This is a genomic window from Rothia sp. HMSC068E02 (genome assembly GCF_001813565.1).
GTDB lineage: Bacteria > Actinomycetota > Actinomycetes > Actinomycetales > Micrococcaceae > Rothia.
In genome coordinates, this window is the sequence record NZ_KV812895.1 from 57,672 (window position 1) to 104,036 (window position 46,365).

34 protein-coding genes and 3 tRNA genes (1 of these 37 cut by a window edge) are annotated in these 46,365 nt (G+C 61.1%); 31 read left to right on the forward strand and 6 right to left on the reverse strand.

What is annotated here, in order from left to right; translation table 11 throughout:
* Window positions 1–27: the beginning of a serine/threonine protein kinase gene (locus tag HMPREF2919_RS08630; RefSeq protein ID WP_246824078.1), read on the reverse strand. The gene continues 1,662 nt to the left of window position 1, outside the view; only the first 27 of its 1,689 coding nucleotides appear in the window; its start codon is at window positions 25–27; its stop codon lies beyond the left edge, outside the window.
* 248 nt (window positions 28–275) lie between these two features.
* Here HMPREF2919_RS08630 and HMPREF2919_RS08635 point away from each other — a divergent pair, with 248 nt between their 5' ends.
* Window positions 276–644 (forward strand): Rv2175c family DNA-binding protein, encoded by a 369-nt coding sequence (locus HMPREF2919_RS08635; RefSeq protein WP_005506572.1) that lies wholly within the window; start codon window positions 276–278, stop codon window positions 642–644.
* A 102-nt stretch (window positions 645–746) separates the two neighbouring features.
* On the opposite strand, the gene HMPREF2919_RS08640 is transcribed toward HMPREF2919_RS08635, so the two are convergent.
* On the reverse strand, window positions 747–1,979 hold the full coding sequence (locus tag HMPREF2919_RS08640) for a polyprenyl synthetase family protein (RefSeq protein ID WP_049359876.1): 1,233 nt from the start codon (window positions 1,977–1,979) through the stop codon (window positions 747–749).
* Window positions 1,980–2,164: 185 nt separating this feature from the next.
* Here HMPREF2919_RS08640 and dinB point away from each other — a divergent pair, with 185 nt between their 5' ends.
* The 24 genes from dinB (at window position 2,165) to nrdR (ending at window position 34,380) form a co-directional block, all read left to right on the forward strand.
* A complete protein-coding gene (gene dinB, locus HMPREF2919_RS08645; RefSeq protein ID WP_070635138.1) occupies window positions 2,165–3,592 on the forward strand; it encodes a DNA polymerase IV in 1,428 nt (475 codons plus the stop codon).
* Window positions 3,593–3,764: 172 nt separating this feature from the next.
* Window positions 3,765–4,166, forward strand: coding sequence for a DUF3040 domain-containing protein (locus HMPREF2919_RS08650; protein ID WP_049350360.1), 402 nt, complete (start codon window positions 3,765–3,767; stop codon window positions 4,164–4,166).
* Between the two features lie 528 nt (window positions 4,167–4,694).
* Entirely contained in the window at window positions 4,695–5,126 is a 432-nt protein-coding gene (gene mraZ / locus HMPREF2919_RS08655) for a division/cell wall cluster transcriptional repressor MraZ (protein ID WP_005507741.1), read from the forward strand.
* Window positions 5,127–5,228: 102 nt separating this feature from the next.
* A complete protein-coding gene (gene rsmH, locus HMPREF2919_RS08660; protein ID WP_070600421.1) occupies window positions 5,229–6,293 on the forward strand; it encodes a 16S rRNA (cytosine(1402)-N(4))-methyltransferase RsmH in 1,065 nt (354 codons plus the stop codon).
* A gap of 20 nt (window positions 6,294–6,313) precedes the next feature.
* Entirely contained in the window at window positions 6,314–7,321 is a 1,008-nt protein-coding gene (locus tag HMPREF2919_RS08665; protein WP_070667234.1) for a cell division protein FtsL, read from the forward strand.
* Window positions 7,322–7,383: 62 nt separating this feature from the next.
* A complete protein-coding gene (locus tag HMPREF2919_RS08670; RefSeq protein WP_049345236.1) occupies window positions 7,384–9,249 on the forward strand; it encodes a peptidoglycan D,D-transpeptidase FtsI family protein in 1,866 nt (621 codons plus the stop codon).
* A gap of 168 nt (window positions 9,250–9,417) precedes the next feature.
* Window positions 9,418–11,163, forward strand: a complete 1,746-nt coding sequence (locus tag HMPREF2919_RS08675) for a Mur ligase family protein (protein ID WP_070635141.1) — start codon at window positions 9,418–9,420, stop codon at window positions 11,161–11,163.
* Complete coding sequence (murF, locus tag HMPREF2919_RS08680) at window positions 11,156–12,775, forward strand: UDP-N-acetylmuramoyl-tripeptide--D-alanyl-D-alanine ligase (protein ID WP_070667237.1); 1,620 nt, start codon at window positions 11,156–11,158, stop codon at window positions 12,773–12,775. Before HMPREF2919_RS08675 ends, murF begins: the two co-directional genes overlap by 8 nt.
* A gap of 6 nt (window positions 12,776–12,781) precedes the next feature.
* Window positions 12,782–13,987 carry a phospho-N-acetylmuramoyl-pentapeptide-transferase gene (gene mraY / locus HMPREF2919_RS08685; protein ID WP_049337563.1) on the forward strand — a complete coding sequence of 402 codons (1,206 nt, stop codon included), beginning with the start codon at window positions 12,782–12,784 and terminating at the stop codon, window positions 13,985–13,987.
* The gene (gene murD / locus HMPREF2919_RS08690) at window positions 13,987–15,573 is read left to right on the forward strand and encodes a UDP-N-acetylmuramoyl-L-alanine--D-glutamate ligase (protein WP_049337565.1); all 1,587 of its coding nucleotides are present in this window, start codon (window positions 13,987–13,989) and stop codon (window positions 15,571–15,573) included. The genes mraY and murD overlap by 1 nt, the downstream gene beginning before the upstream one ends.
* Before the next feature lie 149 nt (window positions 15,574–15,722).
* On the forward strand, window positions 15,723–17,897 hold the full coding sequence (locus HMPREF2919_RS08695; RefSeq protein ID WP_070667239.1) for an FtsW/RodA/SpoVE family cell cycle protein: 2,175 nt from the start codon (window positions 15,723–15,725) through the stop codon (window positions 17,895–17,897).
* A 184-nt stretch (window positions 17,898–18,081) separates the two neighbouring features.
* Entirely contained in the window at window positions 18,082–19,182 is a 1,101-nt protein-coding gene (murG, locus tag HMPREF2919_RS08700; protein ID WP_070667241.1) for an undecaprenyldiphospho-muramoylpentapeptide beta-N-acetylglucosaminyltransferase, read from the forward strand.
* Window positions 19,182–20,681 carry a UDP-N-acetylmuramate--L-alanine ligase gene (gene murC / locus HMPREF2919_RS08705; RefSeq protein ID WP_070667243.1) on the forward strand — a complete coding sequence of 500 codons (1,500 nt, stop codon included), beginning with the start codon at window positions 19,182–19,184 and terminating at the stop codon, window positions 20,679–20,681. Before murG ends, murC begins: the two co-directional genes overlap by 1 nt.
* Before the next feature lie 9 nt (window positions 20,682–20,690).
* Window positions 20,691–22,361 carry a cell division protein FtsQ/DivIB gene (locus tag HMPREF2919_RS08710; protein WP_246822816.1) on the forward strand — a complete coding sequence of 557 codons (1,671 nt, stop codon included), beginning with the start codon at window positions 20,691–20,693 and terminating at the stop codon, window positions 22,359–22,361.
* 196 nt (window positions 22,362–22,557) lie between these two features.
* Window positions 22,558–23,739 (forward strand): cell division protein FtsZ, encoded by a 1,182-nt coding sequence (gene ftsZ / locus HMPREF2919_RS08715; protein ID WP_005506541.1) that lies wholly within the window; start codon window positions 22,558–22,560, stop codon window positions 23,737–23,739.
* A 149-nt stretch (window positions 23,740–23,888) separates the two neighbouring features.
* Window positions 23,889–24,737 carry a purine nucleoside phosphorylase YfiH/LACC1 family protein gene (locus HMPREF2919_RS08720; RefSeq protein ID WP_070667244.1) on the forward strand — a complete coding sequence of 283 codons (849 nt, stop codon included), beginning with the start codon at window positions 23,889–23,891 and terminating at the stop codon, window positions 24,735–24,737.
* Between the two features lie 51 nt (window positions 24,738–24,788).
* Complete coding sequence (locus HMPREF2919_RS08725; RefSeq protein WP_070667246.1) at window positions 24,789–25,622, forward strand: YggS family pyridoxal phosphate-dependent enzyme; 834 nt, start codon at window positions 24,789–24,791, stop codon at window positions 25,620–25,622.
* Between the two features lie 601 nt (window positions 25,623–26,223).
* Entirely contained in the window at window positions 26,224–26,706 is a 483-nt protein-coding gene (locus HMPREF2919_RS09375) for a cell division protein SepF (RefSeq protein ID WP_371326263.1), read from the forward strand.
* A 10-nt stretch (window positions 26,707–26,716) separates the two neighbouring features.
* Entirely contained in the window at window positions 26,717–27,016 is a 300-nt protein-coding gene (locus HMPREF2919_RS08735; protein ID WP_070667250.1) for a YggT family protein, read from the forward strand.
* Between the two features lie 461 nt (window positions 27,017–27,477).
* A complete protein-coding gene (locus HMPREF2919_RS08740) occupies window positions 27,478–28,020 on the forward strand; it encodes a DivIVA domain-containing protein (RefSeq protein ID WP_070667253.1) in 543 nt (180 codons plus the stop codon).
* Window positions 28,021–28,326: 306 nt separating this feature from the next.
* Window positions 28,327–28,974 (forward strand): signal peptidase II, encoded by a 648-nt coding sequence (gene lspA, locus HMPREF2919_RS08745; RefSeq protein WP_070667255.1) that lies wholly within the window; start codon window positions 28,327–28,329, stop codon window positions 28,972–28,974.
* Window positions 28,975–29,096: 122 nt separating this feature from the next.
* Window positions 29,097–30,083 carry an RluA family pseudouridine synthase gene (locus HMPREF2919_RS08750; RefSeq protein ID WP_049350345.1) on the forward strand — a complete coding sequence of 329 codons (987 nt, stop codon included), beginning with the start codon at window positions 29,097–29,099 and terminating at the stop codon, window positions 30,081–30,083.
* A 127-nt stretch (window positions 30,084–30,210) separates the two neighbouring features.
* Window positions 30,211–33,753, forward strand: coding sequence for a DNA polymerase III subunit alpha (dnaE, locus tag HMPREF2919_RS08755; protein WP_070667257.1), 3,543 nt, complete (start codon window positions 30,211–30,213; stop codon window positions 33,751–33,753).
* A gap of 171 nt (window positions 33,754–33,924) precedes the next feature.
* Complete coding sequence (nrdR, locus tag HMPREF2919_RS08760) at window positions 33,925–34,380, forward strand: transcriptional regulator NrdR (RefSeq protein WP_005506525.1); 456 nt, start codon at window positions 33,925–33,927, stop codon at window positions 34,378–34,380.
* A 176-nt stretch (window positions 34,381–34,556) separates the two neighbouring features.
* Here the strand turns inward: nrdR and ppgK are convergent, their stop codons facing one another.
* Together ppgK and map are read right to left on the reverse strand one after the other, a co-directional pair.
* Window positions 34,557–35,408, reverse strand: coding sequence for a polyphosphate--glucose phosphotransferase (gene ppgK / locus HMPREF2919_RS08765; protein WP_049340710.1), 852 nt, complete (start codon window positions 35,406–35,408; stop codon window positions 34,557–34,559).
* A gap of 145 nt (window positions 35,409–35,553) precedes the next feature.
* On the reverse strand, window positions 35,554–36,465 hold the full coding sequence (gene map / locus HMPREF2919_RS08770) for a type I methionyl aminopeptidase (protein ID WP_012903792.1): 912 nt from the start codon (window positions 36,463–36,465) through the stop codon (window positions 35,554–35,556).
* A 282-nt stretch (window positions 36,466–36,747) separates the two neighbouring features.
* Between map and HMPREF2919_RS08775 the strand changes: the two genes are divergently transcribed.
* Complete coding sequence (locus HMPREF2919_RS08775; protein ID WP_080975560.1) at window positions 36,748–37,005, forward strand: hypothetical protein; 258 nt, start codon at window positions 36,748–36,750, stop codon at window positions 37,003–37,005.
* Window positions 37,006–37,168: 163 nt separating this feature from the next.
* Here HMPREF2919_RS08775 and panB read toward each other — a convergent pair whose 3' ends face one another.
* Together panB and HMPREF2919_RS08785 are read right to left on the reverse strand one after the other, a co-directional pair.
* Window positions 37,169–38,083 (reverse strand): 3-methyl-2-oxobutanoate hydroxymethyltransferase, encoded by a 915-nt coding sequence (gene panB, locus HMPREF2919_RS08780; RefSeq protein ID WP_070616569.1) that lies wholly within the window; start codon window positions 38,081–38,083, stop codon window positions 37,169–37,171.
* Between the two features lie 54 nt (window positions 38,084–38,137).
* Window positions 38,138–39,979, reverse strand: a complete 1,842-nt coding sequence (locus tag HMPREF2919_RS08785; protein ID WP_070667259.1) for a geranylgeranyl pyrophosphate synthase — start codon at window positions 39,977–39,979, stop codon at window positions 38,138–38,140.
* Between the two features lie 432 nt (window positions 39,980–40,411).
* Between HMPREF2919_RS08785 and glnA the strand changes: the two genes are divergently transcribed.
* The 5 genes from glnA to HMPREF2919_RS08810 all read left to right on the forward strand — a co-directional run bounded on the left by glnA (window position 40,412) and on the right by HMPREF2919_RS08810 (window position 45,951).
* A complete protein-coding gene (glnA, locus tag HMPREF2919_RS08790) occupies window positions 40,412–41,752 on the forward strand; it encodes a type I glutamate--ammonia ligase (RefSeq protein ID WP_049362897.1) in 1,341 nt (446 codons plus the stop codon).
* 159 nt (window positions 41,753–41,911) lie between these two features.
* The gene (locus HMPREF2919_RS08795) at window positions 41,912–45,265 is read left to right on the forward strand and encodes a bifunctional [glutamine synthetase] adenylyltransferase/[glutamine synthetase]-adenylyl-L-tyrosine phosphorylase (RefSeq protein WP_210398971.1); all 3,354 of its coding nucleotides are present in this window, start codon (window positions 41,912–41,914) and stop codon (window positions 45,263–45,265) included.
* A gap of 399 nt (window positions 45,266–45,664) precedes the next feature.
* Window positions 45,665–45,737: transfer RNA gene (locus tag HMPREF2919_RS08800), tRNA-Gly, on the forward strand.
* A gap of 47 nt (window positions 45,738–45,784) precedes the next feature.
* Window positions 45,785–45,855 (forward strand) — tRNA-Cys (locus tag HMPREF2919_RS08805).
* A gap of 24 nt (window positions 45,856–45,879) precedes the next feature.
* Window positions 45,880–45,951, forward strand: a tRNA-Val gene (locus HMPREF2919_RS08810).
* Window positions 45,952–46,365: the final 414 nt, after the last annotated feature.

Genomic DNA, 46,365 nt, shown 5'->3' on the forward strand with positions numbered 1-46,365 from the left:
AGTATTTGCAGAAGAACGAGGGGTCACAGGAGAAATCCGGCGTGGGCTGGGAGTATTCATACGTCTCAACATTTTAGCCCGCCCACCTGGGCAGAAGCGATACTAGAGGGCGCCGGGCAGGTGAACACTCAGCGAATTCTTACAAAGTGCCGGTGGACCCGACTCCAACGCAAGAACAACGGGCAAAGTACAAGAACGAAAGAACCCGGGAGGGGCAGCGAACCTGCGGCGGGTCAAAAGTGGTAAATACGTGCCAGCTCTGGCACTCTTAAAAGGTGACTAACGAAAATATTGCTCAGACCTTCGCCCTCGTTGGCGATTGGGTAACCATCCCCGAAATTGCGCAGGCACTCGACCTGAAGGTGACCCGCGTTCACAACCTGATTTCTGACGGTACGCTCATCGCTCTGCGCGACCCGGAAACCAACGTGCGCAAGGTACCCGCACTGTTCATGAACGGTTCGCGTGTGCTCGAATCCCTCAAGGGCACCCTCGCTGTCCTGAAGGATTCCGGCTTCAGCGATGAAGAAGCTATCGTGTGGCTGTACACCAGCGACGAGTCCCTGCCCGGTCGTCCCATCGACGCACTGATTGACGGTCGTAAGACTGAGATCCGTCGCCGTGCGCAGGCACTGGCTTGGTAATCTGGCTCGGTAATAGCGGCTCAGAACTATAGCTAAATACGTTGAGGCGGCATACTTCGGTATGCCGCCTCAACTTGTTTAACGTTTATATGTGCTGGACCTCTACGCCTTGCGACGCAGTGCACGGCCCACGATATCGGTCAGCGCCGCATGCGCCAGCTCGTCCAGGTTCATCGCCTCCAGCGCCTCAAACACAGCCTGAGACTTCTGTTCAATCAGCTGCTCATGCTTGGCGAAAGCGCCCGAAGAAACCATCAGCTCGCGGATGCGCTCCACCTGCTCATCGCTCAGCTCGGGATCGCCCAAGCTATTGTGCAGAAGCGCTGCGTCCTGCTCGTCGAGGGCTGCGGAGGTGAGCGCCACCAGCACGGTACGCTTACCCTCACGCAGGTCATCGCCAGCGGGCTTACCGGTCACCTCGGGCTGGCCGAAGACGCCCAGCTCGTCATCACGCAGCTGGAAGCCCTCACCCAGCGGCAGGCCGAACGCACGGTAACCGGCAAGTACCGGGTGCTGCTCGCTCACGGCACATGCACCGCTCTCCAGCGCGGCAGCCTGCAGAGCCAGAGCGCCACCAATCGTGAAGGGGTGCTCGCACGAGTACTTGGCGGACTTGAAACGAATCACGTTCAGGGCACGCTGCAGAGCCGCCTGAGCGTCCTCGGTTTCGAGAACCTCGGAGTAGACGTCCAGGTACTGACCCGCCAGAACCTCGGTGCGCATCCGGTCAAAAATAGTGCGCGCAGGGGCGCCATAGATTGCTCCCTCACCCAGGGACGCAAAAACCTCGGCAGACCACGCCAGGGTCAGATCGCCAGCAAGAATGCCGCCGGTCAGACCGTAGTTGAAAGCATCACCGCGCCAACTATTCTGCTCGTGCGCCGCCTCGAAACGCTTGTGCACGGAGGGAGCGCCGCGGCGGGTATCGGAGCGGTCGATAATATCGTCGTGAATCAGTGCGGAGGTCTGGAACAGCTCTACCGCCATGCCGGCCTTCACAATGGACCAGGATGCGCGGTTCTCGGTTACGGGAGCGCCGCCCGCACCGCGCCAGCCCCAGTAGCTCAGCAGGGCACGCAGGCGCTTGCCGCCGGTGGAGAGGGACTCAATAGCCTCAAGTAGGGGTAGAGTTTCGGCAGAAATACCCTCGAGTAGCTCGCGCTGGCGGGCAAAAAACTCAGCCATGAGAGTGTCAAAAGCGTGCAGGTAGGCTCGCTGCTCTTCAGCAATACGCTCAGCGAGGTGCGCAGAATCCGCCGGGATATTCGGCGCCGCTACGGTGAGGCTCTCGGTCGCCTGGGGAGTGTGTGCTCCGGAAGGAGAAGGGGGAGTCATACTATCCTCGCTGATGGTCGCTGTGTACGGTCCTGATGCGGTGCGGTGTGCACTTCTTCTAGCTTAGTGGAGAAAAGCCCAAGAGAACGCATTTGCGAACACGTTTACGGTAAGTTGCCTCTATTTTTCGTAGAAATGTGCTATATTTTCGGTAGGTAGGCGTAGAAGCTATGAGAGGAGGCGACATGGGGCAGGCACGAACCAGCAAGAACAGCGGCTCAAGGAACGGCCGCGTCATTATGCACCTGGACATGGACGCCTTCTTCGTCAACGTCGAACTCCTCGAAAACCCTGCTCTGCGCGGCGAACCCATTATCGTGGCGCCCCTGGGCCCCCGCTCGGTCGTCTGCTCCGCCTCCTACGAGGCACGCGCTCACGGAGTGCACTCCGGCATGCCGCTCAGTCGCGCCCGAAACCTCAGCCCCAACGCGACTGTCCTGCCGCTGCGCGGCGACTACCGGCACTACTCCCGCGCCGTCATGGCGATCCTGAACGACCTGAGCCCTTACGTTGAACAGGTCAGCGTGGATGAAGCCTTCGTGGACCTAACCGGCGCTTATCTGCACGGCCAAGACCCCGTCGCCCTGGCGCAGAGCGCTCGCGACCGCATCGCGCAGGAACTCTCCCTGCCCTCTTCCGCGGGGGTTGCGCCCAATAAACTACTCGCCAAAATGGCGTCCACCGGTAGCAAGCCGAACGGGCTGTGGGTTATTCCGCCCGAGCGCGTTCAAGAATTTCTTGACCCGAGAAAAGTCTCCGACTTGTGGGGAGTGGGTGCGAAAAGCACCGAGCAGCTCTCCCGATACGGTATTCACACCATTGCCCAGATGAGGTCCATGAGCCTGGACTGGCTCAAAGAACGCTTCGGCACTGCCCAGGGTGAGCATCTCTGGGCCATGGCGCGCGGCATTGACGAACGCCCCGTGGTGACCGAACGCGAAGAGAAAAGCATGGGTGGCGAGCACACCTTCGAGACGGATACGACCGATGCCCAGGAGGTGAGCGCCGCTATTCGGGAGCTGAGCCTCAAATTGGGAAAGCGCCTGCGCGCCGCCGGGAAACTTGCCGGAGGGCTCAGCCTCAAAATCCGCTACAGCACCTTCGAAACGCACACCCGCGCTATTGCCCTGAACGTGCCCGTAGACTCCGGCATGCAGATTGCCTCCCTGGCATTGGAAGCCCTGCGCGCAGATGAAATCTTGGTGGGGCAGGCGGCGCCCCGCGCCCTGCGACTCATCGGAGTGCGCGCCGAAAAGCTCGCCCGCGCAGAAGACGGAGTGCAACAAACTCTCTTCGACTCCATCGAGAGCGGGGCAAACTCACGCTCCGCACAAACTGGCTCTGCAAAAACTGCCTCCGCACAAACCGTCTCCGTACAATGGGGCGGCGGGGGAGCTGGTAATAGTCCGCAGAACGGTACTCGCACAGGGGCTGGTATTTACTCGGGGTCTGGTATTCACTTGGGATCTGGCGCGCGCCTCGTGAAAAGCGGCAGATGGTCCGAGGTGGAGCACGTCATGGACGCGATTCACCGTAAGTACTCACAGGAAAGCCTCAAGCCAGCCTCCGGAGTTACCGCGCCCGAGAAGAGCATTGACGAAAAGAGGTCATAAAGAGCTTCTGTCCGAAAAAAGGATGCGCCAACCCCACCCCGCGCGGTACGATGGGAAACATACGACCGGAAACATACAGCGGGAAGAAGCGCTCACCGCGCCAGCTGATGCACTAGCTAACCCGGCTGATACCGACGTCATCTTGAGCAGAGACACCTCAAAGGAGAAAACGATGGCACTGTCCGAGCGCGAACAGAAGGTTCTGGACCAGCTTGAAGAACTCATGAGCAATGAGGATCCGCACTTTGCCTCCTCCATGTCTTCAACCGGCAATACTGCGCCGGTTTTTAGTGCTCGCCATTTGGCTCTCGGTATTCTCTTCGTTCTCATCGGCCTGGGCATCATTATTGGCGCGGTCGCATCTAACATGATTTGGCTGGGCGTATTCGGCTTCCTCTTCGCGGCCGGTGGCGTGTACTTCGCAACCACCAGCAAGAAGACCCCGGTGGATTCCTTCCTCGGCGGTAAGGCAGAAGGCGCAGCCCGTGTGCGTCAGCGCGAGCAGAAGGATCAGTCTTCCTTCATGAACCGCCTGGAGAACCGCTGGGACGAGCGTAATAACGGCCAGCTCTAAAGCATTTAGGGTGCAGAAGCTTCGCGGCTTAGCTCATAGAGCTGACCCCCGATGCGAACATCTCAAAACTCAAGACTGATTAAGCGGAGGTAAGAATTCTCTTACCTCCGCTTTCTTGTGCCCATTTTCTGCACTCAGTTCCCGGTGCCGGGTGTTGTGCCCCGAACGGTGAACAGACCCGAACCGTGAACAGACCTGAGCCCCCTCGAAGCAGGCAATCTGAGGGTTGCACACTGAGCGGGAATACGCCCGAAGCTGTGTAGAAGCTGTGCGGCAGCGTTAAAAATGCAGAAGAGAGCATAAAAACACTAAAAGATACTCTGCCGGGTGGGGTAGGTGGTGGAAAGTGGGGTAAAGTGGAGGGGAAAGCTGAAAGTCAGTCCTATCGCCGTGCCCTCAAACAAACGGCGGAGGCGCCGGCCCGGCACACCCCGCCACCGGCACCTGCAGGATTGTGGAGCAACCCCGCTCCCGCAGACTTCAGCACATCGGCACACGTCAGGGGCACACATCGGGGAGGTGAAGTGAATGTTCTTAGGTACCTACTCACCACGAATGGATGCCAAAGGACGCATCATCCTTCCCGCCAAATTCCGTGAGGAACTCTCAGCAGGCCTCGTTCTGACCCGCGGTCAAGAACGATGCCTGTACGTTTTCCCCGCCGCAGAATTTGAACGCATCCACGAACGGATGCGCACCGCGCCCCTGCCGGGACGAGCCGCCCGAGACTTCCTGCGAGTCTTCCTCTCAGGAGCCTCAGACGAACTGCCCGACAAGCAGGGACGCATCACCATCCCGCCGATACTGCGCCAATACGCAGGACTGACCGACAACCTCGTCGTCATCGGATCCGGAACCCGCGCAGAAATCTGGGATGCCGCCGCCTGGGAGGAATACCTCGCCCGCACCGAAGCTGAATTCGCCTCCCTCGACGAGGACCCGTTCAGCCCGCTACTCTAGCCAGTTTTGCTGGTGTAGCGGCGCCCGCCCGGCATCTCTCTATCACCACCGCACCACTCTTCCGTAAGCTTTCCCGCAGGACAAACTCTCACAGGAGCACCCATGAGCGTAGACCACGCCCCCGAAACCGGTACGACCGCATCCGGCTCTGCCGCTAAGGTGACCGGCGCATCCATTGAGAACCTCTCCCAGCGTGAAGCCAGCGAACGTCACGTGCCCGTCATGCTGGACCGCTGTATTAACCTGCTGGCACCCGGCATTGAACGCGCCGTCGAGGAGCGCGGCACCGCCTACGTTATTGATGGCACCCTCGGTATGGGCGGTCACTCCGAGGCGCTGCTTGAACGCTTCGAAAACCTTGTGCTGATCGGTATTGACCGCGACCTGCAGGCGCACGCCATCGCCGGTGAACGCCTGGCGCGCTTCGGTGACCGCTTCGTACCCGTGCACGCCGTCTACGATGAAATTGACCGCGCCATGGAAACCGCCGGCGTGCAGGGAATTGATGGCATCCTGATGGACCTGGGTGTCTCCTCCATGCAGTTGGACGAACGCACCCGCGGCTTCGCCTACTCCTACGACGCGCCCCTGGACATGCGCATGAATTCCGAGGATGAGCTCACCGCCCGCATCGTCGTCAACGAATATAGCGAAGACCAGCTGCGCCGCATTATCCGCAATTGGGGCGAAGAGAAGTTCGCGTCGCGTATCGCCCGCGCTATCTGCACCGCCCGAGCCAACGCGCCGCTGGAAACCACCGGTGAGCTCGTGCGCATTATCCAGAAGGCTGTGCCCGTCGCCGCGCAGCGTACCGGCGGCCACCCCGCCAAGCGCACCTTCCAAGCGTTGCGTATCGAAGTGAACCACGAACTTGAAGCCCTCGAACGCGCCGTACCGGCAGCCCTGGAGGCGCTCAACCTCGGCGGCCGATTCGTCGCCATGAGCTACCACAGCCTCGAAGACAAAATCGTCAAGAGGGCACTGACCGCAGAGGCAACCTCCAAAGCACCCAAGGGCTTCCCGGTAGAGCTTGAAGAACACAAGCCCACCGTAAAAATCATTACCCGCGGCGCCGAACCGCCTACCGACGAGGAAATCGAACAGAACTCCCGCGCCGCCAGCGCCAAGCTGCGCGCCGCCGAGAAGATCCGCATCCCCGCCAAGTAGAAGACAGAAAGCGAAGAAGAGTGAGCACCCAGCACGCATCCCCGCGCCCCACCCGCACCCAGGGCGCCCCGCGGAGTCGACGCGCCGGTTCCTCGCGTCCTGCCGCCGGCACCCCCGGCGCCGTTGGCTCTACCCGTGCATCCTCTACTGGTGGTTCTACTGGGGCGAGCCGCGCCTCCACCCGAGCTCACTCCGGTCGCACCCGTACCGCGCGTCTGGAGCCGGTCACCGCCTCCCAGCCGGTGGTCCGCCCCGTCAGCACCGCCGCATCTCACGGCGGTAAGCGCACCTCAACGAACGCGAGCCGTGTGCCCTCGAGCGTCCGTGCAGCAGCACGCACCGAAGAGACCCGAGAAGAGAAGCCTAAGCAGCGTAACCCGCTGTCCACTGTGCGCCGCCGAGCCCGTAAGCTCAGCCCGCCCACCATGCTCGCTGTTTTTGCGGCAATTCCGCTGACCCTGATTTTTATTCTGCTGCTCAACGTACTGATCGTGACCCGCCAGTACGACATGGTGGATTTGCGCGCGCAGGAGCAGCAGCTTGTGCAAGAAAATCAGGCGCTGCAGCAGGAGATTGGCTTCAAGGAAGCCCCGCAGGATTTGGCGATTCGAGCAAGTACCCTGGGCATGTTTGTGAGCTCTTCGCAGGCGACCCTGAACTTGCAGTCCTCCACGATTGAGGGCACCCCCGCCCCGGCTGCAAGCCCCACCGGTATTGAAGGATCCAAGCAGGAGAACCTGATTTCGCCGCCGGCAGCGGGTTCGGAAGAAAGCTACGCCAAGGGCATTGTGGATGCTGACAAGTCTGTTCAGCAGCGACACAGCCAGGCGAGCGCTACGGCAAAGGCATCTGCAAGCGCCTCGGCAAGCCCCGCGCAGCAGGCTAACCCCGCCCAGCAGGCCAACCCCGCTCAGCAGGCCAACCCCGCACCGGCGAATAGCGCCCCTGCTAGCCCGGTTGCTTCCGCCGCACCGAGCGCCGCTCAGCAGCCCGCAGCTAGCCCCGCGGCAAGCCAGCCCGCACGATAAACAATATTGACCACAGGATGCGTAGCATCACCGATAGACTAGACCAGCGAAAGGACCACCGCATGAGCTCCGACGCGCGTAAGAACGCGAACGAATCGGCATCCGGTCAGCCGGATCTGACCCGCCGTGGCTTCGTCGCAGGCGCCGCAGCCACCTGCGCTCTGGGCGTTATCGGTGCGAATCTGTTTATCCGCCAGGGCTTTGATCCCGGTGCGGTGGCGAATGCGTCCCGTCAGAAGCGTTTGCGCTCCCAGGTGCTGCCTGCTGTGCGCGGTCAGATTCTCGATATCAACGGCAACGTCATGGCGCGTACTGTGCAGCGTTATAACCTGACTGCTGACCAGAGCGCCGTGGCGACCTTCAAACGCTACAACGAGGATCGCACCCAGAAGGTTGAGGTCACCCCCAACCAGCTGGTGTACGAGATGGTCGATATTCTCAAGACCGTTGACCCGGGCATTACCGACGAGTTCATCAAGTCCAAGCTGGACGGCACCTCAAAGTACTCGGTGATCAAAGCAAATATCACCCCGGAAATTTTCAATAAGATTGATGCCCTGGGTGCGCCCTTCATCTACGGTGAGGCGTTCTCTCAGCGCCTGTACCCCAACGGTAGTGTGGGCGGTTCCGTGGTCGGTAAGTACAACATTGTTGAAGAGGCAGACGGCAACGGTACGGGCGGTACGGTGTCCCGTAACTACTCCGTGGGCATTGAGCGTGTCTTTGAGAAGGAGCTTGCCGGTACCCCCGGTGAGCGCACCTACGAGATTAGCGCTGATGGCGTGCGTATCCCCGTAGCGAAGGAAGAGCAGCGCCTGGCGGTGGACGGTAAGAATATTCGCCTAACCATTAACCGTGATGTGCAGTATTTTGCGCAGCAGGTGGTGCGTGCCCGCGCCGAGGAGCTGAAAGCTGAATGGTGTACCGCCATTGTTATGGATGTGCGTGACGGCTCCATTTTGGCTCTTGCTGATTCCTCCACGATGGACCCGGGCGCGGCAACCATTGAGGACGCGGCGGACATGACCCCGCGCGCTATTTCGCAGAGCGTGGAGCCCGGTTCGACCGAGAAGATGCTAACTGCTTCGGCGCTGATTGAGCAGGGCCTGACCACCCCGACGAGCGTGTATGACGTGCCCGCGACCCTCACGATTGACGGCCAGACTTTCAAGGATGCGTTTGAGCACGGGGCGCAGCGGCGTACTTTCTCGGGCATTATTCATGACTCGATGAACACCGGTACGGTGCTGGTCGGTCAGAAGCTCAGCAAGGAAGAGCGCTACAACTGGTTGAAGAAGTACGGCGTCGGCGAGTTTACCGGCATTGAGCTGACCGGTGAGGAGCAGGGTATAATCGCTGATTGGCGTGATTGGGATGGCCGTCAGCAGTACACTGTGCTGTTCGGTCAGGGTGTTGCGCAGACTCCGCTGCAGACCGCCATGATTTTCCAGGCGCTGGGCAATAAGGGCGTTCGTCTGAAGCCGCGCATTGTGGACGCGATCATTGACGCCGACGGTACCGAACATAAGCGTGCCGTAGAGCCTGGCGAACGCATGGTCAGCGAGGAGACTGCCGCTTCCTGCCTGACTCTCATGGAGAATGTGGTGGAGCAAGGCCACGCCCGTCCGGCGAAGGTGACCGGCTACCGCGTGGGCGGTAAGACCGGTACTGCGGAAACTCCGAGTGAGAAGGGCGGCTACGACGGCAACACGACGTCCTTTATTGGTGTGGCGCCGATTGAGAACCCGCAGTTCTTGGTGGCGGTGACCATGCAGCGTCCTGAGGGTAGCGTGGGTGCGAACGGTACGACGGCTGAGTTCTCCAAGATTATGGAGAAGACCCTGCACACCTATAATGTGCCGCGTTCTACCGGTGAACCGGAGTTGATTCCGCTTTTTGCTGAGGATAGCCCCAATAAGACGAGCTAAAGGCGAGCGGGGGAGAGGTTCCCGGTAGCTGATTCGTGATGAAGAAGCCCCGGGACTGAACACCTGTCGAAGCCTAAAGCCCGTAGAATATTGAATGACCCTGTGTGCCTTGAGCGCATTGACCATACAGAGCTCACCGCTTCGGACAGCGGAGAGGAAAGAAGGACGATGGATACCGCATCTCACGCACCCGGCCAGAACCTGCTGGGCGGCGACGCTCAGACTCTGCGCCCGAATTCTGTGCGCCCGGTGAGTTTGGCGCACCTTCGCGAACATCTGCAGGGATTGGGTGCTCAGGTGAGTTCCCAGCTGGCTAGTGGCGTTCAGGGTTCTGAATCCGGTGATTCTGTTGAGGTTACCGGTATTAGCATGGACTCCCGAGGTGTTCGCCCGCAGGACCTGTACGTGGCTCTGCCCGGTGCGAAGGTGCACGGTGCGCAGTTTGCTGAGGCCGCGTTGAATCTGGGTGCTTCCGCTATTTTGACGGATGCTGCCGGTGCGCAGCTGCTGGGTGAGGCGCCGGTGTCTGTCCTGGTGACTGAGAACCTGCGCGAGTATGTCGGTCCGTTGGCTGCGCTGATTTATGGTTCGGCGTCGTTCCCCGCTACCCACCGTTACGCGGTGACCGGCACGAACGGTAAGACCACCTCCACCTATATGCTGGAGTCGGTGTTCCGCACCGGCCTGGGTGTGAAGACCGGTCTGATTGGCACGATTCAGATTCTGATTGATGGTGTGTCGGTTCCTTCGAAGATGACCACCCCGGAGTCTCCTCACGTGCATTCTCTGCTGACGATTATGGGTCAGCATCAGGTGCGTTGCGCCGCAATGGAGGTTTCCTCACACGCGATTGATTACCACCGTGTGGACGGCGTGAAGTACGCGGTTGCTGGCTTCACGAACCTGACTCAGGATCACCTGGATCTGCACGGCACCATGGAGCACTATTTCGACTCGAAGGCTCAGCTGTTCACCCCCGAACGTGCCGAGCTGGCTGTGATTACTGCTGATGACGAGTGGGGCGAGAACATGTTCTCCGCCGCTTGCGAGCAGATGGGTGCGCAGCAGGTGCACCGCCTGGTGACTGCGCGCGGTGCCGGTCTGGCTGAGGTACCCGCAGAGTTTGGTGCCCGCGACTGGGCTGTGGTGAAGGTTCAGCGTGAGGGCCTGGGCCACCGCTTCCACGTGGCTAACGGTGCCGGTGAGAGCGTTGAATGCTACACCGGTCTGCCCGCTGATTTTAACGTTTCGAATGCTGCGCTGGCGGCGCTCATGGCGTACCTGGACACTGACTCCGCTGAGCGTGAGCGTCTGTTGCCCGAGCTGGCGTCCGGTTCGGCTCTGACTCCGGTGGTGCCGGGTCGTATGCAGCTAATTTCTTTGGCTCCGCACGCGATTGTGGACTTTGCCCACAACCCTGACGGCCTGACCCGTGCCCTGGAGGCGATGGATCGCCCCGGCGACGGCAAGGTCATGATTGTTTTCGGTGCGACCGGTGAGCGTGACCAGCTCAAGCGCCCGATTATGGGTGCGATTGCGGCACAGTACGCAGATATTGTGGTTGTGACTGATGACGATCCGCACGGTGAGGCGCCCGAGCCGATTCGTGCCGCCGTTGAGGAGGGCGCGCAGAAGGCTGAGAACCGCCGAGCCACCCAGATCCTGAATATTTCTCCGCGTGCCGCCGCTATTGATGCGGCAATTGCCCTGGCGGGCGAGCATGACGCCATCCTGATTGCTGGCCGCGGCCACGAAACCGAACAGGATGTTGACGGCGTGGATATCGCCCTGGACGACCGCGTTGAAACCGCCCGTGCCCTGCGTGCGCACGGTTTCGAGATCCTGCCTGACTACCAGCGCATGCTCGATGAAAGTGACTCTAAGACCGCTGAAGGTATGGTGAAGAATGATTAAGCTCAGCGCCGCCCAGATTATTGAGGCAACCGGCGGCACCGCTATCGGCCTGGAGGGCCGTGAGGAGCAGGTGTACGCAGACTTCGCCACCACCGACTCCCGCGAGGTGCAGACCGGTACCCTGTTCGTGGCGAAGCCCGGTGCGGTCACTGACGGTCACAGGTTCATCCCCATGGCGTTTGAGCGGGGCGCGACCCTGGCGCTGGTCGAGCGCGAAGTACTCGACGAGCAGGGCGTGCCCTACCCGAGCATCCAGGTGCCCGATGTGGTGCTGGCGATGGGTGATTTGGCGCGCTACTCCATTGAACAGATGCGTGCTCAGGGTGAGCTGACCGTTATCGGTATTACCGGTTCTGCCGGTAAGACCACCACCAAGGACCTTCTTGCCGCCATTTTCACCCCGGAGGGCCCGACCGTTGCACCGGTCGGCTCCTACAACAGTGAGGTGGGCGTGCCCCTGACCGTTTTCCGTGCGGATGAGTCTACCCGCTACCTGGTCATTGAGATGGGGGCCGACCACGTGGGCAACATCGAGTACCTGGCGAATATTGCGCACCCCGATCACGGTGCAATCCTGAAGGTCGGTACCGCGCACGCTGGCGAGTTCGGCGGCGTGGACAATATTGAGCGCACTAAGGGCGAGCTGGCTGAGGGTGTTCAGCCGACCGGTTCCCTGGCTCTGAACGCTGACGATGAGCGCGTGCTACGCATGGCGTCGCGTTCGGTTGCACCCATTACGTACTTCGGCGTGGGCGAGAAGACCGACGCGAACGGCCAGCCCTACGAACGCTACGTGGCGGCGCTGAACCTGCGCACCACCGACGCTGGCTGCCCCGAGTTCACTCTGCGCCTGCCCGACGGTAGCGAGTACGAGATTTCCTCGCAGCTGATCGGTGAGCACCACGTGCACAACCTGCTGGCTGCTGCGACAATCGCCTACAACAGCGGTATTTCCGGTGAGAAGATTGCTCGCGCGCTCAACAAAGCGGCGGCAGCTTCGAAGTGGCGTATGGCGCGCACCGACCGCGCTGACGGCGTGACCGTCATTAACGACGCCTACAACGCGAACCCCGAGTCGATGGCGGCTGCACTGCGCACTCTGGCGCAGCTGGGTCGCACCGTCGACCCGGCGACCGGTCAGCCGCACCGCACCTGGGCTGTTCTGGGTGCCATGCTGGAGCTCGGTGACGCCTCCGTGGAGGAGCACGACCGCATCGGTCGCCTCGTGGTGCGCATGAACATTTCCAAGCTGATTGCTGTGGGCGACGAGACGAAGCCCATCTACAACGCTGCTCATCTGGAAGGCTCCTGGGGTAATGAGGCGACCTGGGTGAAGACCCCGGAAGAGGCAGAGCAGATCCTGCGCGCCGAGGTTCACCCCGGCGACATTGTGCTCTTCAAGTCCTCGAACGGCGCGAAGCTGGGCATTCTGGGTGACCAGGTTGCTTTCGCCGAGTACACCTTCGGCGCTGAGGAAGAGCAGGCACCGACCTGGCTTTCTGCCGGTGACTTTGTTGAAACCACCGATTTGAGCGACCACCTTGCCGCTCACCTGGACGGTACCGCTAATGGCGACCGTACTTCGACCGAACAGACCACGAACGAAGGGTAGCGCTTTATGATTACCGTGCTGATTGCTGGAATCTTCGGATTCCTCATCTCCCTCACCGCGCTGCCGGTGTTCATCAAGAAGATGAAGTCCCTCAAGCTTGGCCAGCTCATCCGTGAGGAAGGCCCGGCGGCCCACCAGCACAAGGCGGGCACCCCCACCATGGCGGGTCTGATTTTCATCCCCGCGGCGATTCTCGCCTACTTCTTGACCCTTGCGGTGAGCGCCCTGTTCTTCGGTACCGCGCCGGTGCCGACCGCTACCGCGTGGCTGACCATCGCCTTCACCCTGGGCATGCTCGGTGTGGGCGCGGCGGACGACATCATGAAGTTCCGCAATAAGGGCAACGAGGGTCTGACCGAGAAGCAGAAGACCATTGGTCTTCTGGGCGTGACCCTGCCCTTCGCATACCTGGCGTTCCAGTTCCCGAACGAGTCGGGTGCTCGCCCGGCGTCGACCGCTATCTCTTTCGTACGTGACCTTCCCATTGACCTGTTCGCGGCGGGCGCGGTCTTCGGTAGCATCCTGCTGGTTGCGTGGATTACCCTCATCTCTCTGTCCGGTACGAACGCGGTGAACTTCACCGATGGTCTGGACGGCCTGGCCGGCGGCATCATGATGACCATCTTCTCCGGCTACCTGACCATCAGCATCTGGCAGTACGTGCACGCCTGCTCCGCTGGCGCTGGCACCGCCTGCTACGATGTGCGCGACCCCGGCTCGCTGGCGCTGATTGCTGCTTCCCTGGTGGGTTCGCTGGCTGGCTTCCTCTGGTGGAACGTGTCGAAGGCACAGATCTTCATGGGCGACTCCGGCTCCCTGGCATTGGGCGGCGCAATGGTTGCTTTCGCGCTGTTCACCCGCACCGAGCTGCTTCTGCTGGTTATCGCTCTGATTCCCGTGCTGGAAGTGTTCTCTGTGATTGTGCAGAAGTTCGTGTTCAAGACCAGCCGTAAGCGTTCGGTGGCAGCGGGGGAGAAGCCCCTACACGCGCACCGTTACTTCCGTATGACCCCCTTCCACCATCACATGGAGAAGGTCGGCGTCAACGGCATGTACTCAATTGATAAGCGAGGCATTGCCCCCGGTACCGTCAGCAGCGGCGAAGTGAACTCCGTGTTCCGCCTCTGGGTTGTTAATGCCCTCTGCGTGCTCGTTGCCCTGGCGCTGTTCTTCGGTGACTGGTTCTCGCAGACTTCTGGAGTGATTCACTAATGTCAACTATTGAACAGCCGGATACAGCTCGCATTGAAGCGAACGCCGCCGCTATTGCGGTGAACCCGGTGTACGAGAACGAGCGCCTCGCGGAGCTGACTCACTGGGGTGCGCCCTGGGCTAACCTGCGCGTGGTCGTGGTGGGTATGGGCACCAGCGGCGACGCTGTGACCGACGTGCTTGCCCAGCTGGGCGCGAAGATCGTTGTCATCGACGGGGCTGATACCCCGGAGAAGCGTGAACGCATCGACCTGTACGCTAACGCCTACGGCAACGTTGAGGGCCTATTTGGTCCCGAGCACATGCGTGCACTGCCCCTGGTAGACGGTCAGGAACCCGAGCTTGTGGTGACCTCCCCGGGCGTGCGTCCCGACCACCCGGTCATGCTGGACGCTTACGAGCGTCGCATCCAGATTTGGGGCGATGTGGAGCTGGCGTGGCGCCTGAATGAGCGTAGCGACCGCCTGACCCCCAAGTGGCTGTGCCTGACCGGTACGAACGGTAAGACCACCACCGTGGGCATGGTTGATTCCATCCTGAAGGCTGCCGGTAAGAAGGCTATTCAGGTAGGCAACGTGGGCATGCCCATCGTGTACGCCATTGCCGACGATGAGCCCTACGAGTTCTTCGCGGTGGAGCTGTCCAGCTTCCAGCTGCACTGGACCTACTCGATGTCCCCGTACGCTTCGGTGGTTCTGAACATCGCTGAGGATCACGTGGACTGGCACGGCTCGTTCGAGCGTTACAAGGCTGATAAGGCTCGCGTGTACGAGCACACTCAGGTTGCCTGCATCTTCAACACCGACCATGTGGACACCCTGCGCATGGTTGAGAACGCGGACGTTATTGAGGGCGCTCGCGCGATTGGCTTCAGCTCCACTGAGATGCCTGCCGTGTCTATGCTCGGCTTGGCTGAGGACATCATGGTGGACCGCGCCTTCTTGAAGAACCGTTACAACGAGGCGTACGAGCTGGCGGTTCTGGAGGATTTGGCTCCGGCACCCGGTAAGATGCCCGCGAAGCATACCGTGGAGAACGCTCTGGCGGCTGCGGCGCTGTGCCGTGCGGCTGATATTGACCCGAAGGCTGTGGGCGCTGGCCTGCGTTCCTTCAAGACCGGTGCGCACCGCAACCAGCTGGTGGGTTATGCGAACGACATCATGTGGGTGAACGATTCGAAGGCTACGAATCCTCACGCCGCGAATGCGTCGATGAGCGGTTACCCCTCGCTGGTGTGGATTGCCGGTGGTCTGTCGAAGGGCGTTGAGTACGATGAGCTGATTGCTGCTCACGCTCAGCGCCTGAAGGCTGTACTGATTATCGGTACTGATACTGCGGCGTTGAAGTCGGCGTTGGCTAACCACGCTCCGCAGGTTCCGACCTACAATATGACCGCCGCTGTGGCTGATTCTTCGGACGGCATTGCCGTGATGAACGCGGCCGTTGCGAAGGCTGCTGAGCTGGCGCATCCGGGCGATACCGTGCTGATGGCTCCCGCGTCTGCGTCGATGGACCAGTTCAAGAATTATGCGGTGCGCGGTGATGCGTTTGCGAACGCTGTTGCCGCCCAGCTGGCAGACTCTTAGGACGCTACCTGCAGGGGGCGTCTCGGGTGACCGGGGTGCTTTTTGCGGGTTCTTCTCGGGGGTGGGATGGTAATGGTGTCCCACCCCTGAACCTTTTTCGTGTAGTCGCCACGACGAATCCGTGGCAGTTGAGGCCTATAGGAGGGCATGTGAGTACCAGCGCATCTTCGGAGCGTTCGGCTTCTTCGGCGCGTTCGACCGCGAGTGGTCGTTGGGCGTCTTTGCGAGCCGGTTTGGAGGATTTCTCTGCGCCGTTCCGTGCTCGTGCCGATAGGCTGTACCGTCGTGGTTTGAAGGCTGACCTGTGGGATGTGCCGGTGATGCTGCTGATCACCACCTTGGGTCTGGCTATTTTTGGCTGCATTATGGTGCTGTCGGCCTCGAGCGTCACCATGATTTCTCAGGGCCAGTCGCCGTTCTCGCAGGTTTCGTCGCAGGTCATGTTCTTGGTTCTTGGCGTGATTGCGATGGCGGGTATTACGCGCATCCCGGTGGGTGTCTACCACAAGAAGTTTGTGGTGAACGCGATGCTGATTGCCGCGTTGGTCATGCAGCTTGCTGTGGTGGTCGTTGGCGTTGAGGTGAACGGTAACCGTAACTGGTTGAAATTCCCCGGCGGCGTGCAGATTCAGCCGTCGGAGTTTTCGAAGCTGGCGATTATTATGTGGCTGGCATGGGTGTACAGCCGCCACGGCGATATTTCTCGCAGTATTTGGCGTACTCTGTTCCCCTCGATTTATGGTGTGGGTGCCCTGGTGCTGCTGATTATGCTCGGCGGTGATATGGGTACCGCCATGGTGTACGGCTTCATCTTTGTGGGCATGATGTGGCTGGCGGGCGCTTCTCGTAGCTCGCTGCTGAAGATTGGCGGCGCGTTTGCGGCGTTGGCGCTGGTGGGCGTTCTCAGTAGCGCGAACCGTGTGGCTCGTATTTTCGGTGTTTGGGGCTCGTGCACGAACGCTAACTGTGACCAGGCGAATTCTGGTGAGGTGGCGCTGACGACCGGCGGCTTCTTGGGTGTTGGCCTGGGCCAGTCGCGTCAGAAGTACAACTACTTGGCTGAGGCGCATAACGACTATATTTTCGCCATTATTGGTGAGGAGCTGGGCCTGCTGGGTACGCTGGCGGTTCTGCTGCTGTATGCGGGCCTGGTGTATTGTGCGGTGCGTATTATGCTGCGCACTACTGACCCGCTGGTGCGTTTGGCTACGGGCGGCATCATGATTTGGCTGACTTCTCAGGCGATTATCAATATGGGCATGGTGTCCCGTATTTTGCCGGTGATTGGTGTGCCTCTGCCGTTTGTCTCCTATGGTGGTTCGTCGCTGTTGTCTTCGTTGTTTGCGGCGGGTTTGTTGTTGGCGTTTGCGCGGCAGACTCCGTTGCGTGGCGCGACGGCACCGTCGAATATTGAGACTCAGAGCGTGCGTGAGGTTCGTCGTGCGAATGCTGATTGGCAGCGTCGTACGCCGTTGCAGATTGTGCTGAATCAGGAGGAGGCAGCTCGTGCGGCTGCCGGTGGCCACCTGATGAAGGAACATAACCCGTTTGCGCTGATGTTTGGTCCGGAGAGCACGTTGCGCCGCTGGTTGGGTTTTGCGCCGGATCAGCAGCGTGAGTTGGCTCGTATGACTCGTGAGCAGGAGAAGGAGCGTATCCGTCAGGAGAAAGCTCGTATTCGCGAGGAGGAGGCGCAGGTTCGTGAGGAAGCTGCCCGTGTGAAGGCGGAGCAGAAGGCCGCGCAGAAGCAGAAAACGGAAGCACAGAAGCAGAAAACCGAAGCTCAGAAGCAGAAGGCCTCGCAGAAGCCTGCACCGACGAAGGCAGCTCCGAAGAAGGCTTCCGCTCAGCCTCGTACCGGTCAGCAGGCTCGTGTTGCGAGTGGGCAGCCCGCGCAGGGTCGCCCCGCCCAGAAGACGACTGCTCAGAAGCAGACTGCTGCGAAGCCTGCAGGTCAGAAGCCCGCGGCTCCGAAGCATGCTGTACAGCAGCACGCTGCTCAGCCTCGTACCGCTCAGCAGCCCGCCGCGCAGAAGCGAGTGCAGCAGCCTCGCGGTGCCCAGACTCGTGGCGCCCAGCCCCGTAGCGCGCAGCATCGTCCGTCGGGTTCGCTACCTGCGGGTCTGCAGCCGCTGCATCCTGAGGATCGTCAGCGTCGTGCCCAGCGACAGGGTAACCCTCGACAGGGTGCTCAGCGTCAGGTGACGCCGCGACAGGGCGCCCAGGCAAAGGGCGCTCCGAAGAACGGCGCTCAGCAGGCGCAGCGTCCGGCTCAAGGCGCGGCTCGGAACTCGGCTCAGCGCGGCACCCGCAAGCAGAGTTAGCCTCTGCAGGGTGAAAGGCTCGCGGCTGGAGCACGGCTGTTTGGGCTACTATTTGAGCCTCCACTTGCACTGAATAACAGATAACGCCCTCGCCGTTGAGTCCTAGCTCAACGGCGGGGGCGCTCTGTTGAACAGGCGCTATAGCGTAAAATGATGCTGTACCGATGTGTTGGGAGAAAGACCTATGACGAAGAAGGCGCCCTCTATAGTCTTCGCCGGTGGTGGCACCGCCGGTCATATTAATCCGATGCTCGCGATTGCGCGTGCGATTCGTGACCTTGAGCCGAACGCTAAGATCCTGATGCTGGGCACCGCCGACAAGATGGAAGCCGAGCTGGTTCCGGCAGCTGGTTTCGATATTGAGTTCATCCCTCGTGCGGCGTTCCCCCGTAGCATTAACCGTGCCGCTTTCGCTTTCCCCGCTAAGTTCTTTGGTGGCCTGTCGAAGACCCGCCGCATCCTCAAGGATGTAGATGCGGATGTGGTCGTTGGCGTGGGTGGCTATGTGTGCCCGCCGGCGTATTTGTCTGCGTTGAGCGCTAAGATTCCCGTGGTGATTCATGAGGCGAACGCGAAGCCCGGCTTGGCGAACCGCCTGGGCGGTACGTTCGCTAAGTTCACCGGTGTTGCGTTCCCTAACACTCCTTTCCCGCGCGCGACCCTGGTGGGTATGCCGATGAAGGATGAGATTGCCTACCTGAACCGTGAGGCGCACCGTTCGAAGGCTCGCCGTAACCTGGGCCTGGACCCGCAGAAGCCGACCGTTATTGTGACCGGTGGTTCGCTGGGTGCGCAGAGCCTGAACAATGCGGTGGCGGCGTGCCGTGACCACTTTGCGGAATGGGACTTCCAGATTCTGCATATTACCGGTAAGGGTAAGACTGTTCTGGATGAGAACGGTGAGCCGTTGAGCGCGCCGAATTACCGTCAGATTGAGTTCAGCAACGGCATGCAGGATGTGTATGCTGCCGCTGATCTTCTGCTGGTGCGTTCGGGTGCGGCGACCGTCAGTGAGGTTGCCGCTGTGGGTGTTCCCGCGATTTTTGTGCCGCTTCCTATTGGTAATGGTGAGCAGGCTCTGAATGCTCGTTCTCTGGTGGAGTCGTCTGCGGCTCTGCTGGTGAAGGATGCAGAGGTCACCGGTGAGTGGTTCGCCCGTGAGATTCCGGCTCTTATGGCGAATCCGGAGGAGCTGGAGCGCATGGGCGCTGCGGCGTATGAACTTGGTATCCGTGACGCGGCGCGCGTTATGGCTGAAGCAGTATTGAAGGCAGCTGAGAAGTAATGACTGAATTGATGAATCTTGAGATGGTGTTGCCGGCACCGCTGAACCCGCCGTTCCCTGAGCGTGCGAAGATGAGCGAGTTGGGCCGTGTACACTTCATCGGTATTGGTGGCGCGGGTATGAGCGCTATTGCCGCTCTGATGCTGCAGGCTGGCGTGACGGTGAGCGGTTCGGATCGTGCCGAGTCGGCTACTGTTGAGTCTTTGCGTGCTGCGGGTGCTCGTGTGGGTGTTCCTCAGCAGGCTGAGAATATTGTGGATGTTGATACCGTGGTGATTTCTACTGCGATTCGTGAGGATAACCCGGAGCTTGTTGCCGCTCGTGCGCAGGGTCTGCGTGTGCTGCATCGTTCTGAGGCGCTTGCCGCTGTGATGGGTGAGTCTCAGGTGGTTGCTGTTGCCGGTACTCACGGTAAGAGCACGACCAGCTCCATGATTTCTGTGATGTTTGATCAGCTGGGTGCGCAGCCGTCGTTCGCGGTGGGTACTGTAATTGCTGGTCGCGGCATGAACGCTCACTTGGGTGCTCAGGGTCCGGGGTCGATTTTTGTGGCTGAGGCTGATGAGTCGGACGGCTCGTTTGTGCGTTACCGCCCGGCTATTGCTGTGGTGACGAATGTTGAGCCGGACCACCTGGATTTCTATGAGACGGATGAGCGTGTCTTTGAGGCGTTCAACCGTTTTGTGGGTTCGCTGGCACCTAACGGTGTTGTGGTGACCTGTGCTGATGATGCGGGAGCGGCTGATTTGGCGGCTCGTTCTCGTGCGGCGGGTGTGCCTGTAGTGACTTACGGTGAGGCGGCGGATGCTGACTTGCGCATTAGTGAGATTACCAGCGCTGGTTCTTCCTCGTCGTCGCACCTGTCGTGGTCTTTTGAGTGCCGCGGTGTGCGTTATGAGGGTGAGCATGATCTTGCGCTGAAGGTGCCGGGTATTCATAACCAGTTGAACGCTTCGGCTGCTTTTGTGTCGGCGTTGATTTCTGGTTACGAGGCTGCTGATATTGCTCGTGCACTGGCTGAGTTTGTGGGCGCTGACCGCCGCTTCACTCTGCGTGGTGAGGTTGCTGGCGTGAAGGTCTTTGATGATTATGCGCACCACCCGACCGAGGTGTTCCGCGCTCTGGAGACCGGCCGTACCGTGGCTGATGGCCACAACCTGTACGTGATTTTCCAGCCGCATCTGTTCTCTCGTACTCGCGAGTTCGCGAAGGAGTTCGCGCAGGCTCTGTCGATGGCTGACCGTGCTCATGTTCTGGATATTTACCCGGCTCGTGAGCTGCCGATTGAGGGTGTGACCAGTGAGCTGATTACCGGTGCTGGTTTCTCTGAGGTTCGTTACGCTACCGCTGAGGACGCTATTGAGGATATTGTGACGTGCGCTCAGGATGGCGATATTGTGATGACCGTTGGCGCTGGCGATGTGACCGCTTTGGGTGCGCGTCTGCTGGAGTCCCTGGAAATCCGTCACGGTGGCGAGTCGAAGAAGTCGGAGGCTTAGGCTGTGCCGATGAGTTCTGGTCTCTCTTCGGAGGGGCATTCCTCCTCGCGCGCGCCGAAGGCTCCGCGTTCGCGTGCTCGTTTGCGCGCCCAGCAGGTAGCTGAGAATGCGCAGGTTGAGGCTAAGAAATCTGAGTCTGTGCAGGCTGAATCTGCGCAGTCTCAGCTGACTCAGCCGCAGGCCACCCAGCCTCAGGTTGTGAAGAGCGCAGAAGCTACTGGGACTGCAAAGCCCTCGGAAGCTATGAAGTCTGTGGACGCCGTGAAGCCTGTCGAGGTTGCATCCTCGGAGGCTTCTGCTCAGCCTTCTGGTGCGCAGTCTGCCGCTAATCAGCCTTCCGCTACTCAGTCTTCGAGCTCCGTGCGACACATGCCGCGTAAGCCGGTGGTGCATAAGTCGCCCAGTCAGAACGGTGCTGATTCTTCGGCGTCCAAGAGCGCTGCGGCGGTTCATTCTTCAGCACAGTCTTTGAAGGATTCGGTGCGTTCTGCGCTGATGACCGGTCGTACCGTGTCTGAGGTTGAGCATGCGCCCGAGCTGTTTGATGTTGAGGCGTTTGAGGATTCTTCGTCGAAGACTTCATCCGCCAAGGGTGCATCTGCTCAGACTGCATCCTCGCAGTCGGTGAAGAGCGCAGAAAAGGAAGTAGCCGATCAGAAGGCTGCTCAGAAGAGTTCTGATAAGAAGTCTTCTGCCGATTCTGCTGAATCTCGCGAAGAGTCTGCCGCTCAGAAAGCTGAAGAAAGCGCCGATAAGGCGGGGGAGAAGGCTGTTGAAGAGCCTCGTCCCGCGAGCCGTTTTGGTCGTTGGCGTGCCGAGCGTGAGCAGCAGCGTGCAGCGGAGATTGAGAAGGAGCGCGAGCGTGCGAGCCGTCAGGCTCACCGTGAGCGTCTGCGTCAGGATCCGGGTCTGGACGGTCTGCGTGCTGAGGAGCGCCCCCGTAAGGAGCGTGCGCCTCTGACTCGTGCCCGTAAGCTGCTGTACACCGTCTCGGCACTGGCTATTATCGCGGTGCTGTATGTGGTGCTGGTCTTCTTCTCGCCCCTGTTGGCGACTCAGAAGATCACGGTGCGCGGCACGTCCCTGCTGGAAACCACCCAGGTGGAGCAGAAGCTTGAGCCTCTGCGCGGCGTTCCGCTCACTCGCATCGATGAGAAGAAGGTGCGTGAGCTGATCGGGCAGGATAATGTGATTCGTAGCGTGCAGGTGGAGAGCCGTCCGCCGCATGAGCTGGTGGTGACTCTGAAGGAGCGTACCGCGGTTGCGGTTGTGAAGCAGGGCGATACGTACCATACTGTTGATAGTGATGGTGTGAGCCTTCTGGAGTCGGCAACTCAGCCCGATACGTCGGTGCCGCTGGTTCGTTTCAGCGGTGATGACCCGCAGACTTCGGCTGAGTTCCGCACTATTTCTACCGCGCTTTCGGCGATGCCCTCTGAGCTTCTAGCTCAGGTTAAGGAAGCCGGCGCTACGTCAACCTCAAGTATCACTCTAACCTTGAGGGATAATACTACGGTGCAGTGGGGAACCGCTGAAGAGAGTGAGTTGAAGGCTAAGGTCCTGCTCTCCCTGCGCCAGGCTATTGCTAAGCGTGCCCAGGAGGAGACCTCCTCCGAGGCACAGACGCAGAAGGTGACCGTCTATGACGTGTCTGCCCCGCGCGTACCGGTGACCCGTTAGGGGAACCATTCAGGCGCTTTATCCTCCCTTTTTGTGTGAAATCCGCAAAAAGAGGGGGTAATTGCGCTGTGTGACTAGGAACCGACAAAAACAGTTTGGTATCCTAGCAGATAAAGTCATTCTTTAGAGGAAACCTTCAGGCTTAGATTAAGCTGCGGGTCTTCCGAAGCTGGAACACGGAACAATCGAGGAATACATGGACGCTGGAACTCCCCAGAACTACTTGGCAGTCATCAAGGTCGTTGGTATCGGCGGCGGTGGCGTCAACGCAGTCAACCGCATGATTGAGGTTGGTCTGCGCGGCGTTGAGTTCATTGCTATCAACACTGACGCTCAGGCTCTGCTGATGTCCGATGCAGACGTTAAGCTGGACGTTGGTCGTGAGCTGACCCGCGGTCTTGGCGCGGGCGCAAACCCCGAGGTTGGCCGTCAGGCAGCCGAGGATCACGCGCAGGAAATTGAGGAAGTCCTCAAGGGCGCAGACATGGTCTTTGTGACCGCAGGTGAGGGTGGTGGCACCGGTACCGGTGGCGCACCCGTCGTGGCACGTATTGCCCGCTCCCTCGGCGCTCTGACCATTGGTGTGGTGACCCGCCCCTTCACCTTCGAAGGCCGTCGCCGCTCCAACCAGGCTGAGACCGGTATCGCGGCTCTGCGCGATGAGGTTGATACCCTGATCGTTATTCCGAACGACCGACTGCTGTCGATTTCGGACCGTAACGTCTCCATGCTGGACGCATTCAAGTCCGCTGACCAGGTTCTGCTCTCCGGTGTGCAGGGCATTACCGACCTGATCACCACCCCCGGCCTGATCAACCTTGACTTCGCTGACGTTAAGTCCGTCATGCAGGGTGCAGGTTCGGCTCTGATGGGTATCGGTTCGGCATCCGGTGAGGACCGCGCAGTGAAGGCAGCTGAGCTGGCTATCGCTTCGCCGTTGCTGGAAGCATCCATCGACGGTGCGCACGGCGTTCTGCTGTCCATTCAGGGTGGCTCCGACCTGGGTCTGTTCGAGATCAACGAGGCTGCACGCCTGGTTCAGGAAGTTGCTCACCCCGACGCAAACATCATCTTCGGTGCGGTTATTGACGACGCACTGGGCGATGAGGCTCGCGTGACCGTGATTGCTGCTGGCTTCGACGCAGTAAACCCGGAGACCAACTCCAACGCTTCCACTGCTGCAGCTACCCAGGCTCAGCGCACCCAGGCATCCTTCGGCGGTTCCACCGCTCCGGCTGCTAACGGCTACGGCTACAACGCACCCGCTGCTGCTCCGGCTTCCACCGGCGCTGCTGGCTTCGACGTTGACCTTCCCCCGGTTGTAGAGGAAGCTCCGGCTCGCCGCGACACCCTGGATGTCCCTGACTTCCTGAAGTAGTCTGCCCGGCTGTGAACGCATAGGCGTTGCACGGCTGAGAGTCTTATGAAGCTATAGGGGAGCTGAGAAACACGCACATTGTGCTGTTCTCGGCTCCCCTTTGCTATACCCGCCGTTATACCTGCTGACATCTGATGAAGGAATAGAAGATGAGCGATAACCCCAAAACTTCGCTACTTGCCTCTGCCGATACCCGCACCCTGGGTCCCTGGCGTGTGCGGGTGGGTTTCACCTCCCGCGCGGCGGGCAACCTGGGCCTGCATGTGGACGATGAGCTCGGCGGCGGTATGGATGCCTCCCTGGTGCGTACCCTCAACCACCGTGCCGCCCTGGAGGAAGCGCTGGGTACCGAACCGTTCTTCTACCTGAACCAGGTGCACGGCGTGCAGATTGCCTACCCGGAAGACTATGAAGTGGAATCCTACGCACCCGGTGCCCCGCAGGAGCGTACGGTTGAGCGTGCCCGCGCGGTGCTGGAGAACTCCCCGGTCGCCGATGCGGCGATTAGCAGTGAGGGCGTGCCCTTGGCGATTATGGTGGCGGACTGCATTCCCGTGGTGCTGGTGGGTGAGCGGGTCGCGAACTGGCAACCGATCCTGGCGGTGGCTCACGCTGGCCGCCGCGGCCTGCTCGATGGCGTGCTCCAGCAGACCGTGCAGCGGATGCGTCAGCTTGGCGCGGAGAAAATTACCGCCTGGCTGGGTCCGAGCATCTGCGGTAGCTGCTACGAGGTGCCCGAGGCGATGCGCACCGAATCCACCGAGCTGATTCCGCAGGTGCATTCGGTGACCAGCCAGCAGACTCCCGGTCTTGATCTGCCCGCCGGCGCCCGCGCGGTGCTGGAGGAGGCGGGCGTGCGGGTGAGCATGGACTGTGCGCAGTGCACGTTTGAGGAGCCCGAGGTGTATTCGCATCGCGGGTTCACGAACCGCGGTGAGAAGCCGGGCCGTATTGCGGGTCTGGTGTGGATTGAGAAGGTGGCAGAGCCTGCCGCCTAGAGCTGCTAAAGATAGGGCCGCTAAAGAGATAGAGCCGCTGAAGGAGAGAAGATGTCTGAAATGAACGTAGAAGAGAACCTGCACTACACTCCCGAACGTGCCGAGCAGCTGCTGCAGAACTACCGCCGCGTGCTTGAGCGTATCCGCGCCGCGGAGCAGGACCACAGCGCCGTGCGTACCGAGGCGAGCGCCCCGGTGCAGCTGGTGACGGTCACGAAGTTCTTCCCCGCCTCCGACGCGGCGGCACTGCTGGATGGGGGAGTGACCCTCTTCGGCGAGAACCGCGACCAGGAGGCGAGCGCGAAGGCTCGCGAGCTTGCCGCATACTGTGCCCAGCGTGAGGTGCAGCCCCCGCACTGGGCGTTTATTGGCCAGTTGCAGACGAACAAGGCGAAGTCTGTGGTCAAGTACGCCTCCAGCGTGCATTCGGTGGACCGCCCCTCCCTGGCGGATGCGCTGGCGAAGGCGTACGCAAACCAGCTCTCCCGCTTTGAGGCGGGGGAGGCGCCCGCACCCGCGGCGGCGGAGCATGGTGCGCTGACCTGCCTGGTGCAGGTGTCCCTGGCGGAGGTCGCGACCGCTGGCCACGCCGCCGAGGGCGCGCGCGGCGGTACGAGCGCCTCCGAGCTGCTGGAGCTGGTGGAGCGCATCGAGAATCACGAGCACCTGCGCTGCGGTGGCGTGATGGCGGTGGCACCGCTGGGCATGAACCCGGATGCGGCGTTTGAGAAGCTCTATGGTTTGGCCTCGCTGGTGCGTGAGCAGGTGCCGCACGCGACCGAGATTTCCGCCGGCATGAGCGGCGACCTGGAAGCGGCGGTGCGCTGGGGCTCGACCTGCGTGCGCGTGGGTAGCGACATCATGGGTAAGCGCCCGGCGCTCTAGGCCCTTTAGCCGTTAGTCTTTTCAGCTGATGGGTGTCTGCTGGCGGCGGCATAATCATCGGTGCCCTGACCGCCCGCGCGGGGTGGGCGCTGGTAATATATACATGCCGGTGCATGACGTACCGTCACGCGCACACCTTCTGACGAAGCACCACGGCAGACCCTGTACACCACAAGCAAAGAACAGCGAGAGAATCATGGCGAAGCAAAGCCGTCTGGCGGGTTTCCTCGGCCTGGAACGATACCAGGGCGCTGAGACGACGCCGGAAGAATCCCCGCAGGCTGTGCAGGCTGACACCCGCAAGGAGGCGAACGCCTCCGCAGGGCAGGCTGCTACAGTGCAGAAGACCGAGGGCTCTAACCGGCTCTCAGCACTGCCCGGCTCGGCACAGTACAGCAACAGTGCAGTCGAGCCGCAGAGCGAAACCTACCACCCGCAGGACGAACCCGCCTATACTGAACAGGAAGAGTACCTGCAGGCTGATAGCTACGATGACGGTACAGAAACCGAGTATCTGGACGCAGAAGAACCTGCCGACGGACGAGCAACCGTAGATGCAGCGGCACACGCCACCGCTCATACACCTGAAACCACAGCTGACCTGGCCGAAACCGAACAGACCTGGGACGACGCCAGCGCAGACAATTGGGAGGACACCCCGGTGCCGAATACCGAATACACCGAGCAGTACGCCGAGACGTACTCCAACGACGGCTACTACGAAGAGGGCTACGAGCCCGAAGAAACCAACGGATACACCTACGGTTACGAGGAAGAAGAGGACGAATTGCGTCGTATCACCACTATCCACCCCCGCTCCTACAATGACGCAAAGATCATTGGTGAGGCATTCCGAGAGAACATCCCCGTGATTATGAACGTGGAAGAGATGCCCGACGCAGACGCTAAGCGCCTGGTGGACTTCGCCTCCGGTCTGGCATTCGCTCTGGAAGGCCGCATTGAGCGCGTCACCGCTAAGGTGTTCCTGCTGACCCCCTCCAACCTGGAGGTTCTGGGTGTGGCTAACTCTGAGGTTCCCGCCGGCTTCGAGACCGACGGCGAATTCCCCTTCGACCAGGGCTAAGGACTGATAGATGGGTTATATTTTCGCCCTCATTACGATTGTTGTCTACGTTCTCTACATTGCGATGCTTCTGCGCATGCTCTTTGACTGGGTGCGCATGTTCGCTCCGGAATGGCGCCCCAAGGGCATTGTGTTGCTGTTCGCCAGCGGCGTGTACGCGGTGACTGACTGGCCGATGAACCAGCTGCGCCGCCTGATCCCGCCGGTGCGCGTGGGTAACGTTGCGTTGGACACCGGTTTTCTGATTCTGATTGTTCTGCTGTCTTTCCTGCTGAACATCATGACGACGATTACCGCGAAGCTGTCCTAACGTAGCCCCTCCATCGGAGAGATACGAGAACTAGGCATGAGAGCCCCGCTTGCGCTTGGCATCCTGACATGGGATGACGTGCTGGCGGGGTTTTCTGTACCCAATTTCTGGGCCGAGAAGAACCTCCCGCGAGGGGGGAGAGACGAATACAGCCGGCGTCGAATCATGCGAAATGCACCCGCGAGCAGATATCGAGCTTGATTACGGCGGGGATAGGGATAAACGCAGCGCGTGGTGAATCCCACCCTTGCGCCGAGCGAATATTTTACGATTCAACCGACGTATAACCGGGCACAGAAACCAAAGAATAGTAGAATTGGTGCCAACGACTGCATCGCGGCATAACCATGCCCTGAATCATCGGGACCCTAAAATATTGGGGCCACGCCCTATCTGGCTGGTGAATCCGCGGCACTCAACATCACCACCAAACCCCGTAGGGATACCCAGAGGAGAAGCCCATGGCAATCACCCCCGAAGACCTGATCACTAAGAGCTTCAAGATCGTCACCGAAGAGTCCGGTTACGACCGCAACGAGGTCGACGACTTCCTGGACGAGCTCGTTGTCGAACTGCGCGCACTGTACTCCGAGCGTGACGCTCTGGAGCGTCAGGTCGAGCAGCTCTCCGCAAATGCTCCCGATTCCCCCGCAGCGGCTGTGGCACCCGCACAGTCCTCGGCAGCGCCGGCAGCAGCACCTCAGGATGCAGCAGCACTGCTTGCTATGGCACAGAAGGTTCACGACGACTACGTGGCACAGGGCGAGAAGGCTAAGGCTGAACTGATCGAAGAGGCAGAGAAGAAGGCAGACGCTATGGTGAGCGAAGCTCAGCAGCAGCGCGAAGAGGTTCTCTCCCGCCTCACCGACGAGAAGGAAGAGCTGGAGATCGCTGTTGAGGCTCTGCGCGGCTTCGAGAGCCGCTACCGCTCCAAGCTGCTGCAGCACCTGGACGCACAGGTTCAGGAGCTGAAGAACCTCAAGTCCATCGAGGCTTCCGCATAAATCAGCGTGCCTAAATAAGCTAACGACGCTGCTAAGCTAACGACGCTTTGAGGCGTATGCCGCCCGGATTCTTTCTCTTCCACCGCTATTCACCGGGGAAGATCGAGAGAACCGGGCGGTATTCTCATGCCCGCCCGGCACGGCCTAAGAACCCAGCATGCAAAGCGAGGGAGAGCACCCGCCACATCACCACCGAATACTCGATGCACTACCCCGATTTGCTAAGCTAGAGGGGCACTATCGAACGCGAGCGCGCCCTGCCTCCGTACCGTAGGGGCACCAACCGGCACAGACTAGAGGAGAGCTATGACCAACACCCCCAAGACTGCTGAATCCTCAGTCGCACAGGCTAGCGATAACGCCGCTGAAAACACCACCGAAGAAGCTACTGGACACCGCGTGCGCATCCTTTCGGCTCGCTCCGCGGGGATCCTCGCGCTCGTGCTTGCCGCCGTCGTGTTCGCTATCGACCAGGGCACCAAATACCTGGTCGTTACCCAGATGCAGTTGGGGGAGCGTATCACCGTCATTGACGGGCTTCTGTGGTGGTACTCGATCCGTAACTCCGGTGCCGCATTCAGCATGGGGGAGAACGTCACCTGGGTCTTCACCCTCGTCATGATTGCCGCCGCAGCCGTGGTGCTGTACCTGCTGCGTCGCACCCGCGCCCTGTCCTGGACCCTTGCGCTGGGCGGTCTGCTCGGCGGTATCTGCGGCAACCTTTTTGACCGTCTCTTCCGTGAGCCCGGCTTCGGCTCCGGTCACGTGGTTGATTTTATTTCCGTGCCGAACTTCGCGATTTTCAATATTGCAGACTCCGCAATCTGCGTGTGCATGGCGTTCATCGTTCTGCTGAACTTCAAGGGCCTGAACCTCAACGGCACTCGCGTGCAGGTGCCCGCTGACGAAACCCCGGCTGGCGACAAGAGCACCGACGAAAAGAGCGCCAAGTAGCTCCCCGTTCCGGCATACGCGCCGACGGTTACGTTGCCGACACACGTGCCTACTAAGACGTTCTCACACAGACAACCCCTCACACAGACAACCAAAGTAAACACCACCCGAAGGAGAGCCGCATGAGCGAAACCACCAACGCCGCCGAAGATACGGCCCGCATCCGCGCCGAATTCACCGTTGAAGGCGCGCTCGCCGGTATGCGCCTGGACGCAGCGCTCGCCGGTGCCCTCGATGCGCCGCGCACCCGCACCTCCGGGTGGATTCGTGACGGTCACGTGACCGTGACCAACAACGGCAAGTCCGTGAAAATCGGCAAGTCCTACAAGCTGTCCGCAGGGGACGAGGTCGTCGTGGATGCACCCGCACCGCGCGATCTGGCGGACATCCGCCCCGAGAAGGTGGATGGCTTCCGCATCGTGCACCTGGACGAGGACATCGTTGTGGTGGACAAGCCCGCAGGCGTGGCGGCACACCCCTCACCCGGCTGGCACGGTCCCACCGTCATCTCCGCGCTCATGGGCGAGGGCATTTCGGTTGCTACCTCCGGCGCGGCAGAACGCCAGGGCATTGTGCACCGCCTGGACGTGGGCACCAGCGGCCTGATGGTCGTAGCCCGCAGCGAACGCGCCTACACCGAACTCAAGCGAGCCTTCAAGGAACGCACTGTGGACAAGGTCTACCACACCCTCGTGCAGGGCCTGCCCGACCCGCTGCGTGGCACCATCGACGCACCCATCGGCCGCCACCCCGGCAACGAATGGAAGTTCGCCGTGGTCGAAGACGGACGCAACTCCATCACCCACTACGATGTGCTCGAAGCGTTCGGTCCCGCATCCCTGGTGGAGGTACACCTGGAAACCGGACGTACTCACCAGATTCGTGTGCACTTCTCCGCGCTGCGCCACCCCTGCTGCGGCGACCTGACCTACGGCGCCGACCCGCGCTTTAGCGCCGAACTGGGTTTGACCCGCCAGTGGTTGCACGCGCACCGCCTGGGCTTCGATCACCCCGGCACCGGCGAGCGCGTGACCTTCACCAGCGAGTACCCGCTCGACCTGTCCTACGCGCTGACCGCTCTGCGCGAGGGTAAGGTTCAGCTCGGCTAGACAGCTCGGTTCGGCTAGACAGCTCGGTTCGGCTAGACAGCCCAGCTAGGTAGAGCCACCCGCGGGCTGCCGCACACAGCTTCACATTCACCGCCTATCCTCCAGCCCACACCTCCAGGAGATTCCCGTGGCAACCAAAGAATTTACGCACCTGCACGTGCACACCGAGTACTCCATGCTCGACGGTGCCGCGCGCCTGGGTGACCTATTCACCCACGCTAAAGAACTCGGCATGAAGTCCATGGCGACCAGTGACCACGGCTTCCTCTTTGGTGCCTTCGACTTCTGGCGCCAGGCTAAAGCGCACGACATCAAGCCCATCATTGGTGTGGAGGCGTACCTGACCCCCGGCACGCACCGCACCGACCGTTCGCGTGTGCGCTGGGGCGACGGCTCCCGCGACGACGTCTCCGGTGGTGGCGCCTACACCCACATGACCATGTGGGCTGAAACCACTGAGGGCATGCACAACCTGTTCCGTGCCTCCTCGATTGCGTCGCTGGAAGGTCAGCTGTACAAGCCCCGTATGGACCGTGAGGTGCTGCAGACCTACTCGAAGGGCCTGATTGCCACCACCGGCTGCCCCTCCGGTGAGGTTCAGACGCGCCTGCGCCTGGGTCAGTTCGACGAGGCGGTTCAGGCGGCGAGTGAATTCCGCGATATTTTCGGCAAAGATAACTTCTACTGCGAGGTCATGGACCACGGCCTGGACATTGAACGCAACGTCCAGGAGGATCTGCACCGCCTCGCCAAGAAGCTGAACCTGCCCTTCGTCGCCACCAACGACCTGCACTACACCCGCCAGGAAGACCACACCGCCCACGCGGCGCTGCTGTGCGTGCAGTCCGGCTCGACCCTCACCGACCCCAAGCGCTTCAAATTCGACGCGGATAACTTCTACCTGCGCTCGGCAGAAGAAATGTACGCCCTGTTCGGCGACATTCCCGGCGCGTGCGAGAACACCCTCGAAATCGCTGAACGCTGCAACGTGGAGTTCAACACCAAGGCGAACTACATGCCGAACTTCCCCGTGCCCGAGGGTGAAAACGAGGAATCCTGGTTCGTGAAGGAGGTCGAGAAGGGCCTGCACTACCGCTTCCCGCAGGGCGTTCCCGACGCTGTGCGCAAGCAGGCAGAGTACGAGGTGGGGGTTATTACCTCCATGGGCTTCCCCGGCTACTTCCTCGTGGTCGCCGACTTTATCAACTGGGCTAAGCGCAACGGTATTCGCGTGGGCCCCGGCCGTGGCTCCGGTGCAGGCTCCATGGTCGCGTACGCGATGCGTATTACCGACCTGAACCCGCTCGACCACGACCTGATCTTCGAGCGATTCCTCAACCCCGACCGCGTCTCCATGCCCGACTTCGATGTGGACTTCGACGATCGTCGCCGCGGCGAGGTCATCGACTACGTGACCGATAAGTATGGTGAAGAGAAGGTCGCGCAGATCGTCACCTTCGGCACCATTAAGGCGAAGCAGGCGCTCAAGGACGCCTCCCGCGTGATGGATCAGCCGTACTCGGTCGGCGAGCGCCTCACCAAGGCGATGCCGCCGGACGTCATGGGTAAGAACATCGCCCTGGCGAACGTGTACAACGAAGAGGATAAGCGTTACGCCGAGGCGGCAGATTTGCGCGCCCTCATTGAGGACCCGGTCGATAAGATTTACGGCCAGGTGTTCGAGACAGCGAAGGGCCTGGAGGGTCTGAAGCGTCAGTGGGGTGTGCACGCTGCGGGCGTGATTATGTCCAGCAAGAATCTGGTGGATGTGATTCCCGTGATGCGCCGCGAGGCTGACGGCCAGGTCATTACCCAGTTCGATTACCCCACCTGTGAGGGCCTGGGCCTGATCAAAATGGACTTCCTGGGTCTGCGTAACCTCACCATCATCTCCGATGCGGTGGAGAACATTAAGGTCAACCGAGGCATCGACCTGGACCTGGAATCCCTGTCTTTGGACGATCCGGAATCGTACCGTCTGCTGGCGCGCGGTGACACCCTCGGCGTGTTCCAGCTCGATGGCGGCCCGATGCGCTCGCTGCTCAAGCTCATGGAGCCCGAGGAGTTCGAGCACATTTCGGCAGTGTTGGCGCTGTACCGTCCGGGCCCGATGGGCGCGAACTCGCACACCAACTACGCTCTGCGTAAGAACGGTAAGCAGGAGATCGAGCCGATTCACCCCGAGCTGGAAGAACCGCTGAAGGATATTCTGGACACCACCTACGGCCTTATTGTGTATCAGGAGCAGGTTATGGCGATTGCTCAGAAGGTCGCGAACTACACTCTGGGTGAGGCAGACCTGCTGCGCCGTGCGATGGGTAAGAAGAAGAAGGCGGAGCTGGATAAGCAGTACGCTACCTTCCACGACGGCATGATTTCTAACGGCTACTCTGAGGGCGCTATTAAGGCGCTCTGGGATATTCTGCTGCCGTTCTCTGACTACGCGTTCAACAAGGCGCACACGGCTGCGTACGGTCTGGTGTCGTACTGGACGGCGTACCTGAAGGCACATTACCCGCAGGAGTACATGGCTGCGCTGCTGACCAGCGTGGGCGATAACAAGGACAAGCTCGCGCTGTACCTGAACGAGTGCCGCGCCATGGGCATTACCGTGCTCGCACCGGACGTGAACGAGTCCACCCTGACCTTCGCCCCCGTCGGTGACGATATCCGCTTCGGTATGGGCGCGATCCGTAACGTGGGCGCGAACGTAGTCGAAGGCATGATTGCCGCCCGCGAGGAGAAGGGCCGTTACGAGTCCTTCAACGACTTCCTGAAGAAGGTGCCGCTGCAGGTGTGCAATAAGCGCACCATCGAGTCGCTCATTAAGGCGGGCGCTTTCGACGACCTGGGTCACACGCGCCGTTCGCTGTCCCTCATTCACGAGGCGGCAGTGGACGCAGCCGTGGCGGTCAAGCGTAAGGAGGCGGCGGGTCAGTTCGACCTCTTCGGCTCCCTCGGCATGGACGATGCTCTCGGCGACGAGCTGACGGTAACCATCCCCGACGTGCCCGAGTGGGACCGCCGTGAGAAGCTGAACTTTGAGCGTGACATGCTAGGCCTGTACGTTTCGGACCACCCGCTGCGCGGCCTGGAGCGTGCGCTCTCGGATGCCGCAAGCCATTCGGTACACGACATCATCGGTGAAGACTCGCACGTGCGCGACGGCGAAACCGTCACCCTTGCGGGCATGCTCACCGGCGTTTCGCGCCGTATCGCCAAGTCCAGCGGTAACCAGTACGCCTCCGTGGAGCTGGAAGACCCCTCGGGCGCAACCATTACGGTCATGTTCTTCTCCCGCGCCTACGAGACGATGGGCGCCGCCCTGGCGGACGACCTCATCTGCTCGATTCGTGGCCGCGTACAGCGCCGCGACGACGGTAGCGTGAACATGAGCGCGCAGGAACTGCAGATCCTGGAAATCAGCGATGACGGCCGCGCCGCACCCATCACCATCGTGGTACCCGAGTACCTGGTGACCGAGGCGAACCTAAAGGAGCTGAAGGAGACCCTGCGCGACCACAAGGGCACCGCGGATGTGCGCATGCTCGTGCGTACCCGCGATAAGGAGCAGCTGGTGTTGCTGGACCCGAGCGTGCGCGTGGAACCGAACCCGAGCCTCTTCGGTGAAATCAAGACGATTTTCGGTCCGAGCTGCATTCGACGCTAACAACACGCCCCTATGAGGGGAATGACAGGGTGGATTCTGCATAGCAGAGTCCACCCTGAGCGTATATTCACTCACACCATACGGTGTATCCGCTGTATATCACGGTAGAATAGGTATAAATATTCTTGAGCGCTGTATACGCGGGCGCTAGCGCCCAGCCAAGGAGAAACAATGTACTGCCCCTATTGCAAGCACACCGACTCGCGCGTGGTGGATTCCCGCACCACCGATGACGGCGCCGCAATTCGCCGCCGCCGCCAGTGCACCTCCTGCGCTCGCCGCTTCACGACCGTTGAAACCACCACCATTTCGGTGATTAAGCGTTCCGGCGTGACCGAGCCCTTCGACCGTTCGAAGATTGCCGCGGGCGTGCGTAAGGCATGCCAGGGCCGCCCCGTGGGTGAGGACGATTTGGCGAAGCTCGCCCAGGAGGTTGAGGAGCTGATTCGTGCCCGCGGTTTGGCAGAGATTAACGCGCACGAGGTGGGTCTGACCATCCTGGAGCCGCTGTCGAAGCTGGACGCGGTCGCCTACCTGCGTTTTGCGAGCGTGTACCAGGCATTTGAGAACCTTGAAGACTTTGAGGAGGCGATTGCGCGTCTGCGTGAGGACCGCATCGCCCAGTAACTAGCTAGCACAGTAACTGACTAGCACAGCCACTAGCTAACCCAGTAGCTAATGAGCTCGGCCGCCGCTACATGAGCGGCGGCATACAGAAGGGACCGCCTTCCGAATGATTCGGAAGGCGGTCCCTTCGTACGTATGTGAAGCGCTATCCGAGGCGGATAGCAGGAAGCAAACCCTTACGCTTCGCCGCGGCGCTTGCGTTCCTGCAGCATGCCGCCAGCCCACAGTGCCGCACCCACAATACCCGCGTTGTTACGCAGGGCAGCCATGACCATGGGGGTACGAATCTGGTCCTCAAAGTAGGGCATGAACTTCTCCGGGTTCTTGGAGATGCCGCCGCCGATGATGAACAGGTCGGGGGAGAAGAGCATCTGAACGTGCTCGAAGTAGCGGTACAGGCGCTTGCCGTACTTCTTCCAGGACAGCTCGTGCACCTCGCGGGCACGGGCAGAAGCCTGAGACTCGGCGTTGTGGCCGTCGATCTCCAGGTGGCCCAGCTCGGTGTTCGGGATCAGCACGCCGTCGTTGATGAGGGCGGAGCCAATGCCGGTGCCCAGGGTGATGACAGCGATCAGGCCGTCACGGTTACGGCCCTGGCCGTAGGTTGCCTCAGCCAGACCGGCTGCGTCAGCGTCGTTGAGGCCGTAGACGGTGCGGCCGCCCAGAGCCTCGCTCATGACCTGTTCCAGGTCGGTGTTGATCCAGGAGTCGTCCACGTTCGCTGCGGAGAAGACCATGCCGTTCTTCACCACTGCGGGGAAGTCGATGCCGACAGCGGACTCGGGGTCCGGTGCCAGGTCGCGGCCCTGCAGCTCATCCACTACGCGGCGTACAACCTCAGCCACAGCCTCGGGGGTTGCAGGCTTGGGGGTGTCAATGCGGAAACGGTCGGACACGAGGTTACCGGTGCGCAGGTCGACGATACCGCCCTTAATGCCGGTACCTCCAATGTCCACACCAATCTGCAGGTCCTTGGGGGTGGGGGCGGGCAGCTCGTTGATGACGCCGGGTTCTGCGTATTCGCTCATGGTTTTCTCTCTCTTTCGCCCCGCCTACTGCCGTGTAACCTAGGGGAGTGGGCGGGCTTGTCAGTGGGTGAATTGATATAAAAGTGAGGTGCTGGGCTCGTACCTGCACAATACCTGCACAAGTAGGAAACCCAGAGGGCTGCGCTTAGGGCAGGGTCAGGATGTCCGCGCCGTCAGCGGTCACCACGAGGGTGTGCTCGAACTGCGCGGTGCGCTTGCGGTCGCGGGTGACCACAGTCCAGTCGTCGTCCCACAGGTCCCATTCGATGGTGCCGAGGGTCAGCATGGGCTCGATTGTGAAAATCATGCCCTCACGGATCTCAGTGTCGTAGGCGGGTGCCGCATCGTAGTGGGGGATGATGAGGCCCGAGTGGAACTCACGACCCACACCGTGACCGGTGTAGTCGCGAACCACGCCGTAACCGAAACGTGCCGCATACTTCTCAATGACGCGACCAATCACGTTGATCTGGCGGCCCGGCTTCACAGCCTTAATCGCACGGTTCAGGGACTCTTCGGTGCGCTCAACCAGCAGGCGGGACTCTTCGTCCACGTTGCCGATGAGCAGGGTCTTGTTGGTGTCGCCGTGCATGCCGTCCAGGTATGCGGTGACGTCCAGGTTGAGGATGTCGCCGTCCTCCAGCACGGTGGAGTCCGGGATGCCGTGGCAGATGACCTCGTTCAGGGAGGTGCACACGGACTTGGGGTAGCCGCGGTAATCCACGGTGGAGGGGTACGCGCCGTGGTCGCAAATGTATTCGTGGACCAGCACGTCAATCTCGTCGGTGGTGGTGCCGGGCACGCAAATCTTGGATGCTTCAACAATGGCGCCTGCCGCAATCTTGCCGGCTGCGCGAACCCGCTCAACTTCCTCGGGGGTGTACATGTTCGAGTCGTTACCCTCGTTGGCGGTGGGCTTACCCACGTACTCGGGGCGAACAATGTGCGAGGGGACCGGGCGCATGGGGGTGATGCGTCCGGGGGTCAGACAACCCACGGGTGCTCGACCGGGCTCTGCAGGAAGATTGTGCGAAGTATTCGTTTTGGTTGAAGACATAGTTTCATCTTACCGGGCGTGGGCGGGTTGTGTCCCTTGCTCAGGCGCTAAAAAGCGGCGGATACACAAGCCGTACCTTTTTCCCAGATTGTGAATAAAATTTCATGCACGCTAGCGGCAAAACTACGCGGGTGAAAAGCCGGAGTGGAAGGCAGAGGCGGAAGACCGGGGCGGAAGACCGTGGAGGGGAAACGCCGTGAGAAGCTCCACCCGCCTCATTGCCACGAACCTACGCGCGTGAGAAGCTAGAAACACCAACCCCTCACTGTCGAAGGAGAAACCATGAGTGAGAAGAAAAACCACCTGAGCGAAGCCATCGAATCGGCGGTCGAAAAGACCCTGAACTCCGCGACTGAATCCACCAGCCCGCACCCCGAAGAGTACTGGTACAACCTCAAAACCGGCGAGGTTGAACGCGGCCAGCAGAGCGCCGTCACCTCCCTGTGGGGCCCCTTCAAAACCTACGAGGAGGCGGCACACGCCATGGACCGCGCCCGCGAACGCAACGACGCCTGGGAAAAGGACGGCGGCTGGCTCTAAAGAACGAGCACCCTCAGCCTTGCCCAACGCCCTCAGCAACGCTCAAGGCGCACGCCGCCTAACAGACATACAGTCTGAGACGAAAGACCCCCGCACTCGGAGCACCGGATACGGGGGTCTTTCTTCTCAAGCTTTCTTCATAAGCCTTTTCTCAGGCTAAAGCCTACTCAAAAGTGTGCTCAGCCGCCGGGAACTCACCCGAACGAACCTGCTCACGATAAGCACGCGCAGCATCCTCCATGACCTGGCCGACCTGCGCAAACTGCTTCACAAAACGCGGCACGCGACCGGAACGAACACCCATCATGTCCTGCCACACCAGCACCTGACCGGTCGTCACATTCGATGCACCAATACCAATAGTCGGCACAGCGCCCACAGCCTCATCCACCAGCTGCGCAGTCTGAGCGGTCACCATCTCCATGAGCACGCAGAAAGCGCCAGCCTCAGCCAGCGCTACCGCATCCTCACGAACACGCTCAGACGCATCACCGCGGCCCTGCACACGGAAACCGCCCAGGGCATGCTCCGACTGCGGGGTGAAACCAACATGCGCCACCACCGGAATACCGGTACGCACCAGGGCACGAACCCACTCAGCCATCGAGGCATCCGCCTCAATTTTGACCGCGTGCGCGCCGCCCTCCTTCATCAGGCGAACAGCGCTCGCCACCGCCTGCTGTGGGGATTGTTCATAGGAACCAAACGGCAGATCAGCGACCACCATGGCGCGGGATGCACCGCGGGAAACCGCCGCAACCAGCGGAATCATCTCATCCAGGGTAATGGTCAGGGTGGACTCGTAGCCGAGCACCACATTCGCCGCTGAATCACCCACCAGCAGCATGTCGACGCCGGCGCGATCAAAAATCTGCGCCGTCAGAGCGTCATAACAGGTCAGCATGGAGAACTTCTGACCGGTCGCCTTAGCCTGAGCCAGGTGAACGGTACGCACCTTCTTGACGGTGTCCAGGTCAAAAGGCTTCGATGCAGAAGCAGTCGCGGGAGCAGCCGCGGAGGTAGCGGCAGGCTGTGCCGCGTAGGGCGAAGAGATCTCGGAAGAACGCTCAGTAGTCATGCTGACTATTCTAACCCTGCACGGCTCCAACCTGGCGTACCGCTCGCCCCGAACCTAGTTCCAGATGAGGTTAATGTAGTAGGTCGGGAACGACGCAGCGGCGTTCTTATTCATCAGCTCCGGAACAGCGGAAGAAGCATCACTAAACTCACGCGGCAAATCGCGCTGAATGAGCGCCTGCTGCACCAGAGCATCCCAGTACAGCTGCATGATCGAATAGGTGCAGACTTCCTTCACGACGTCCTCCGCGTAGGACTCCCACGCCGGGAGCGCCGCATCGTTATCGAAGAAGCCCTCATAGCCCTGGGACAGGCCCGTATCGCAGGCATTCACCGCGTTCTTCGCGTACTGCAGCCAGTAGCTGCGGCTCAACTCATCGGTGGTGTTGAATGTAAACGCCTCATAGTCTGCCTTCAGCAGGGCGTAAGACGCCTGAATAGAACCGGCAAGCGGGGCGTGCGAAGAGAAGACAATAACGTCCAGAAGAGCAGCAATGTACTCCATCTGCACCTTCTCGTACGCAATGCCGGAAGGCTGAACCGGACCAGAATGCATCTGCACCAGCGCCTCCACCGCGTTGATGAAACGCTCAACGTCGGCGGTCGCCTTCACCATCAGATTCAGCAGACGCTGAACACACTGATAATCCTCAGAGATCTGCGAGAACACTCCAAAGGACAGGATGCCACGCTCAGAAGCGGCCGCCGCCAGAATCTGGCTCGTCAACCGCTGGCTCTCCGCCTCCGCCTTCGCCACGCTCAGCAGTAGGGCACCGCAATACGCCAGGGCGCGGCCATCCACCAGCTGAGGCTGCTGCCGATGCAACGGCAGAAGACGCTCATGAATCTGACGGAAAATCGCGCTCTGCGCCAGAGCCTTCTTGCCCAGCTCCTCAGTCTTCAACAGCACGGTATCCGCCGAGAAATCACGGGGCACGAAACGGCGCGCATTCGGCGCAGTAAATGGTGAATAGGGGCGACCCATCAGCGGCTGCAACAGCGACATCGTGGTAAACAGCGAAAAACGAGCCGACACCGGGTACAGCGAATCAGGGTAGTTCGGCGCATCCACCGCGTTCACACGCTCGGTGCACAGCGTCAGCCACGTCTGCTCCACCGCCCGATCAGATCTAACGCCAAGACCCATACCCAGGATGCCCTCGCCGAACGCCTCCGAAGGGAGCTTGCCGGGGTTCATCTGACGCACCTGCATCTGCGCCAACGCCAGCTCCACCGTATAGTTCGCGCGGCGCTTCTTGCCCGCCTCATCAAGGTGCTGGAACGGACGCATACCCGCGATCTTCTGAGCGCGCGCCTGCGTGTGCAGCTCCTTGCTCATCGCGAACTGCTGCGGGTTACGCTGCATCATCTTCGACACATCGTACGCGCTCTTACGGTTCAGCTTCTCACGGCGCTGAGCACCCTCAGCCGACAGCGCATCATACTTGCCGCGGCTTGCGTGAACATACCAGGAACGAATTACCTGAAGCGGCAAGAAGAAGAAAGTGTACTTCCACGACCAGCTAAAAATAATGACCGGAATAGCCGCGCTCGACCCCAAACGACCCGTATAACCGAGCCAAAGAAGCTCTACAAACGCACCCACCACCGCAAAGAGCGCCACGGTGCGAGTCCTAAACGCCACACGGGAGGGGCGGTCCAGCAGATAGGTTGTGCCGCCAGACTTGTTGTTCCTCATGACCAGCGGGCCAAATGCCGCAATCGCCATAATGCACGCCAGGTAAACAACGCAGAAAACAACCGGTGCCGCAATGAGTAGCAGCCACTCTAAACCGGTGGGGTCAGCCGCCACGATGCTGGTCGCCAACGGAAGCTGCGCCAATGGAAACTGCTCCGACGGAAACTGCACAGTCGAGGGAAGAATGGAATGTAGCATACTCCCATTATCGCAAGGCGACCCCGCTCCCCGCCCCGAGAACCGTCATATGCTAGGTATCTGAACCTGCTTGGCATCTGAGTAAAACCCACACCGCAGAAAAAGTGGGGGAGCGCCCCTCCTCGCATCGCCCAGAATCTGATCTACCGAGGCGCACGAGCGAGACACGAGCGAGAATTTACACAAACGAAACCTTCCACCCGCGCGACGCACAGCAGAACCCGATAGGCTAGATAACAACAGGACACACGCCGGGGCAAGGAGGCGCCAGCACCGCTGGTACACAACCCGCCGCAACCCCCTTGGAACCCCAAGGGACATGCAGGGCCTTCCGCAACAGGGTCTTCTTCACCTCGGCAGCAAATTTAGCGCGCCTCCGCCACCCGCAGACGGGTACCACGCGGATGCGCGCCCGCACCGAGAGGGCAACTCATGGACCGCCAACAGGAATTTGTACTGCGCACCATCGAAGAGCGCGACATCCGCTTCATCCGCCTCTGGTTCACCGACGTGGTCGGCACCCTCAAATCCGTTGCGCTCGCACCGGCTGAAGTAGAAAGCGCCTTCGATGAGGGCCTGGGCTTTGACGGCTCCTCGATTGAGGGTTTCTCCCGCATCTACGAATCTGACATGCTGCTGCAGCCGGACCCCTCCACCTTCCAGATCCTGCCCTGGCGCGGCGAGGAAGACTACACCTCCCGCATGTTCTGTGACGTGCTCACCCCCGACGGTGAGATTAGCGCCTCCGACACCCGCGGCGTGCTCAAGCGCGTGCTCAACAAGGCAGCGGAGATGGGCTTCACCTGCTACACCTCGCCCGAAATTGAGTTCTACCTGCTCGAATCCTCCAAGCTCGGCGCCGACGGATTCCCCGTGCCCGTGGATCACGAATCCTACTTCGACCACACCCCCGGCGGCATCGTGCAGGACTTCCGCCGCAAGGCAGTGACCATGCTCGAAGAAGTCGGCATCTCCGTCGAATTCAGCCACCACGAAACCGGCCCCGGACAGAACGAAATCGACCTGCGCCACGCCGACGCCCTGCAGACCGCCGATAACGTCATGACCTTCCGCACCGTCATCAAGGAAGTCGCCTACTCGCTCGGCATGTACGCAACCTTCATGCCCAAGCCCTTCACCAAGTACGCCGGCAGCGGCATGCACACCCACTTCTCCCTCTTCGAAGGCGACACCAACGCATTCTTCGAAGCCGGCGCCGAATACCAGCTGTCCAAGACCGCGCGGCACTTCATCGCCGGTGTGCTCAAGCACGCCCCCGAATTCACCGCGGTCACCAACCAGTTCATCAACTCCTACAAGCGACTCTGGGGCGGCGGCGAGGCACCCTCCTACGTCTCCTGGGGCCACAACAACCGCTCCGCCCTCGTGCGTGTGCCTCTGTACAAGCCGAACAAGATGCAGTCCGCCCGCATCGAGTACCGTGGCCTGGACTCGGCGTCGAACCCGTACCTCGCCTACGCGGTGATTCTTGCAGCAGGCCTGAAGGGCATCGAAAACGAGTACCCGCTCATGCCCGCCGTGACCGAAGACCTCGCCGCCATGACCAACGCCGAACGCCGCGCCATGGGCTACAACCCGCTGCCCGCGTCCCTGCGTGAAGCCATCAATATCACCGAAGAATCCGAGTTCATGGCGGAGGTTCTGGGCGAGCAGGTCTTCGAGCAGTTCCTGCGCAATAAGCGCGCCGACTGGGACCAGTACCAGGCTCAGGTGACCCCCTACGAGCTCAAGCACAACCTCGGAATCCTCTAACGGCTGGATCCTCTCACCTCCTCACAGGATGAGTGAGCGCTGACAGCCTCAGGGCGGTACCCGCTACCGGTAACACGCCGGCGGGTACCGCCCACAGGTGTATCAGCATCGCTTTTTATCCCGCCGAAATTTATACTCTCTACCCACAGTTCTCACGCTATGACTGACAGCTCTCACTACCCGGTCACCGGGCTCATCCGCATTGTTGACCCCGCCAAAGAACCCAAGCCGCTGACCGACATCGCCCCCGATGCGCTCGACGACGAACAGCGCGCCGAAGCCGAACGCAAAGCACAGCTGCGCCTGCACACCCGCATGATTGCCACCGGCTTCCACGACCCGTCCAAGGCAGAACGCTGGCTCAACGCACCCGAACTGAAGCACGTCTCGCAGGATGCGCTCTTTGCCGGGCTGCGCCTCGCACCCTCACCGGATATTGCCCTGCCCGCCCTCGTGCGCCTCATCGAGAAGCACCCGGCGGTCGCCGAACGCGCCAACCGCGGCGAAGAAGAATTCGGCATGTACCGCCTGCTCGGCGCATCCCAGGCGATTGGCGATTTTCTCTACCGCCGCCCCGAACACATTGACCCGCTCTTCGACACGCAGGTGTACCCGGCTGAGAGCGCGCTGATTCGCTCCCAGCACCCGGCGTCGATTCTGCCGGAAACCGACGGGGAATTCCTGACCCCCATCGCACCGCTGGACACCCCCTACCGCCGCGATATCCTCACCGCCCTCGGCGCCGACCCCCACGCAGAGCGTCCGCGCGCTGCCGCCGAACAGACCGGTAAAGACGGCTACGTGACCCTGCGCGTCGCCTACCGCGCCGCCCTGGCGCGCATCGCCCTGATCGACGTGTGCTGTGAAGACCCGGTCGAAATGATGCCCACCATCGGTCGTCACCTCGCCGATTTGGCTGCCGCCGCGCTGGAGGGTGCGCTCGCCATTGCCCGCACCGAAGTGATGGAGGGGCTGGGCCCCGGCCTGGCGGCTCCTCGCCGAGGCGAAGCCGTAGACGCCCTGGACTTGGCAATTATCGGCATGGGCAAGTGCGGTGCCCGCGAGCTGAACTACATCTCTGATGTTGACGTGGTGTACGTGGTTGCGCCCGTGGAACCCGCCGCCGCTGGCGCCGCGCCTCATGCCGGGGCAGAGAGGGAGAGCGCCCCGCTCAAGCTCACCGAGAACGAATGTTCCACCATCGGCACGGAGCTCGTGCACGCCCTCACCCGCGCCATCATGGGCCCCGCACCCGAACCCGCCCTCTGGGAGGTCGACGCGAACCTACGCCCCGAAGGTAAGGACGGCCCGCTCGTTCGCACCGTCGAATCCTACGTTCAGTACTACAAGCGCTGGGCGGAAAACTGGGAGTTCCAGGCGCTGCTCAAGGCGCGCCCCATCGCCGGTTCGGCGCAGCTGGGCGCCCGCTACGCCCGCGCCATTGACCCCTTCGTGTGGGAGTCCGCCGCCCGTGAATCCTTTGTGGAATCCGTGCAGGCGATGCGCGCCCGCGTGACCGACAATATTCCCTCGAACCAGGTGGACCGTCAGATTAAGCTGGGCCCGGGTGGCCTACGCGATATTGAGTTCACCGTGCAGCTGCTGCAGCTCGTGCACGGTCGAACCGACCCCGCAGTGCGCACCAAATCCACCGTGGACTCCCTCGCGGCGCTGACCGCCGTCAGCTACATTAGCCGCACCGACGCCGAAGCGTTCAGCCGCGACTACAAGAAGCTGCGCGTGCTCGAGCACCGCATCCAACTGCAGCAGCTGCGCCGCACCCACCTGATGCCCGAGAAGGATGCCGAACAGCGCGCCCTCGCCCGCTCGATTCTCTCCCCGGAACGCAACGGCACGCTCTCCGCCGAGCAGATGCTCAAGGCATGGCAGAAAATTAAACGGAACGTCCGTTCACTGCACGAGCGGATTTTCTTCCGCCCGCTGCTCGCCGCCGTCTCCACGCTCAGCCGCGACGAAGTGGTGCTCAGCGAACAGGCGGCACAGGACCGCCTTGCAGCCCTCGGCTACCGCGACCCGCGCGGCGCCATGCGCCACATCAAGGCACTCACCACGGGACTTTCCCGCAGTGCAGACATTCAGCGGCACCTCATGCCCGTGCTACTGGGCTGGTTCGCCCGCGGTGTGGACGCGGACGCCGGCCTGCTCGGATTCCGTATCGTCTCCGAATCGCTCGGCAGCACCAGCTGGTACCTGCGCATGCTCCGCGACTCACCCGCAGCCGCCGAACGCCTCAGCCAGCTACTCTCCAGCTCGCGCCCCATGACCGACCTGCTCGAGGACGCATCCGCCTCCATCGCCTGGCTGGACAAGGTCGCCGACCTCAAACCGCTGGGGGAAGAAGCGCTCGCTTCCGAGATTTCCTCCCTGCTGGCACGCCACGCGGACGCCGCCGAGGCGATGCGCGCCGTGCGCTACCTGCGCCGCCGCGAAACCCTGCGCACCGCCATGGGCTGGACCCTGGGCATCGTCGACGTTGAGGACACCTGCGCCGGTCTTGCCGCCATCGACGAGTGCACAATCGGTGCGGCGCTACAGATTGCCCTGCGTGAACTCCAGACGGCACCGGAAGGCGCCGAACCCGCCGAAGCTGAGGAGACAGCGGGGGAGAAGCTACTCACCCGCATCGCCGTCATCGGCATGGGCCGCCTCGGCGGCGCCGAGAACGGCTTCGGCTCCGACGCGGACGTCATGTTCGTCCACGAACCCCTCGACGGGGCCGACGAAGACGCCGCACAGGAACAGGCGGCGCGCATCGTCAACCGCACCCTGGCGCTCCTCAAGCAGCCCGTCAAGCCCCCGATTCGTGCTGAACGCCCCCTCGAAGTGGACGCCGACCTGCGCCCCGAGGGCAAGCAGGGCGCCATCGTGCGCTCGCTGGATTCCTATCGCTCCTACTACGAACGCTGGGCGGAAACCTGGGAGTTCCAGGCGCTCACACGCGCTCGCCCCATCGCGGGCGACGAGGCGCTCGGCGAGGCTTTCGTGGAGCTCATCGACCCGTACCGCTACCCGGCAACTTTCACGCCCGAACAGGTGCAGCAGATTCGCCGCATGAAAGCGCGCGTTGAAAACGAACGCATGCCGCACGGCGCCGACCGCACCCGCCAGCTCAAGCTCGGCCGCGGCGGCCTCTCCGACGTGGAATGGCTGGTCCAGCTCGTACAGCTACGCCACGCGCACGCCGTGCCGGGGTTGCGCACCACCTCCACGCTGAAGGCGCTAAACGCCGCGGTTGAGGCGGGGCTGGTCGCCGCCGCGGACGCTGAAGTCCTCAGCGGCGCCTGGCTACTCGCCACGAAGATTCGCGGCGGCAACGTACTGCGCGGCGTGCGCCAATCCGACACCCTACCCTCGGGACGCGCCGACTTGGAAGCAATCGCCCGCTGGTGCGGATACCCCGCCGGCAGCGCACGCGCCCTCGAAGAGGACTACCTGCGCCAAACCCGCAACGCCCGCAAGGTCTACGAACGCCTCTTCTTCGAAGAGCTCTAAAAAGATTCCAGAAAAACATGATCCCGGCGTATTTGCCGGTGCGGATTTCATAGAGGAGGGGCGGGGAACCAGGTTCCCCACCCCTCCTTTTCGTGTCCTTGCGAAAAATTTTGCGGACGTTCTGCAGACATCGTGGAGGACATCGTGTGCCCGCTGCTGCCCTCACGGGAACAGTAACCACCCCAAAACCCTGAAAATGTGACCGGCACCATGAAAATAAATTTTGCTCGCACTCCTCAAAAACGAAGCAAAACACCCCGTTCTACCCCGGAAACATGCGGAACATAGGGTAATTGGCAAAGGATTTGGCAAACACTCAAAAACCCCGTATAGTATTTACCTGTCAGCACGACGGAGCAAAAAACTCCTCGTCATGATTCAAATTGAATACGCTGATATGCGGTTGTAGCTCAGTTGGTAGAGCACCACCTTGCCAAGGTGGATGTCGCGAGTTCAAGTCTCGTCAACCGCTCGTAAGGACTCCAAGAGTTCGAACGCGTTCCCTCGTGGAGCGTATGCGGTGAGGTGGTCGAGTGGTTAGGCAGCGGCCTGCAAAGCCGTGTACGCGGGTTCGAATCCCGTCCTCACCTCGCAACAAAACAACTGTTTTGTGAGCGCGATTGGCGCAGCGGTAGCGCGCTTCCCTGACACGGAAGAGGTCACTGGTTCGATCCCAGTATCGCGCACAGATAAAGCCCTTAGCTTTCGAGCTAAGGGCTTTTGTGTTTAACTTTTTGGTTTTTTGGGTTTGCGGAGGGATAGAGCCCTCCTTGTTCCTGTGCATGTTCTGGAGGCGGTGCTGCGTATATTTCCTCCGCGCCGTCGCAGGGGACCCGCCCTCGCTTCGCTTCGGGCACCCTGAGGGCGCTTCCGGAAAATACGCTCGCCCCGCTCCGTGTCCCCGATGTCACGACGGAGGGCACCATCCCTCCGCCCCGTAGGTAAAACACTCGAGCCCGGTTCAGTAAGGGCAGGGCTTGTGTGCGCGATACCGGTATAACGAACTTATGGGGGAGGGGCTGTCGCCTTCTCAGCCTTTTGCTGGCTCCGCCAAGCCTGTTTTGTGACGCTCGCCCCGCTCCGTGTCCCCGATGTCACGA

Coding starts and splice junctions, on each gene's coding strand:
- murF (WP_070667237.1), top strand. CDS start 11,156: ATGATTAAGCTCAGCGCCGCCCAGATTATTGAGGCAACCGGCGGCACC.
- HMPREF2919_RS08670 (WP_049345236.1), top strand. CDS start 7,384: ATGAGCTCCGACGCGCGTAAGAACGCGAACGAATCGGCATCCGGTCAG.
- nrdR (WP_005506525.1), top strand. CDS start 33,925: ATGTACTGCCCCTATTGCAAGCACACCGACTCGCGCGTGGTGGATTCC.
- rsmH (WP_070600421.1), top strand. CDS start 5,229: ATGAGCGTAGACCACGCCCCCGAAACCGGTACGACCGCATCCGGCTCT.
- panB (WP_070616569.1), bottom strand. CDS start 38,083: ATGACTACTGAGCGTTCTTCCGAGATCTCTTCGCCCTACGCGGCACAG.
- HMPREF2919_RS08740 (WP_070667253.1), top strand. CDS start 27,478: ATGGCAATCACCCCCGAAGACCTGATCACTAAGAGCTTCAAGATCGTC.
- murD (WP_049337565.1), top strand. CDS start 13,987: ATGTCAACTATTGAACAGCCGGATACAGCTCGCATTGAAGCGAACGCC.
- dinB (WP_070635138.1), top strand. CDS start 2,165: ATGGGGCAGGCACGAACCAGCAAGAACAGCGGCTCAAGGAACGGCCGC.
- ppgK (WP_049340710.1), bottom strand. CDS start 35,408: ATGAGCGAATACGCAGAACCCGGCGTCATCAACGAGCTGCCCGCCCCC.
- HMPREF2919_RS08750 (WP_049350345.1), top strand. CDS start 29,097: ATGAGCGAAACCACCAACGCCGCCGAAGATACGGCCCGCATCCGCGCC.
- mraY (WP_049337563.1), top strand. CDS start 12,782: ATGATTACCGTGCTGATTGCTGGAATCTTCGGATTCCTCATCTCCCTC.
- glnA (WP_049362897.1), top strand. CDS start 40,412: ATGGACCGCCAACAGGAATTTGTACTGCGCACCATCGAAGAGCGCGAC.
- HMPREF2919_RS08775 (WP_080975560.1), top strand. CDS start 36,748: ATGAGTGAGAAGAAAAACCACCTGAGCGAAGCCATCGAATCGGCGGTC.
- murG (WP_070667241.1), top strand. CDS start 18,082: ATGACGAAGAAGGCGCCCTCTATAGTCTTCGCCGGTGGTGGCACCGCC.
- HMPREF2919_RS08725 (WP_070667246.1), top strand. CDS start 24,789: ATGTCTGAAATGAACGTAGAAGAGAACCTGCACTACACTCCCGAACGT.
- HMPREF2919_RS08640 (WP_049359876.1), bottom strand. CDS start 1,979: ATGACTCCCCCTTCTCCTTCCGGAGCACACACTCCCCAGGCGACCGAG.
- HMPREF2919_RS08650 (WP_049350360.1), top strand. CDS start 3,765: ATGGCACTGTCCGAGCGCGAACAGAAGGTTCTGGACCAGCTTGAAGAA.
- ftsZ (WP_005506541.1), top strand. CDS start 22,558: ATGGACGCTGGAACTCCCCAGAACTACTTGGCAGTCATCAAGGTCGTT.
- murC (WP_070667243.1), top strand. CDS start 19,182: ATGACTGAATTGATGAATCTTGAGATGGTGTTGCCGGCACCGCTGAAC.
- mraZ (WP_005507741.1), top strand. CDS start 4,695: ATGTTCTTAGGTACCTACTCACCACGAATGGATGCCAAAGGACGCATC.
- HMPREF2919_RS08720 (WP_070667244.1), top strand. CDS start 23,889: ATGAGCGATAACCCCAAAACTTCGCTACTTGCCTCTGCCGATACCCGC.
- HMPREF2919_RS08735 (WP_070667250.1), top strand. CDS start 26,717: ATGGGTTATATTTTCGCCCTCATTACGATTGTTGTCTACGTTCTCTAC.
- HMPREF2919_RS08710 (WP_246822816.1), top strand. CDS start 20,691: ATGAGTTCTGGTCTCTCTTCGGAGGGGCATTCCTCCTCGCGCGCGCCG.
- lspA (WP_070667255.1), top strand. CDS start 28,327: ATGACCAACACCCCCAAGACTGCTGAATCCTCAGTCGCACAGGCTAGC.
- HMPREF2919_RS08795 (WP_210398971.1), top strand. CDS start 41,912: ATGACTGACAGCTCTCACTACCCGGTCACCGGGCTCATCCGCATTGTT.
- HMPREF2919_RS08785 (WP_070667259.1), bottom strand. CDS start 39,979: ATGCTACATTCCATTCTTCCCTCGACTGTGCAGTTTCCGTCGGAGCAG.
- map (WP_012903792.1), bottom strand. CDS start 36,465: ATGTCTTCAACCAAAACGAATACTTCGCACAATCTTCCTGCAGAGCCC.
- HMPREF2919_RS08675 (WP_070635141.1), top strand. CDS start 9,418: ATGGATACCGCATCTCACGCACCCGGCCAGAACCTGCTGGGCGGCGAC.